The organism is Micromonospora sp. ZG13, from assembly GCF_059359355.1.
Genome location: NZ_JCADBQ010000004.1, coordinates 341,523 through 397,824, shown reverse-complemented (window position 1 = coordinate 397,824; position 56,302 = coordinate 341,523). Strand labels below are relative to the sequence as shown.

The 56,302-nt window shown below is 73.9% G+C and carries 55 protein-coding genes (2 of these 55 only partly in view); 22 read left to right on the top strand and 33 right to left on the bottom strand.

Annotation, left to right across the window (positions count from 1 at the left end):
- Window positions 1–1,404, bottom strand: partial view of a DUF6311 domain-containing protein gene (locus tag AC5L34_RS12290; protein WP_441175226.1) — the 5' portion only. It extends 387 nt beyond the left edge of the window; 1,404 of the gene's 1,791 nt are visible here — the first part of the coding sequence; the start codon lies at window positions 1,402–1,404; its stop codon lies off the left edge, out of view.
- Complete coding sequence (locus AC5L34_RS12285; protein ID WP_441175227.1) at window positions 1,404–3,353, bottom strand: DUF6311 domain-containing protein; 1,950 nt, start codon at window positions 3,351–3,353, stop codon at window positions 1,404–1,406. The genes AC5L34_RS12290 and AC5L34_RS12285 overlap by 1 nt, the downstream gene beginning before the upstream one ends.
- 189 nt (window positions 3,354–3,542) lie before the next feature.
- Between AC5L34_RS12285 and AC5L34_RS12280 the strand changes: the two genes are divergently transcribed.
- On the top strand, window positions 3,543–4,736 hold the full coding sequence (locus tag AC5L34_RS12280; RefSeq protein WP_494824915.1) for a hypothetical protein: 1,194 nt from the start codon (window positions 3,543–3,545) through the stop codon (window positions 4,734–4,736).
- 69 nt (window positions 4,737–4,805) lie between these two features.
- Here AC5L34_RS12280 and dxs read toward each other — a convergent pair whose 3' ends face one another.
- From dxs to AC5L34_RS12260, 4 genes are all read right to left on the bottom strand, one after another.
- The gene (gene dxs / locus AC5L34_RS12275) at window positions 4,806–6,755 is read right to left on the bottom strand and encodes a 1-deoxy-D-xylulose-5-phosphate synthase (RefSeq protein ID WP_494824913.1); all 1,950 of its coding nucleotides are present in this window, start codon (window positions 6,753–6,755) and stop codon (window positions 4,806–4,808) included.
- A 117-nt stretch (window positions 6,756–6,872) separates the two neighbouring features.
- Window positions 6,873–8,042 (bottom strand): anhydro-N-acetylmuramic acid kinase, encoded by a 1,170-nt coding sequence (locus AC5L34_RS12270; RefSeq protein ID WP_494824911.1) that lies wholly within the window; start codon window positions 8,040–8,042, stop codon window positions 6,873–6,875.
- A 9-nt stretch (window positions 8,043–8,051) separates the two neighbouring features.
- Window positions 8,052–9,305: a class I SAM-dependent RNA methyltransferase gene (locus AC5L34_RS12265; protein ID WP_494824909.1), complete on the bottom strand. Its 1,254-nt coding sequence runs from the start codon at window positions 9,303–9,305 to the stop codon at window positions 8,052–8,054.
- A complete protein-coding gene (locus tag AC5L34_RS12260; RefSeq protein WP_357973353.1) occupies window positions 9,302–11,377 on the bottom strand; it encodes an APC family permease in 2,076 nt (691 codons plus the stop codon). Before AC5L34_RS12260 ends, AC5L34_RS12265 begins: the two co-directional genes overlap by 4 nt.
- A gap of 162 nt (window positions 11,378–11,539) precedes the next feature.
- Between AC5L34_RS12260 and AC5L34_RS12255 the strand changes: the two genes are divergently transcribed.
- Both AC5L34_RS12255 and AC5L34_RS12250 read left to right on the top strand, forming a co-directional pair.
- The gene (locus AC5L34_RS12255; protein ID WP_441175232.1) at window positions 11,540–12,205 is read left to right on the top strand and encodes a potassium channel family protein; all 666 of its coding nucleotides are present in this window, start codon (window positions 11,540–11,542) and stop codon (window positions 12,203–12,205) included.
- A 2-nt stretch (window positions 12,206–12,207) separates the two neighbouring features.
- Complete coding sequence (locus AC5L34_RS12250; RefSeq protein WP_441175481.1) at window positions 12,208–12,897, top strand: potassium channel family protein; 690 nt, start codon at window positions 12,208–12,210, stop codon at window positions 12,895–12,897.
- Between the two features lie 36 nt (window positions 12,898–12,933).
- On the opposite strand, the gene AC5L34_RS12245 is transcribed toward AC5L34_RS12250, so the two are convergent.
- The 4 genes from AC5L34_RS12245 to dut form a co-directional block, all read right to left on the bottom strand.
- Complete coding sequence (locus AC5L34_RS12245) at window positions 12,934–13,617, bottom strand: DUF3159 domain-containing protein (RefSeq protein ID WP_425691569.1); 684 nt, start codon at window positions 13,615–13,617, stop codon at window positions 12,934–12,936.
- Window positions 13,618–13,648: 31 nt separating this feature from the next.
- The gene (locus AC5L34_RS12240) at window positions 13,649–14,029 is read right to left on the bottom strand and encodes an OB-fold nucleic acid binding domain-containing protein (protein ID WP_089001387.1); all 381 of its coding nucleotides are present in this window, start codon (window positions 14,027–14,029) and stop codon (window positions 13,649–13,651) included.
- Between the two features lie 126 nt (window positions 14,030–14,155).
- A complete protein-coding gene (locus AC5L34_RS12235) occupies window positions 14,156–14,824 on the bottom strand; it encodes a DUF3710 domain-containing protein (RefSeq protein ID WP_494824907.1) in 669 nt (222 codons plus the stop codon).
- Window positions 14,825–14,849: 25 nt separating this feature from the next.
- Complete coding sequence (gene dut / locus AC5L34_RS12230) at window positions 14,850–15,428, bottom strand: dUTP diphosphatase (RefSeq protein WP_494824905.1); 579 nt, start codon at window positions 15,426–15,428, stop codon at window positions 14,850–14,852.
- Window positions 15,429–15,519: 91 nt separating this feature from the next.
- Between dut and AC5L34_RS12225 the strand changes: the two genes are divergently transcribed.
- Complete coding sequence (locus tag AC5L34_RS12225) at window positions 15,520–16,020, top strand: DUF3093 domain-containing protein (protein WP_441175482.1); 501 nt, start codon at window positions 15,520–15,522, stop codon at window positions 16,018–16,020.
- Between the two features lie 79 nt (window positions 16,021–16,099).
- On the opposite strand, the gene AC5L34_RS12220 is transcribed toward AC5L34_RS12225, so the two are convergent.
- Window positions 16,100–16,999 carry a hypothetical protein gene (locus AC5L34_RS12220; RefSeq protein WP_494824903.1) on the bottom strand — a complete coding sequence of 300 codons (900 nt, stop codon included), beginning with the start codon at window positions 16,997–16,999 and terminating at the stop codon, window positions 16,100–16,102.
- Window positions 17,000–17,137: 138 nt separating this feature from the next.
- Window positions 17,138–17,434 carry a DUF4193 domain-containing protein gene (locus tag AC5L34_RS12215; protein WP_007075406.1) on the bottom strand — a complete coding sequence of 99 codons (297 nt, stop codon included), beginning with the start codon at window positions 17,432–17,434 and terminating at the stop codon, window positions 17,138–17,140.
- Between the two features lie 434 nt (window positions 17,435–17,868).
- Between AC5L34_RS12215 and AC5L34_RS12210 the strand changes: the two genes are divergently transcribed.
- A complete protein-coding gene (locus tag AC5L34_RS12210) occupies window positions 17,869–18,384 on the top strand; it encodes a LytR C-terminal domain-containing protein (RefSeq protein WP_172896695.1) in 516 nt (171 codons plus the stop codon).
- Window positions 18,385–18,430: 46 nt separating this feature from the next.
- Here AC5L34_RS12210 and AC5L34_RS12205 read toward each other — a convergent pair whose 3' ends face one another.
- Window positions 18,431–19,246 (bottom strand): inositol monophosphatase family protein, encoded by an 816-nt coding sequence (locus AC5L34_RS12205; protein ID WP_441175237.1) that lies wholly within the window; start codon window positions 19,244–19,246, stop codon window positions 18,431–18,433.
- Between the two features lie 288 nt (window positions 19,247–19,534).
- On the opposite strand from AC5L34_RS12205, the gene AC5L34_RS12200 reads away from it, so the two are divergent.
- Together AC5L34_RS12200 and AC5L34_RS12195 are read left to right on the top strand one after the other, a co-directional pair.
- Entirely contained in the window at window positions 19,535–21,142 is a 1,608-nt protein-coding gene (locus tag AC5L34_RS12200; RefSeq protein WP_494824898.1) for an RNA polymerase sigma factor, read from the top strand.
- Between the two features lie 244 nt (window positions 21,143–21,386).
- Window positions 21,387–21,620, top strand: a complete 234-nt coding sequence (locus AC5L34_RS12195; RefSeq protein ID WP_074474066.1) for a DUF7455 domain-containing protein — start codon at window positions 21,387–21,389, stop codon at window positions 21,618–21,620.
- A 264-nt stretch (window positions 21,621–21,884) separates the two neighbouring features.
- Here AC5L34_RS12195 and AC5L34_RS12190 read toward each other — a convergent pair whose 3' ends face one another.
- The 3 genes from AC5L34_RS12190 to AC5L34_RS12180 all read right to left on the bottom strand — a co-directional run bounded on the left by AC5L34_RS12190 (window position 21,885) and on the right by AC5L34_RS12180 (window position 24,692).
- Window positions 21,885–23,615, bottom strand: a complete 1,731-nt coding sequence (locus AC5L34_RS12190; RefSeq protein WP_494824896.1) for a DEAD/DEAH box helicase — start codon at window positions 23,613–23,615, stop codon at window positions 21,885–21,887.
- Between the two features lie 167 nt (window positions 23,616–23,782).
- The gene (locus tag AC5L34_RS12185; protein ID WP_441175240.1) at window positions 23,783–24,433 is read right to left on the bottom strand and encodes a trimeric intracellular cation channel family protein; all 651 of its coding nucleotides are present in this window, start codon (window positions 24,431–24,433) and stop codon (window positions 23,783–23,785) included.
- A 40-nt stretch (window positions 24,434–24,473) separates the two neighbouring features.
- Window positions 24,474–24,692 (bottom strand): DUF3039 domain-containing protein, encoded by a 219-nt coding sequence (locus AC5L34_RS12180; protein ID WP_089001394.1) that lies wholly within the window; start codon window positions 24,690–24,692, stop codon window positions 24,474–24,476.
- A gap of 87 nt (window positions 24,693–24,779) precedes the next feature.
- On the opposite strand from AC5L34_RS12180, the gene AC5L34_RS12175 reads away from it, so the two are divergent.
- The gene (locus AC5L34_RS12175; RefSeq protein ID WP_101414720.1) at window positions 24,780–25,709 is read left to right on the top strand and encodes a pseudouridine-5'-phosphate glycosidase; all 930 of its coding nucleotides are present in this window, start codon (window positions 24,780–24,782) and stop codon (window positions 25,707–25,709) included.
- Window positions 25,706–26,602, top strand: coding sequence for a carbohydrate kinase family protein (locus AC5L34_RS12170; protein ID WP_494824893.1), 897 nt, complete (start codon window positions 25,706–25,708; stop codon window positions 26,600–26,602). The genes AC5L34_RS12175 and AC5L34_RS12170 overlap by 4 nt, the downstream gene beginning before the upstream one ends.
- A 49-nt stretch (window positions 26,603–26,651) precedes the next feature.
- On the opposite strand, the gene AC5L34_RS12165 is transcribed toward AC5L34_RS12170, so the two are convergent.
- A complete protein-coding gene (locus AC5L34_RS12165) occupies window positions 26,652–27,011 on the bottom strand; it encodes a DUF3099 domain-containing protein (protein WP_494824891.1) in 360 nt (119 codons plus the stop codon).
- A 103-nt stretch (window positions 27,012–27,114) separates the two neighbouring features.
- Here AC5L34_RS12165 and AC5L34_RS12160 point away from each other — a divergent pair, with 103 nt between their 5' ends.
- Together AC5L34_RS12160 and AC5L34_RS12155 are read left to right on the top strand one after the other, a co-directional pair.
- Window positions 27,115–27,399 (top strand): hypothetical protein, encoded by a 285-nt coding sequence (locus AC5L34_RS12160; RefSeq protein ID WP_231925747.1) that lies wholly within the window; start codon window positions 27,115–27,117, stop codon window positions 27,397–27,399.
- Between the two features lie 13 nt (window positions 27,400–27,412).
- Window positions 27,413–27,724, top strand: a complete 312-nt coding sequence (locus tag AC5L34_RS12155) for a hypothetical protein (protein WP_101414717.1) — start codon at window positions 27,413–27,415, stop codon at window positions 27,722–27,724.
- Window positions 27,725–27,738: 14 nt separating this feature from the next.
- On the opposite strand, the gene AC5L34_RS12150 is transcribed toward AC5L34_RS12155, so the two are convergent.
- Complete coding sequence (locus AC5L34_RS12150) at window positions 27,739–28,980, bottom strand: low temperature requirement protein A (RefSeq protein WP_441175242.1); 1,242 nt, start codon at window positions 28,978–28,980, stop codon at window positions 27,739–27,741.
- Window positions 28,981–29,036: 56 nt separating this feature from the next.
- Window positions 29,037–29,618, bottom strand: a complete 582-nt coding sequence (locus AC5L34_RS12145; RefSeq protein WP_494824888.1) for an HhH-GPD-type base excision DNA repair protein — start codon at window positions 29,616–29,618, stop codon at window positions 29,037–29,039.
- 137 nt (window positions 29,619–29,755) lie between these two features.
- On the opposite strand from AC5L34_RS12145, the gene AC5L34_RS12140 reads away from it, so the two are divergent.
- Together AC5L34_RS12140 and dtd are read left to right on the top strand one after the other, a co-directional pair.
- Complete coding sequence (locus AC5L34_RS12140) at window positions 29,756–31,240, top strand: DUF7782 domain-containing protein (protein WP_494824886.1); 1,485 nt, start codon at window positions 29,756–29,758, stop codon at window positions 31,238–31,240.
- On the top strand, window positions 31,240–31,662 hold the full coding sequence (dtd, locus tag AC5L34_RS12135; protein ID WP_089001400.1) for a D-aminoacyl-tRNA deacylase: 423 nt from the start codon (window positions 31,240–31,242) through the stop codon (window positions 31,660–31,662). Before AC5L34_RS12140 ends, dtd begins: the two co-directional genes overlap by 1 nt.
- Window positions 31,663–31,761: 99 nt before the next feature.
- On the opposite strand, the gene AC5L34_RS12130 is transcribed toward dtd, so the two are convergent.
- On the bottom strand, window positions 31,762–32,550 hold the full coding sequence (locus AC5L34_RS12130; protein ID WP_101414713.1) for a sporulation protein: 789 nt from the start codon (window positions 32,548–32,550) through the stop codon (window positions 31,762–31,764).
- Between the two features lie 257 nt (window positions 32,551–32,807).
- Here AC5L34_RS12130 and sigB point away from each other — a divergent pair, with 257 nt between their 5' ends.
- The 4 genes from sigB (at window position 32,808) to AC5L34_RS12110 (ending at window position 35,253) form a co-directional block, all read left to right on the top strand.
- Window positions 32,808–33,824: an RNA polymerase sigma factor SigB gene (gene sigB / locus AC5L34_RS12125; RefSeq protein WP_441175244.1), complete on the top strand. Its 1,017-nt coding sequence runs from the start codon at window positions 32,808–32,810 to the stop codon at window positions 33,822–33,824.
- A gap of 111 nt (window positions 33,825–33,935) precedes the next feature.
- Complete coding sequence (locus AC5L34_RS12120; RefSeq protein WP_441175483.1) at window positions 33,936–34,346, top strand: ArsR/SmtB family transcription factor; 411 nt, start codon at window positions 33,936–33,938, stop codon at window positions 34,344–34,346.
- Window positions 34,343–34,849 (top strand): SRPBCC family protein, encoded by a 507-nt coding sequence (locus tag AC5L34_RS12115; protein ID WP_494824883.1) that lies wholly within the window; start codon window positions 34,343–34,345, stop codon window positions 34,847–34,849. Before AC5L34_RS12120 ends, AC5L34_RS12115 begins: the two co-directional genes overlap by 4 nt.
- The gene (locus AC5L34_RS12110) at window positions 34,846–35,253 is read left to right on the top strand and encodes a VOC family protein (RefSeq protein ID WP_494824881.1); all 408 of its coding nucleotides are present in this window, start codon (window positions 34,846–34,848) and stop codon (window positions 35,251–35,253) included. The genes AC5L34_RS12115 and AC5L34_RS12110 overlap by 4 nt, the downstream gene beginning before the upstream one ends.
- 51 nt (window positions 35,254–35,304) lie before the next feature.
- Here AC5L34_RS12110 and AC5L34_RS12105 read toward each other — a convergent pair whose 3' ends face one another.
- From AC5L34_RS12105 to AC5L34_RS12095, 3 genes are all read right to left on the bottom strand, one after another.
- Entirely contained in the window at window positions 35,305–37,860 is a 2,556-nt protein-coding gene (locus AC5L34_RS12105; protein ID WP_441175247.1) for a bifunctional acetate--CoA ligase family protein/GNAT family N-acetyltransferase, read from the bottom strand.
- 25 nt (window positions 37,861–37,885) lie between these two features.
- Window positions 37,886–39,067, bottom strand: a complete 1,182-nt coding sequence (locus AC5L34_RS12100) for an acetoin utilization protein AcuC (RefSeq protein ID WP_441175248.1) — start codon at window positions 39,065–39,067, stop codon at window positions 37,886–37,888.
- A 119-nt stretch (window positions 39,068–39,186) separates the two neighbouring features.
- Entirely contained in the window at window positions 39,187–40,044 is an 858-nt protein-coding gene (locus tag AC5L34_RS12095; protein WP_494824878.1) for a sulfurtransferase, read from the bottom strand.
- 97 nt (window positions 40,045–40,141) lie between these two features.
- Here AC5L34_RS12095 and AC5L34_RS12090 point away from each other — a divergent pair, with 97 nt between their 5' ends.
- Window positions 40,142–40,828 (top strand): iron-dependent transcriptional repressor DtxR, encoded by a 687-nt coding sequence (locus AC5L34_RS12090; protein ID WP_441175250.1) that lies wholly within the window; start codon window positions 40,142–40,144, stop codon window positions 40,826–40,828.
- 84 nt (window positions 40,829–40,912) lie between these two features.
- On the opposite strand, the gene AC5L34_RS12085 is transcribed toward AC5L34_RS12090, so the two are convergent.
- Window positions 40,913–41,461 (bottom strand): hypothetical protein, encoded by a 549-nt coding sequence (locus tag AC5L34_RS12085; RefSeq protein ID WP_494824875.1) that lies wholly within the window; start codon window positions 41,459–41,461, stop codon window positions 40,913–40,915.
- Between the two features lie 87 nt (window positions 41,462–41,548).
- The gene (locus AC5L34_RS12080) at window positions 41,549–41,791 is read right to left on the bottom strand and encodes a C1orf53 family protein (RefSeq protein ID WP_441175252.1); all 243 of its coding nucleotides are present in this window, start codon (window positions 41,789–41,791) and stop codon (window positions 41,549–41,551) included.
- A gap of 270 nt (window positions 41,792–42,061) precedes the next feature.
- Between AC5L34_RS12080 and AC5L34_RS12075 the strand changes: the two genes are divergently transcribed.
- Both AC5L34_RS12075 and AC5L34_RS12070 read left to right on the top strand, forming a co-directional pair.
- The gene (locus AC5L34_RS12075; RefSeq protein ID WP_494824873.1) at window positions 42,062–43,333 is read left to right on the top strand and encodes an MFS transporter; all 1,272 of its coding nucleotides are present in this window, start codon (window positions 42,062–42,064) and stop codon (window positions 43,331–43,333) included.
- A gap of 413 nt (window positions 43,334–43,746) precedes the next feature.
- A complete protein-coding gene (locus tag AC5L34_RS12070; RefSeq protein WP_089001412.1) occupies window positions 43,747–44,064 on the top strand; it encodes a TraR/DksA family transcriptional regulator in 318 nt (105 codons plus the stop codon).
- A 48-nt stretch (window positions 44,065–44,112) separates the two neighbouring features.
- Here AC5L34_RS12070 and AC5L34_RS12065 read toward each other — a convergent pair whose 3' ends face one another.
- The 5 genes from AC5L34_RS12065 to nrdR form a co-directional block, all read right to left on the bottom strand.
- Window positions 44,113–45,048 carry a DUF2332 domain-containing protein gene (locus tag AC5L34_RS12065; RefSeq protein WP_494824871.1) on the bottom strand — a complete coding sequence of 312 codons (936 nt, stop codon included), beginning with the start codon at window positions 45,046–45,048 and terminating at the stop codon, window positions 44,113–44,115.
- A gap of 24 nt (window positions 45,049–45,072) precedes the next feature.
- The gene (locus tag AC5L34_RS12060; RefSeq protein ID WP_494824869.1) at window positions 45,073–45,255 is read right to left on the bottom strand and encodes a hypothetical protein; all 183 of its coding nucleotides are present in this window, start codon (window positions 45,253–45,255) and stop codon (window positions 45,073–45,075) included.
- Window positions 45,252–45,470: a hypothetical protein gene (locus tag AC5L34_RS12055; protein WP_494824867.1), complete on the bottom strand. Its 219-nt coding sequence runs from the start codon at window positions 45,468–45,470 to the stop codon at window positions 45,252–45,254. The genes AC5L34_RS12060 and AC5L34_RS12055 overlap by 4 nt, the downstream gene beginning before the upstream one ends.
- A gap of 808 nt (window positions 45,471–46,278) precedes the next feature.
- Window positions 46,279–49,158 (bottom strand): vitamin B12-dependent ribonucleotide reductase, encoded by a 2,880-nt coding sequence (locus tag AC5L34_RS12050; RefSeq protein ID WP_441175255.1) that lies wholly within the window; start codon window positions 49,156–49,158, stop codon window positions 46,279–46,281.
- Window positions 49,159–49,229: 71 nt separating this feature from the next.
- The gene (nrdR, locus tag AC5L34_RS12045; protein ID WP_441175256.1) at window positions 49,230–49,730 is read right to left on the bottom strand and encodes a transcriptional regulator NrdR; all 501 of its coding nucleotides are present in this window, start codon (window positions 49,728–49,730) and stop codon (window positions 49,230–49,232) included.
- 575 nt (window positions 49,731–50,305) lie between these two features.
- Here nrdR and lexA point away from each other — a divergent pair.
- Window positions 50,306–51,088, top strand: coding sequence for a transcriptional repressor LexA (gene lexA / locus AC5L34_RS12040; RefSeq protein ID WP_101414696.1), 783 nt, complete (start codon window positions 50,306–50,308; stop codon window positions 51,086–51,088).
- A gap of 109 nt (window positions 51,089–51,197) precedes the next feature.
- On the opposite strand, the gene AC5L34_RS12035 is transcribed toward lexA, so the two are convergent.
- Window positions 51,198–52,907: a hypothetical protein gene (locus AC5L34_RS12035; protein ID WP_441175257.1), complete on the bottom strand. Its 1,710-nt coding sequence runs from the start codon at window positions 52,905–52,907 to the stop codon at window positions 51,198–51,200.
- A 51-nt stretch (window positions 52,908–52,958) separates the two neighbouring features.
- Window positions 52,959–54,410, bottom strand: coding sequence for a GTPase HflX (hflX, locus tag AC5L34_RS12030; protein WP_101414694.1), 1,452 nt, complete (start codon window positions 54,408–54,410; stop codon window positions 52,959–52,961).
- Between the two features lie 175 nt (window positions 54,411–54,585).
- Here hflX and AC5L34_RS12025 point away from each other — a divergent pair, with 175 nt between their 5' ends.
- Window positions 54,586–56,052: an NAD-dependent malic enzyme gene (locus AC5L34_RS12025; RefSeq protein WP_441175258.1), complete on the top strand. Its 1,467-nt coding sequence runs from the start codon at window positions 54,586–54,588 to the stop codon at window positions 56,050–56,052.
- Window positions 56,053–56,094: 42 nt separating this feature from the next.
- Here the strand turns inward: AC5L34_RS12025 and dapF are convergent, their stop codons facing one another.
- Window positions 56,095–56,302: the 3' end of a diaminopimelate epimerase gene (dapF, locus tag AC5L34_RS12020; protein ID WP_494824863.1), read on the bottom strand. Its footprint extends 641 nt past the window's final position; the window shows 208 of its 849 coding nt (coding positions 642–849); its start codon lies off the right edge, out of view — the gene reads right to left on this strand; its stop codon occupies window positions 56,095–56,097.

Below are 56,302 nucleotides of genomic sequence, written 5' to 3'. Positions count from 1 at the left end.
CCGGCCCGGCGGCACGTGGGCCCGCCAGCCGCCCTCGGCCACGAATGCCGGCACGGGCCAGGCCGGCACGGTCCGGATCGGGGTGGGGATCAGCGGCAGCAGCGCGGCGGCCACCGCCCCGCCCCAGAGCAGTCGCACCGGCACGGCACCCACCCGGGCCTCGGCCCCGGCCTCGGGGCGCAGCCGGTCCAGGGAGAGGGCGAGCAGGATGCCCAGCACCGGGACGCAGACCAACGGGAAGCGCGCCGGCACCGCGTGGTCGAGCAGCGGCAGCTCGGCGACCAGCCGGTACGGCCCGGGGATGCCGGTGGAGGTGCCGTCCAGGCGGACCTGCTCGCCGAGCGAGAGCAGCGCGAAGAGCAGCCCGCAGGCGGCCAGCGCGCGCACCAGCGGCCGGCGCCACAGCCAGATCACGATCACCACGGCGAGCACCAGCAGCCCGGGGCCGAAGAAGGAGTTCTCCTCGGTGGGGTTCGGCGCGAGCAGGCCGGGCAGGTGGTCGTCGCCGAGCACCGTCTGCCGTGCCGAGGCGGTGAAGGACGCGGCGTCGAGCTGGTAGCCGTACGCGTGGAAGGGCATCCCCCGGTAGTGGCCGGGGCCGAAGAACTGGAACCACAGCGGGTACGCCAGCAGCGGCAGCGCGACGGCCGTCCCGATCGCGAGCCGGCCGAGCAGCGCGGGCGCCAGCCGGCGTGCCGTCGCCCGGTCGGCCGCCGCGTACGCCACCGCGAACGTGCCGGCGGCGAGGACCAGGAAGAACGCCACCTCCTCGCCGAGGAAGACCTGGTACGCCACCAGCAGCCCGAGCAGCGTGCCGTGCCGCCGCAGCCGGCGCGGGTCGGGGTGGAACACCAGCGCCAGGATCACCGGTACGAGGAACTGCGCCGCCATGTGCAGGTGCGCCCCGGCCTGCGCGACCATGCCGGGGGCGAAGCCGCAGAAGAGACCGCCGACTGCCGCCGCGGCCCGGGACTCGACCAGCCGGCGGCGCAGCAGCGCGTACCAGGCGGTCGCGGTGCCGGCGAGGCAGCAGACCACGGCCACCAGGAACGCGACCTGCGAGCCGAAGAGCAGGGTGACCGGCGTCAGCGGCACCCCCAGGCCCAGCACGGAGGTGTTGGCCATCAGGTTCACCCCGTCCGGGGCGTTCAGCTCCGCGCTGTACAGCGGGTTCTCCAGGCGGGTCACCGCCCGGGCCGCCCGGGACAGCATCCACTCGAAGAGGATCTGGTCGCCGGCCTGGTGGAACAGCCGCCCGGGGCGGCCCCACTGGCCGACGGTCAGCAGCCCCGCCAGGGCGAGGTAGCCGGCGACGACCAGCGCGTCCGGCGCGCGTACCGGCAGCCGGCGGGACCGCCGGGCGGGTGTCGCCTCGGCGGTGCCGGTCGCCGCCGGGGCGGCCATCAGGTCGGTCGGTCCGTCAGCGCCCGGACGTCCCAGACCCAGACGTCCAGCTCCCGGCGGCCGGGGCCGACCAGTTGCTCGACGGTGCGCCGCAGCTGCTCGGAGTGGTGCTGGCCGACCGGGAGCACGAGGATGGCCGCCCGCCAGTGCCGCAGCTCGTCGAGGGAGCGGCGGCGCTGCCGGTCGTCCAGCTTCGGGATGCGGCCGGTCGAGGCGACCTCCTCCAGCAGCTGCCCGACGCCGCTGGGCCGGCCGCCGAAGCGGCCGGGGTCGCCGGTGTTGCCGTTGCGCGGCGCCAGGAAGTAGCCGCCGGGGATCTTGAAGTCGAGGTTGGTGGAGGCGGCCCAGCGCATGCCGTGGGTGTGTCCCATGTTCGGCACCGGGATCGGCACCAGGGTCTGGTCCTCACCGACGTAGCCGCGCCACCGGTCGGCGGTGATGAAGTCCGGCACCGGCGGGCGGGAGGTCACCTTCAGCGGCATCGGCGCGATCGGCAGCAGCGCGAGGACGAGGCCGGCCACGGTGAGCGTACGCAGCGTCCGCCGCTCCAGCGGCAGCGCCCGGGAGCGCTCGACGGCGAGCGCCAGCAGGATGCCCACCACCACGCTGGTGATCAGGCCGAAGCGGGTGGGCACCACCGCGTCGAGCAGCGGCAGCCGGACCAGCCACTCCCAGGGCCCGGTGATCAGCTCGCGGTCCCACCAGGACACCCGCTCGCCGAGGGAGAGCACCGCGAAGAACGCCCCGGTCGCGGCGAGCGCCCGCACGAGCATCTCCCGGCGCAGCCAGGCCACGATGCCGACGGCGATCAGGGCGAGACTCCAGCCGAAGAAGGCGTTCTCCTCGGAGTAGTTCGGCGCGAGGTTGACGTTGGCGCGTTCGTCGCCGCCGATCGTCGGCGAGCCGGGCGCGAAGAAGGCCGCGATGTCGTTGCCGTAGTCGCGGACCGCGTCGCTCAGGCCGTGGTACGCCATCGGCCCGGCGAACTGGACGTAGAGCGGGTACGCCAGCAGCGAGCCGGCGAGCACGGTGCAGATCGCGAGGGCCTTGGCCAGGGGCCGCCAGGCCGTCGACCAGAGCGCGGGCCGCTGGGCGAGCACGGCGAGCAGGAAGACCCCGCAGGCGAGCGCCGTGAAGAGCAGGATCTCCTCGTTGATGAACGCCTGGGCGGTGACCATGAGGGCGAGCAGCACGCCGTCGCGCCACGGTCGCCGGGACCGGGTGATGACCAGCACCCGCCAGACGATGAACGGCAGCAGGAACTGCGAGATGATGTTGGGGTGCCAGTTGGCGTGCGACAGCATCGCCGGCGAGAACCCGCAGAACCAGCCGCCGACGGCCGCCGCCAGCGGGCTGCGCACCACGTGCCGGGAGAGCACGAAGTACCAGGCCGAGGCGGTGCCGGCGAGCGCGAGCGTGACCAGCACCACGAAGGTCACGGCCGGCCCGAAGAGCAGCGTCACCGGCACCATCGGGATGCCCAGCGCGAGGATGGCCGTGTTGGCCATCAGGTTGACCCCGTCGGGGTAGTTGAACTGCTCGGTGAAGAACGGGAACTCGCCGTGCAGCACGACACGTACCGAGTGGGCGAGGAAGAACTGCACCTGGGCGGGGTCGCTGCTGTAGAGCGAGGCCACCCGGCCGGCCGGGTCCACCCAGATCTGGCTGGTCACCCACACCGCGGCGAGCAGGAACAGGCCGAAGACCGTGAGGTCCTGCCGCCGCCGGCCCCACCGTCGCGGCCGGGCCGCGGCGTCCGCCCCGCCGGCCTCGCCGGAACCGGTGGCGGCGTCGGTCGTCGCGGCGGCCACGCCGGGTTCGGCGTCGCGGGCGGCCCCGTCCGACGTACGGTCACCGGGGCCCACGGACGGCGCCACGGGTTCGGACGCGGGGGCCGCGGCGGCGTCGGATTCCGACCAGGATTCGGCGCGGGTCTCGGCAGGCGTCACAGTCGGCGGAGTCTACCCGAGCGGGACATTCACCCTGAAACCACGGCACTGTCCTCTGTGGTTCGTGTCGGTCAGGGGCCCCGACCTGGGCGCGGGCGGCCGGCGAGGTGGCGCGTCCCGGTGATCCGACATCTCGTACTATGGCGCTTTCCGTTGAACGACGGCTGAGGCGATCGAGGGGGCGTACAGGTGGCTCCAGTCCGCCGGCGCGGCATCACGGCCACCGCACTGCTGACCCTGCTGCTCACCACGACGGCCTGCGGTCCGGTGGCCGACCGGCAGCCGGGCGACCTGCGGGCCGGCTACGACAGCCTGGACGGCGACCTCACGGTCTGGCCGCCACGCGGCACGCTCGCGGGCGACGACACCGTCCGGTCGGCCGTGACCGGGGCGGTACGCGACTGGCGGTCACCGGCCGACGACCGGGTGCACCTGCCCACGTCCGGGATCCTCTGGTCCGGCGAGGTCGACGGCGCGCCGCTGGCGCTGGTGGCCGCCGACGTGCCCGGCGAGAGCGCCTCCTGGCTGCTCCAGGTCACCGCCGAGGGCGGCCGGTACGCGGTCACCCGCGCCGCCGAGTACACGGACCCCGGCTACCTCGTCTACTCCGACGTGCTGCCCGTGCACACCTCCGACGGGCGGCGCTACCTCACGTCGGGCCGGGTGCAGCGGCTGCTCGGGCCGGACGGCCGCGCCCTGCGGGACACCGACGGCCTCACCGAGCCGGTGGACGTGCCGGCCTGCCGGGCGGTGCCGGTGACCGCCACGCTCAAGGCCACCCGGGCGCTGCCCCGGGGCCGGGCCGCCGACCGGCTGCTGGACCTCGGCACCGGCACCACCGACCCGCGCTACCCGCTCGTACGCGACGAAAGCGGCTCCGGCAAGCGGGCCCTCACCGGCCTGGACACCTGCGTGCTCGCCGGCGAGGAGGGCCCGTTCGGCAGCGTCCCCCGGCGCATCGGCGACCGGGACGCGCCGCGGTCGGTGCCGTCGTCGTGGCCGATGACCAAGCTGACCGTACGCACCCTGGGCGAGGTCGCCCTCGGCGGCGGCGAGCCGGCGGAGCTGGAGCAGCTGACCTGGGAGACGGCCGACGGCACGATGACCGCCGTGGTCTACCGGCCCGCCGACGGGGGCAACCCGGTGGTCTCCCCCGCCGACCGGTCCCACCCGTTGCAGACGTACAAGCTGCCGGTGCCGGGGCAGCCGCTGGCCGTGCTGAGCTGGCGGCCGACCGCCGACAGTTCGCTGTCGACGCCGCCGGACACGCTGCGGCTGGTGGACCGGCCGGGGCTGGTCGTGGTGCCGATGCCGACCCGCTCGGAGACGTTCAGCCTCGCCGAGGCGGAGAAGACGCACTACCGCTCCCTCGGCGGCCGCTGACCCGGCACGCGAAACGCCGACGGCGGGTGTCCCGGTCGCCCGGGGCACCCGCCGTCGGCGGTCGGCAGCTCAGTTCTGCGCGGTCGCGTCGTCGGCGGTGATCACCGGCTCGACCGGCTCGACGTCCAGCCGGGAGATCCAGCCGGTGACGTCGCGGGCCACGTCCTGCGCGGTCAGGCCGAGGTCGGCGAGGATCTGGGCGCGGGTGCCGTGCGGGTGCCAGTCGGCCGGTACGCCCAGGTCCTTCAGCGGCACCCGGACGTCGGCGTCCCGCATCGCCTGGGCGAGGGCGTCGCCGACGCCACCGACGCGGACGCCGTCCTCGACGGTGACCACGAGCCGGTGCCCGGCGGCCAGCTCGACCAGCTCGGCCGGGACCGGGCGCACCCAGCGCGGGTCGACCACGGTGACCCCGAAGCCCTGCCCGGCGACCCGGGTGGCGACCTCCATGCCGAGGTGCCCGAACGAGCCGACCGCGACCAGCAGCACGTCCTTGCGCGCCGACTCGGTCAGCACGTCGACGGTGCCGACGCGGCGCACGGCCGGCAGGTCGGCGGCGACGGTGCCGGTCGGGAAGCGGACGATGGTCGGGCCGTCGTCGACGGCCACCGCCTCGCGCAGCTCCTCGCGCAGGGTGGCGGCATCACGGGGCGCGGCGATCCGCAGGCCCGGCACGACCCCGAAGACGGACATGTCCCACATGCCGTAGTGGCTGGGCCCGTCCGGGCCGGTGATGCCCGCCCGGTCCAGCACGAACGTCACCGGCAGCCGGTGCATGGCCACGTCCAGCAGTACCTGGTCGAAGGCGCGGTTGAGGAACGTCGCGTAGACCGCCACCACGGGGTGCAGCCCGCCGAGCGCCAGGCCGGCGGCCGAGGTGGCCGCGTGCTGCTCGGCGATGCCCACGTCGTAGACCCGGTCGGGGTGCTTGCGGGCCAGCTTGGCGATGCCGGTCGGCTCGGCCATCGCGGCGGTGATGCCCACCACGTCGGGCCGCTCGTCGGCGATCGCGACCAGCTCGTCGGCGAAGACACCGGTCCACTTCACCGACGGGGCGGCGACCAGCTTGCCGGTCTCGACGTCGAAGGCGCCGGGGCCGTGGAAGCAGTCGGCCTCGTCCTCCTCGGCCGGGCGGTAGCCGTAGCCCTTGCGGGTGACGGCGTGCACGATCACCGGGCCGCCGAAGTTCTTCGCCGCGCGCAGCGCCGACTCGACCGCGGCCACGTCGTGCCCGTCGACCGGGCCGACGTACTTGATGCCGAGGTCCTCGAACATGGCCTGCGGGGCGACCGCGTCCTTGATGCCCCGCTTGACCGCGTGCAGCACCTCGTACATCGGCCGGCCGACCAGCGGCGTCGAGCCGAGCGCCTCCTTGACGGTGTCGAGCACCTTCTCGTAGCCGGGGTTGAGCCGCAGCGAGGAGAGGTGGTCGGCGAGGCCGCCGATGGTCGGCGCGTAGGACCGGCCGTTGTCGTTGACCACGATCACCAGCGGGTTGCGGGCGGTGGCGATGTTGTTGAGCGCCTCCCAGCACATGCCGCCGGTGAGCGCGCCGTCGCCCACCACGGCGACCACGCTGCGCTGCTCGCCCCGCAGGGCGTACGCCTTGGCCAGGCCGTCGGCGTAGGACAGGGCGGTGGAGGCGTGCGAGTTCTCGATGAGGTCGTGCTCGCTCTCGGCCTGGCTCGGGTAGCCGGAGAGGCCGCCGCGCTGACGCAGCCGGTCGAAGCCGGTCTGCCGGCCGGTGAGGATCTTGTGCACGTACGCCTGGTGGCCGGTGTCGAACAGGAGCCGGTCGCGCGGGGAGTCGAAGACCCGGTGCATGGCCAGGGTGAGCTCCACCACGCCCAGGTTGGGACCGACGTGCCCGCCGGTGCGCGAGACCTTGGCGATCAGGAAGTCCCGGATCTCGGCGGCGAGGACGTCCAACTCCTCGACGGACATCCGCTTGACGTCCTGCGGACCCCGGACGGTGGCCAGCAGCCCGGTGTGGTGGGCCGTGCCCTCTTCAACGCTCATGACGCAAGAGTCTATCGGCCGTCCGGTACTCCGCAGCCTGGCCCGGACGACCGCCCACCCGCCGGGGGCGCTGAGCGCCAGGTCAGGCGCCGGATGGATCGCGGACGCCCGGGGCGGTCAGGACACGACCCGCAGCCGCCGGGGCGCCGCCACGGCCGGGACGCCCCGGTACGCCGGACCGGACGGGGTCCAGGAGCCCAGCACGCTGGCCCGGGTGGCGCCGGTCACCGAGGGCAGCGCGCCGGGCAGCCCGTGCCAGGAGAGCCAGCCCAGCAGCGCGAACGCGTACGCCTCCTTGGCCTGCGCGGGCACCCCCAGCTCGTCGGTGGTGCGAAGCCGCCAGCGCCCCGCCCCGAGGGCGGCCAGCCGGGCGGTCAGCGTCGGGTTGCGCACGCCGCCGCCGGCCGCGACCACCTCCGCCACGGCGTGCCGGTCGCACTCGGCGGCCACCACCCGGGCGGTCAGCTCGGTCAGGGTGGCCAGCACGTCGTCGGCCGGCACCGCCTCGCCGAGGGCGGCCAGCCGGGCGTCCAGGTAGTCGGCGTGGAACAGCTCCTTGCCGGTCGACTTGGGCGGCGGCGCCGCGTAGTACGGCTCGGCGAGCAGCAGCTCCAGCAGGCCGGGGTGCACCCGACCGGCCGCCGCGCGGGCGCCGTCGAGGTCGCAGGGCCGGCCCAGGAGGCGGCGGGCCGCCGCGTCGAGCAGCGCGTTGGCGGGCCCGACGTCGTACCCGAGCACCGGCGCGCCCGGCGCGAGGACCGTGAGGTTGGCGATGCCGCCCAGGTTGAGCGCGGCGCGCGGGGCCGCGCTGTCGGCCGGGTCGAGCAGCAGCGCGTCGAACGCCGGGACCAGGGGCGCGCCCTGCCCGCCGGCCGCGACGTCCGCCGAGCGCAGGTCGCTCAGCACGGGTACGCCGACCCGGGCGGCCACCCGGGCCACCGTGCCCAGTTGCAGGGTGCCCCGGGCACGCCCGTCGGCGACCCAGTGGAAGACCGTCTGCCCGGGCGAGACCACCGCGTCGACCGCGCCGCCGGCCAGCTCGACGCCGAGGGCCGCCGCCTCGGCGAAGACCTCGCCGAGGCGGTTGTCCAGCCGGCAGACCGCCTCGATCGTGGTGCTCCCGGGCGGCAGCAGCGCGCCGATCGCTTCGCGCAGCCCGTCGTCGTAGTCCAGGCCGCGGTGCCCCAGCGGGCGCAGCAGCAGCGTGTCGCCGTCGAGGGCGAACTCGGCGGCGGCCACGTCCACCCCGTCGTAGGAGGTCCCCGACATCAGCCCGACGATCTTCATCGCGTCAGGCTAGCGGGCGGCTCCGTCGGGCGGCAGGAGCAGACCCACCAGCTCGACGTGCTGGGTCATCGGGAACAGGTCGAAGCCGCGCAGCGCGGCCAGCCGCCAGCCCTGCTGCGCGAAGGTGCGCACGTCGCGGGCGAAGGCGGCCGGGTCGCAGGCCACGTACGCGACCGCGCGCGGCCCGGCGGCCACCACGTCGCGCACCACCCGGGCGCCCGCGCCGGAGCGCGGCGGGTCGAGCACCACCACGTCGACCGGCCCGGTGATCCGGCGGCGGGCCAGCGCGGTCTCCACCCGGGCCGGTACGACCTCCACCCCGGGCAGGTCGCGCAGGTTATCGCGGGCGGCGGCGACGCCCTGCGCCGCCGACTCGACCAGGGTGACGCGGCCCGTCTCGCCCACCCGGCCGGCGAGCGCGGCGGCGAAGAGCCCCGCCCCGCCGTAGAGGTCCCAGGCCCGCTCCCCCGGGCGCGGGTCCACCAGCTCCAGCACGGCGTCGACCAGGGTGTCGGCGGCGGCCGGGTGGACCTGCCAGAATGACGACACCGGCAGCGTCCACTCCCGGCCGGCCGCCACCTCGCGCACGCGTTCCGGGCCGCTCACCGGGTGGGGCACCCCGTCGGCGACGGCGGTCACCGCCACGTCCCCGCCGGTGGAGGCGACCGTCTCGACCGCGTCCGCGTCCGGCCAGCGCGCCCCGGTCGGGGCCAGCACGGGCAGCTCCCGGATCGCCGGGTGGGCGATCAGGCAGCGGTCGATCGGGACCACCTCGTGCGAGCGGTGCTTGAGCAGGCCGGCCCGGCCCGCCCCGTCGACGGCGTAGCGGACCCGGGAGCGCCAGCCGAGCGGCCCACCGGGCAGCGCCTCGACCCGCACGCCGAGGGCGTCCAGCTCGGCGTCGGTGAGCCCACCGAGGCGGGTGAGCTGCTCGCGCACCACCGCGACCTTCCAGTCGAGCTGCGCGGCCGGGGCGACGTGCTGAAGGTCGCACCCGCCGCAGCGACCCGGCTTCGCGTACGGGCAGGGCTGCTCGACCCGGTCCGGGGCGGCCTCGAGCACGGTCACCGCGTCGGCCCGGACGAACCCCTTGTGCACCTCGGTCACCTCGGCGACCACCCGCTCGCCGGGCAGCGCGTGCCGGACGAAGACGACCTGCCCGTGCACCCGCGCGACGCAGTGCCCGCCCGGCGCGACCGCCCCGACGGTCACCTCGACCCGCTCGGCCTCCTCCAGCCCCCGGCCGTCCTCCTGCGGGCTCACCGCTCACCCCCACCACTCGGGCCGCCCTCGCCGGGCGGCGCGGACACGACGGGCGGGACGCTCGGCGGCAGGGTGCCGCGCGGCGCGACCCGGGGACCGCGCGCCGGGCCCCGGGTCAGGGTGGCGTCCAGCCGGTCCAGATCCTTGCCTGCGGTCGAGGCGAGCTGCCACGGCACGCTGGTCACCATCACCCCCGGTTCGAAGAGCAGCCGGCCCTTCAGGCGCAGCGCGCTCTGGTTGTGCAGCAGGTTCTCCCACCAGCGCCCCACCACGTACTCCGGGATGAAGACCGTGACCACGTCGCGCGGCGACTCCCGGCGCAGCCCGGCCACGTAGTTCAGGATGGGACGGGTGATCTCCCGGTACGGGGAGTCGACGACGGTCAGCGGCACGGGCAGGTCCCGCCGCTCCCAGTCCGCCTGAAGGTCCCGGGTGTCCTTGTCGTCGACGTTCACGGTCACCGCGGTCAGCGTGTCGGGCCGGGTGGCCCGGGCGTACGCGACGGCCCGCAGGGTCGGCTTGTGCAGCTTGCTGACCAGCACGACGGCGTGGTTGCGGGCCGGCAGCACGGCGCGGCCCTCGTCCGGCGGGGTCAGCTCCGCGGCGACCCGGTCGTAGTGCCGGCGGATGGCCAGCATCAGCGCGTAGATCATCGCCATCGCGGCGATGGCGATCCACGCGCCGAGCAGGAACTTGGTGACGAGCACGATGACCAGCACCGTGCCGGTCATCGCCATGCCGAAGGTGTTGATCGCCCGGGAGCGGAGCATCCGCCGTCGCGCCTGCGGGTCCCGCGCGGTCTTCAGATGCCGGTTCCAGTGCCGGATCATGCCGGCCTGGGAGAGCGTGAACGAGACGAACACGCCGACGATGTAGAGCTGGATGAGCCGGGTCACCTCGGCCTGGAAGCCGACGATCAGCACGATCGCGGCGACGGCCAGGAAGACGATGCCGTTGGAGAAGGCCAGCCGGTCGCCGCGGGTGTGCAGCTGCCGGGGCAGGTAGCGGTCCTGGGCGAGGATCGAGCCGAGCACCGGGAAGCCGTTGAACGCGGTGTTCGCGGCCAGGAAGAGGATCAGCGCGGTGACGCCGGCGACCACGAAGAGCAGCACCGAGCCGGAGCCGAAGACCGTCTCGCCGAGCTGGGTGGTGACGGTCTTCTGCACGTACCCGTCGGGGCCGGAGATGATCTGGAGCTTCGGGTCCTCCACGAACTGCAGGCCGGTGAGCCGGGACAGCCAGATGATGCCGACCAGCATGGCCACCGAGATGGTGCCGAGCAGCAGCAGCGTGGTGGCCGCGTTGCGGCTCTTCGGGGCCTTGAACGCCGGCACCCCGTTGGAGATCGCCTCCACGCCCGTCAGCGCCGCGCAGCCGGAGGAGAAGGTGCGCAGCAGCAGGAAGACCAGGGCGAAGCCGGTGACGCTGTGCTCGGCCTGGATCTCCAGGCCGGCGCTGGGCGCGCGCAGGTCGTGGCCGAGCACGAAGACCCGCACCAGGCCGGTGAGCAGCATCCCGACGATCACGATGATGAAGCCGTAGGTGGGGATGGCGAAGGCCGTGCCGGACTCCCGCAGGCCGCGCAGGTTGACCGCGGTGAGCAGCACCACCGCGGTGACGGCGATCAGCACCTTGTGGGTGGCCACGAACGGCACCACCGAGCCCAGGTTCGCCACCCCGGAGGAGACCGAGACGGCGACCGTGAGCACGTAGTCGACCAGCAGCGCGCTGGCCACCGCGACGCCCGCCCGGGGGCCGAGGTTGACCGTGGCCACCTCGTAGTCGCCGCCGCCGGAGGGGTAGGCGTGCACGTTCTGCCGGTAGCTGGCGACGACGGTGAGCATCACCACCACGACGGCCAGGGCGATCCACGGCGAGAAGAAGTACGCCGAGGCACCGGCGATGGAGAGCGTCAGCAGGATCTCGTCGGGCGCGTACGCGACGCTGGAGAGCGCGTCGGAGGCGAACACGGGAAGCGCGATGCGCTTGGGCAGAAGCGTGTGCTTGAGCCGGTCGGACCGGAACGGTCGACCGAGCAGCAGCCGCTTCAGCAGCGAGGTGGGTCTGGCCACAACCGCCAAGCGTACGACCACGCTGGTGGGCGTCGCGGGGTGGTCGATCGCGACCGCGCGGGCGGGCGGAGTACCGTCGGTCCGCGCCCGCGCCGGGAACGTGGCAGGCTCGCAGACGGCACGCTCACCGGCCGGGCGTTGCGCACCTTGAGGAGGGACGCGGTGCATGTCGTGATCATGGGTTGTGGCCGCGTCGGCTCGACCCTCGCCTACAGCCTGGAGTCCCGGGGGCACTCGGTCGCGGTCATCGACCAGGACGCCGACGCCTTCCGCCGCCTCGGCCCCGACTTCGCGGGGATCACCGTCACCGGTGCCGGCTTCGACGGGGAGGTGCTCCGGCAGGCCGGCATCGAGCGGGCGGACGCCTTCGCGGCCGTCTCCAGCGGCGACAACTCCAACATCATCTCGGCCCGGCTCGCCCGGGAGACGTTCGGCGTGTCCCGGGTGGCGGCGCGGATCTACGACCAGCGCCGCGCGCAGGTCTACGAGCGGCTCGGCATCCCCACCGTCGCCACCGTCCGGTGGACCGCCGACCGGATGCTGCGGCACCTGGTGCCCGAGGGGAACGTGGAGATCTTCCGGGACCCGACGAGCACGGTGTCGATCGTCGAGGTGCCCGTGCACAAGGACTGGGTGGGCCGGCCGCTGCGCGCCCTGGAGGAGGCGACCGGGGCGCGGGTGGCATATCTCATCCGCTTCGGCATCGGCACGCTGCCGACCCGCTCCAGCGTCGTCCAGGAGGGCGACCAGATCTTCATGCTGGTCACCGACGACATCGCGGCGACGGTCACGTCGGTGGCGGCGGCGCCGCCGGAAGGAGGGCTGTGAGCATGCGCATCGCCATCGCTGGTGCGGGCAACGTGGGCCGCTCGATCGCCCAGGAACTGATCGACAACGGCCACCAGGTGATGCTCATCGAGCGCCAGCCCCGGATGCTGCGGCCCGACCGGGTGCCGGCCGCCGACTGGGTGCTGGCCGACGCGTGCGAGCTGGCCAGCCTGGAGGAGGCCGACATCGCCGGCTGCGACGTGGTGGTCGCGGCCACCGGGGACGACAAGGTCAACCTGGTGGTCTCGCTGCTGGCCAAGACCGAGTTCGCGGTGCCCCGGGTGGTGGCCCGGGTCAACCGGGCCGAGAACGAGTGGCTCTTCACCGAGCAGTGGGGCGTCGACGTCGCGGTGAGCAAGCCGCGGGTGATGGCGGCCCTGGTCGAGGAGGCGGTCACCGTCGGCGACCTGGTCCGGCTGATGACGTTCCGGCAGGGCGAGGCGAACCTGGTGGAGATCACCCTGCCGCCGACCGCCCCGTACGTCGGGGAGCCGCTGCGCGCGGTCCCGCTGCCCCGCGACTCGGCGCTGGTGGCGATCCTGCGCGGCAAGCGGGTGCTGGTGCCCACGCCGGACGACCCGCTGGAGGCCGGCGACGAGCTGATCTTCGTGTGCACGGCGGAGGTCGAGGACGCCGTGCGCACGGTGATGCTCGGGGCGGACAGCGTCGAGCGCACCCGTGGGCAGCGCTGAGGCGGCGGCTCAGCCGCCGGGTGGTGCTGGGGCGGCTCAGCCGCCGGGCAGCGCCTCGGGCTCCGACTCCCGGGTCACCCGCCGGACCGTCCAGACCGTGATCAGCAGCAGCAGCACGTACGGCGGGTAGCCCAGCACCAGCCGCGCCACGCCGAGGGCCGTGTCCTGGTGGGCGAGGTAGAGCCCGGCCTGCACGCCCACCTTCGCCAGCCACACCACGCCCCAGAGCACGGTGAGCCCCGTGAAGGTCCGGACGAGGCGCGGGTCGTCGCGCCACTCCGAGCGGCCCTTGGCCACCAGCACCGACCAGATCCACCCCACCAGCGGCTGACGGACCGCCGCCGAGACGAGCAGGGCCAGCCCGTAGCCGATGCCGTAGAGGATGCCGGGGAGGTAGAAGTCCCGCTCGTCGCCGGTACGCCAGGCGATCGCGGCGCCGACGGCGACGCCGAAGAGCCCGTTGACCGCGTGCCGCACCGGCCGGCGCTGCGCCAGCCGCAGACCGGCGATCACGAGCGCCACCGCCACCGAGGCGATCACGGCGGGCCGCAGCTCGCCGATGATGTTGGCCAGCACGAAGACGACCACCGGGATGCTGGACTCGACCAGCCCCCGCCAGCCGCCGAGCTGGTCGGCCATCTGCTCGGCGAGGGTGGGCAGCGGCTCCTCGCCCTGCGGGTCGCTCTCCGGCTGTGCCGCCCGGTGCTGTCCCGTCGTCATCGCACGCCTTCCGTCCGCCGCGGCCACCGGGTCACTTCGGCGGTTCCAGCTCGTAGTACGGGTTGTAGATCACCTTACGGTCGTCGCGCACGGCCACCCGACCGCGCGCGGTCAGGTGCCGGCCGGGCTCGATCCCGGCGATGTGCCGCCGGCCCAGCCAGACCAGGGTGACCACGTCGCTGCCGTCGTAGAGGTCCGCCTCCAGCGTGGGCAGGTTGGTCCGCGGGGTGTAGACCACCGTGCGCAGCCGGCCGGCCACGGAGACCACCTGGCCCCGCGTGCACTGCCCGGCCGGGACACCGCCGTGCTCGGCGCTCTCCCGGCGCAGCTCCTGCGCCTCGATCTCCGCCTCGCTCGCGGTGAGCCGTCGCAGCATGCGGCGCAGCGAACCCCGGCCCTCGTCGGTCGACATGACCTCCGCGTCACCCTCTCCACGCTGGCCGACACGTCGCCGGCACCCGGGCGGGCCCCGGCGACGCCGGAACCGTCCCGCCAGCGTACGCCGACAGGGCCGGTCCCGGCGCGTCGTGCCGGACGGTCAGGCCTCGCGGGGCGCGGGCGCGGGGTTGCCGTCGGCCGCCGCCTGCTCACCCGCCTGGTCGGTGACGTCGCGGGGCAGCCGCAGCGGCAGCGGCTCGCGCACCGGCTTGGCCTCCTGGCCCCGGTCGACCACCAGGCCGTCGAGGCACTCCGCGAGCGGGCCGGCGGCGTTCGGATCGGTGGCCGCGTCGCCCTGGTAGACGCCGCGGACCATCCAGCGCGGCCCGTCGATGCCGACGAACCGCAGGTCGGTCAGCCCGTCCGGGGTACGCACCCGGGCGCGCAGCTCGGTGCCGTACTCGCCCTGGACCTCCTGGGCGGCGGCGCCGTCGTTGAACAGCGACTGGCGGATCTCCTCGCGCACCTCGTCCCAGATGCCCTCGGAGCGCGGCGCGGCGAAGACGCCGAGCTGGAGCGCGTTCGAGCCGTGCACGAGCACGACCTGCTGGATCACGCCCTCCGGGTCGGCCTGCACCCGCACCTCGACGTCACGCACCGCCGGGATGTGCAGGCTGCCCAGGTCGAGCCGCTGCACCCCCTCGGGCGCCTCCGAGAGGTCGTACGGGCCGCGGGCCGGGGTCGCCTCCTCGTGGGAGTCGAGGACCTCGGTCGTCCGCTCGTCGCGGGCGTGCCGTGCGGCACTGTCCCGCTTCCGGGAGAAGATCACTGCGCCAACCCTCCGCTGTTCGTGCTCACCCTGCCACCTCTTCCGTCCGGCCGCCTGCCCGGTCCCGCTCTTCCCGTCGCGCGTCCGGCACGTCCGGCGCCCGCCGTGCGTCCGGGGTCGTGCCCTGCCCGCCACCCGTGGGGGACGACGCCAGGCCGGCGTGGCCGCCCGTGGAGCCGTGCCCGCCGCTGCCGCGCCGGGACTCGGGCAGCTCGGTCGCCGGCCGGAAGTCCGCCCGCGCCACCCGCTGCACGACGAGCTGCGCGATGCGGTCGCCACGGGAGATCTTCGCCGGTGTGTCCCGATCATGATTGATCAGGTTGACCAGGATCTCACCCCGGTAGCCGGCGTCGACCGTACCGGGCGCGTTGAGCACCGTCACGCCGAGTCTGGCCGCGAGCCCCGAACGGGGGTGGACGAGGCCCACGTACCCCTCCGGCAACGCGATCGCCACGCCGGTCGGGACCAGGGCCCGGCCGCCGGGTGGCAGCTCGACGTCCGCCGCCGCCACCAGGTCTGCCCCGGCGTCACCGGGATGGGCGTACGCCGGCAGCGGCAGCTCGGGGTCGAGCTGCCGTACGGGCACGGGTACGACGTCGGTCACGGTTTCCCTCTTCCGTCCGTCCTACTGGGGTGTCCCTGCCATCCTGCCGGTTCCGTCGCGCTTCGTGCGCCGTACCCTGGCAGGAGTGAGCCTGTCACCATCCTCGCCCTCCCCGGCGCCGGCCGCCGCGAGCCCCCCGCAGTACGCCGAGCGGCTCACTATGCCCTGGTGGCTGTGGGTGGGCGGGCTGGGCGCGGCGGCGCTGCTCGCCGTGGAGGTCTGGATGGGCGCGCCCGGCGTGCGCGCCTGGCTGCCGTTCGTGGTGCTGCTGCCGGCGACCGTCGCCGGCCTGGTCTGGCTCGGCCGGATCAGGATCGCCGTACGCGACGGCGAACTGCGGGTGGACGACGCCCGGCTGCCGGTCCGGTTCGTCGCCGACGTCGTCCCGTTGGACGCCGCCGGCCGGCGTGAGGTGCTCGGGGTCGGCGCCGACCCGCTGGCGTTCGTGGTGCAGCGGCCGTGGGTCCCCGGCGCGGTCCAGGTGGTCCTCGACGACCCGGCCGACCCCACCCCGTTCTGGGTGGTCAGCACCCGCCGCCCGGTCGAGCTGGCCGAGGCGCTCCTCGCCGCCCGCGACGCCGCCCGGCCCTGAACCCGCCGCGACGCCTCGGTGGTCCCGGCGCCGCCCGTCCCTGAGTCGTCCCGGCCGCTGCCGGACCTGCTCCCGGCGGTCAGCGGGCGCCGGGGAGGGCCGGCGGGCTGCCCGGCAGGGCCTTGGACCGGCGACGCAGGTCGCTGCGGAGCTGGTCCGCCATCGTCCGGGTGGCCCGGCGGTTGAGGTAGCTGGCCACCGCCGCCCCGGTGAGGAAGGGGCCGAGGGTGGTCAGGTTGCGGCCGAAGCGCTTGAGCAGGGTGTCGCGCAGTTCCTTGCGCGCGGCGGTGCCCAGCACGGCGCCCACCCCGACGCCGGGCATCATCGGATTGATCCCCCGCTGCCCGGCCCAGGACTGCACCAGCGCGACCGCCCGCTGGGTGCCGCCGGTCGGCACCGGCGCCCCGTAGACCTCGTGCAGCTCGCCGATCAGCTTCAGCTCCACGGCCACCACGGCGACCGTCTCGGCGGCCAGCAGGACCGGCGCGGAGAGCAGGGTCGGGGCGACCGCCCACTCGACCGCCGCCACTCCTCCGCCGGCGGCGCCGATCCCGGCGGTCGTCCGCGCGGCGTTGCGCACCAGCCGCTCGGCCAGCTCCTCGCCGTCCAGGCCGTCGAAGTGCTGGCGCAGGGTGGCCAGGTCGCGTACGGGCACGTGGGGGGCGATCTCGGCGACCGTGTCGACCATCCAGCGCACCGCGCTCTTCGGCTTGAACAGATCGGTCAGCCCACGCGCGCGCGCCTGCCCGACGAGTCGGCCGAGCAACTGCCGCCGGCGGGCCGGCGCGACGTCGTCGGCGGTCAGCGCCGCGACGGTGGCGCCCAACTCGTCCGCGCCGGGCGCGGACGCGCCGTCGGCGTGGCCACCACCGGCGGGAACGACGTCGGCGTGGTCGCCCCGCGCGCCGGGGTCGCCCACCACGCCGGCGCGGGGCGGGTCGGTGCCCCGCGTTCCGCCGGACTCGCTCCGCTCGCTCATGCCCGACCTCCCGAATGGACCGACGTCGACCTGACGGTCACCCGTCAACGAGTCAAGCAGGTCCCCGGGAGTACCGCACGGCGACTCGATCAGCGGCGGCCCCGGCGAGGGAGCCGCCGCTGGTGCGGACGCACGATGTCAGACGCACTCGCGGCAGATGAGCTCGCCGTTGCGTTCCACCGCCAACTGGCTGCGGTGGTGCACGAGGAAGCAGCGGGCGCACCGGAACTCGTCCTGCTGCATCGGCAGCACCTTGACCGTGAGTTCCTCGTCCGCCAGGTCGGCGCCGGGCAGCTCGAAGCTCTCGGCCACCTCGGCCTCGTCGACGTCAACGGCGCCCGACTGTGAGTCGACGCGTCGGGCCTTGAGCTCTTCCAGGCTGTCCTCGCCGAGGTCGACCTCGTCGCGACGCGGGGCGTCGTAGTCGGTGGCCATCGGTTTCACTCTCCCATATCGATGTTGTCGCTTCCGGTTGTAACGCCGGACGACGCTGTTTCGGTTCCGCTGGCCGGCCACCACTTGTGTCGGTCACCCGACCCGAAGACAGCACGGACGGAGGCATCCTCAAGGAACACCCGGCGAGCGCGGAACATACCCCCCCTTTGGGCGAGGCATGTATACCGCCCTCGTGGCTGAGATGTACGCCCCCGCACGCGAAGTTGTTCCCAATGTGACTCAGGCGACACGAAGATAGGGGTAGTACTACCCGGTTCCCGGATGGCGCGCCGGCATGTCCGGCTGTTTCCACGCGACGGCCGGACAACCGTTAACCTCAGCGGCGTACTCGACGGCCGGCGGGGCGGCCCGTCCACCCGGCGGCCGCCACCACCCACCACTGTCCGGGGAGCACCCTGATGAGCTTTGCGCGAGTGCGAGCACTCGTTGTCGTCGGCCTGCTGGCGGTGCTGGCCCTCGTCTTCGTGGTCGTCGCGCTGGTCCGCGACACCCAGAGCAGCGCCGGCCTCGCCGGAGGTTGCCCCGAGGGCTGGCCGCTGGCCGACGTGACACTGCGGGAACCCAAGGACGTCAAGATCAACGTGCTGAACGGCACGGACCGGATCGGCCTGGCCACGTCCATCGCCGACGACTTCCGCAACCGGAAGTTCCAGGTGAAGAAGTTCGGCGACGAGAAGAAGCAGATCGACGACATCGCGGTCCTGCGCTACGGCCCCAAGGGGGTGGGCTCGGCGCACCTGCTGCGGGCCTACTTCCTCGACAACGCCGAGTACGACTACGACGCCAAGCGCACCGACGACGTCGTCGACGTGGTGCTCGGCAGCGGCTTCCAGCAGCTCGCCACCACCACCGAGGTCAACCAGTCCCTGGGCGACCTCGGCGCGCCGGTCGCGCCGGCCGGCTCCTGCCCGATGCCGCAGGACGACTGACCGCGCGTCGCGCCCCCGGTTCCGCCGGGGGCGCGGCACCGGCCGGTCAGGGACCGCCCGAGGCGTCCAGGTCGGCGAGGCGGTCGTGCAGCGGCTTGAACAGTGCCGACGGCGCGGCGATCACCAGGTCCGGGCCGGCCGGCAGTCCGCCCAGCCCGGCGACCAGCAGCCCGGCCTCGGTCGCGACCAGGGCGCCGGCGGCCTGGTCCCAGGCGGCGAGCCCCTTCTCGTAGTAGGCGTCCACCCGCCCCTCCGCCGCGAAGCAGAGGTCCAACGCGGCGGCGCCGAAGCGGCGGATGTCGCGGATGTGCGGGATCAGCTCGGCGAGCACCCGGGCCTGGTGGGCCCGGCGCCCGGCGTCGTAGCCGAACCCCGTGCCGACCAGCGCCTGGCCGAGGTCGGTCTCCGTGGAGCAGCGCAGCCGCTCGCCGGCACGCCAGGCGCCCCCGCCGACGGTGGCCGTCCACTCCTCGCCGGTGCTGACGTTGCGCACCACCCCGGCGACCACCTGGCCGTCGACCTCGGCGGCGAGCGACACCGCGCAGTGCGGGATCCCGTAGAGGTAGTTCACGGTGCCGTCGATCGGGTCCACGATCCAGCGGACCCCGCCGGGGCCTACCGGGCCGGTCTCGCCCACCCCGTACTCCTCGCCGAGGACGGCGTCGCCCGGCCGCAGCCGGCGCAGCGCGTCGACCACCTGCCGCTCGACCGCCCGGTCGGCGGCGGTGACCACGTCGGTGACCGTGCTCTTGGTGGCGGCCACCGAGACGCCCTCGACCCGCATCCGGTACGCGGTCGCGGCCGCGTCCCGGGCCACGTCGACCGCGATCTCCAGCAGTTCCGACGGCGTCGAGCGATCCATCGTTCGTCCCCTTCCCACACGGCCGGGGTGTTCCGGGCCACGCGCGGTACCATCCTTACAAAGTCCACATCTGCGTCGAATCGGCGGCCCCCGCCGCCGGTCCGCCGTGCGGCGACGGATGATCGCCGCAGACGGCGTTACAATTCACCCCTGCCCACGCTGCGACGGACCGCCAACGACCGGCCGGCCCGGGACACGGGGGTCCCTCAACCACATCGCCCGGCAAGGTGCCCCGCTCTGCGTCGGACGACCCGGCCGTGCTCGCTCTTCGCCTCCGGAAGGTCATTCGTGACAGAACCCCGCCAGACCGGCGCCGACGTTCGCTCGCTCACCGACACTCTGATCGCCCACGCGCAGAGCGCCGGTGGTCAGCTCACGTCGGCTCAGCTCGCGCGCACCGTCGAGTCCGCCGAGGTGACTCCGGCCCAGGCCAAGAAGATCCTGCGGGCGCTCTCCGAGGCGGGAGTGACCGTGGTGGTGGACGGCTCGGCGAGCACCCGCCGCCGCGTCGCCGCCGCTCGATCGGCCACCCCGGCGTCCCGGGCCACCACCGCCAAGACCACCAAGAAGGCCGTCGCGCCCGCCCCGAAGCAGGCGCCCGCGGCCGACGAGGCCCCAGCGCCCGCCCCGCGCAAGGCCGCCCCCCGCAAGGCCGCCGGCACCACCGCCGAGGTGGCCGCCAAGGCCGCCGCGCCGGCGAAGGCGACCAAGTCGACCCGGGCCACCAAGGCGACGGTCGCGGCGGCCGGCGCCAAGCCGACCAAGGCCGGCGGCAAGGCCAAGGGCGAGGGCGAAGGCGACATCGACCCGGAGGAGCTGGCCGCCGAGATCGAGGACGTCGTCGTCGAGGAGCCCGCGGAGCTGACCCGGGCCGCCGAGACCGACGCCGCCAACTCGGCCAGCGACAACGACTTCGAGTGGGACGACGAGGAGTCGGAGGCACTCAAGCAGGCCCGCCGCGACGCGGAGCTGACCGCCTCCGCCGACTCCGTCCGGGCGTACCTCAAGCAGATCGGCAAGGTCCCGCTGCTCAACGCCGAGCAGGAGGTGGAGCTGGCCAAGCGGATCGAGGCCGGGCTCTACGCCGCCGAGCGGCTGCGCGCGGCCGAGGAGGGCGAGGAGAAGCTCACCCGCGAGATGCAGCGGGACCTGGGCTGGATCTCGCGCGACGGCGAGCGCGCCAAGAACCACCTGCTGGAGGCCAACCTCCGGCTGGTCGTCTCGCTGGCCAAGCGCTACACCGGCCGCGGCATGGCCTTCCTCGACCTGATCCAGGAGGGCAACCTCGGCCTGATCCGCGCGGTCGAGAAGTTCGACTACACCAAGGGCTACAAGTTCTCCACGTACGCCACCTGGTGGATCCGGCAGGCGATCACCCGCGCCATGGCCGACCAGGCCCGCACCATCCGCATCCCGGTGCACATGGTCGAGGTCATCAACAAGCTCGGCCGCATCCAGCGCGAGCTGCTCCAGGACCTGGGCCGCGAGCCCACCCCGGAGGAGCTCGCCAAGGAGATGGACATCACACCGGAGAAGGTGCTGGAGATCCAGCAGTACGCCCGGGAGCCCATCTCGCTGGACCAGACCATCGGCGACGAGGGCGACAGCCAGCTCGGCGACTTCATCGAGGACTCGGAGGCCGTGGTCGCGGTCGACGCGGTCTCGTTCTCGCTCCTGCAGGACCAGCTCCAGCAGGTGCTCCAGACGTTGTCCGAGCGTGAGGCGGGCGTGGTACGCCTGCGCTTCGGCCTGACCGACGGCCAGCCGCGCACGCTGGACGAGATCGGCCAGGTCTACGGGGTGACCCGGGAGCGCATCCGGCAGATCGAGTCCAAGACGATGTCCAAGCTGCGCCACCCGTCGCGTTCGCAGGTGCTGCGCGACTACCTGGACTGATCGCGATCGTCAACCGAACGTGTCGTTTTGATCACCTGGCGTGCAACGTCGGAAGGTGACCGTCCGGTTGCACGATTGTGATCGTTGACGTGGCACCCTTGGTGCACGGCACACTGTCCGTGCCATGTGTGACCTCGGTCCCCCGCGGGCACACAGGGAAGGCAGCGCCGGGACAGGGTGTTGCACGATAGGTGAGCAACGACCGAAGAGATTGTTCATCGGTGACGACCAGAGGAGGAAGGCGATGACCCCGACCCTCACGCCGCCGCCCGAAACGGTGGCTCCCCCAGCCGCCGATGAACGGTGCGACCGCTGCAATGCTGCCGGCAAGCTCCGGATCACTCTGGCGGGTGGGAGCGAGCTGGTGTTCTGTGGGCACCACGCGAACAAGTACGCGGAGGATCTCGTGAAGATCACCGTGCGATTCGCGACGGACCCGGAGTTCAGCTGGCGTGGCGCCGATCTGATGGCGAACTGAGAGATTCCGTAGATCCACGACATAGCCGGCCGGAGGCCCCTTGCGGGGCCTCCGGCCGGCTTTTCGCGTCCTTCGGGCCGACGGCGTCCCTACGCGCTGGCAGCGTCCATCGGACCGGGCGGCGTCCCTCCGACCGGAGGCGTCCCTCGGCCCGAACGCGTTCCTCGTCGCTGGCCTCGCTCAGGCCCGGCGGCGTCCCTCTCACCGGAGGCGTCCCTCTCACCGGAGGCGTCCTCCGTGCCGGCGGCGGTGATCCGGCCGCCGTCAGAGGGTCTGGACGGTGGCGATGCGTTCCTCGAGCTGCTCGATGGTGGCCTGGGCGCTCGGCGGGCCGCCGCAGAGGCGGCGCAGCTCCGCGTGGATCTTCCCGTGCGGCTGCCCCGTGCGGTGGTGCCGGGCGGCCACGAGGGCGTTCAGCTGGCGGCGTAGGGCGACCCGACGCTGGGCGGCACTCATCGGTGCCGGCGGCGCCGTGGGGGCCTCAGCGGCCGCCTCAGCGGGCCGGGTGGCCCGGCGCCGCTGGGCGGCGAGCTGCTCCTGCTGGCGCTTGGTGAGCAGCAGGGCCACCTGGTCGGCGGTGAGCAGCCCGGGCAGGCCGAGGTATTCCTCCTCCTCGGGGGTGCCGGCCTGGGCGGCGGTGCCGAACGAGGCGCCGTCGAAGATCACCTGGTCCAGCTCGGCCGTGGCGGAGAGCGCGGCGAACCGCTTCTCCAGCTCGCCGCTGGCCTGGTCGTCGCGCTGGGCGCGCTCCAGCAGGTCGTCGTCGAAGCCCTCACGGTCCTTGGGCTTGCCGAGGACGTGGTCCCGCTCGGCCTCCATCTCGCTGGCCAGCCCGAGCAGGTGCGGCACGCTGGGCAGGAAGACCGAGGCGGTCTCGCCGGGGCGGCGGGCGCGGACGAACCGGCCGATCGCCTGCGCGAAGTAGAGCGGGGTGCTGGCGCTGGTCGCGTAGACGCCGACCGCCAGCCGGGGGATGTCGACGCCCTCGGAGACCATCCGGACCGCCACCAGCCAGCGCTGCTCGGACGCCGCGAACGTCGCGATCCGCGCCGATGCGCCCACGTCGTCGGAGAGCACCACCGCCGCGCGCTCGCCCGTGATCTGCTCGATGAGTTTCGCGTACGAGCGGGCGGTCTGCTGGTCGCTGGCGATGATCAGCCCGCCGGCGTCGGGCATCCCCGCGTTGCGCAGGACGGTCAGCCGGGCGTCGGCGGCCCGCAGCACCTGCGGCATCCAGTCGCCCGCCGGGTCCAGGGCCGTACGCCACGCCTGCGCCACGAGGTCCTGGGTCATCGGCTCGCCGAGGCGCGCCGCCAGCTCGTCCCCGGCGTTGGTGCGCCACCGGGTCTCCCCCGAGTACGCCAGGAAGAGCACGGGCCGTACGACGCCGTCGCGCAGCGCGTCGGCGTAGCCGTAGACCGAGTCGGCGCGCGAGCGCAGCAGGCCGTCGCCGCCCCGCTCGTAGCTGACGAACGGGATCGGGTTGTCGTCGGAGCGGAACGGCGTCCCGGTCAGCATCAACCGGCGCTCGGCGCCCTCGAAGGCCGCCTTCACCCCGTCGCCCCAGGAGCGGCTGTCCCCTGCGTGGTGGATCTCGTCGAGGACGACCAGGGTGCGCCTGGTGAGGGTGCGCCGCTTGTGCACCTGGGGTGCCATGCCGACCTGCGCGTACGTGACGACGGCGCCGTGGAAGTCGGCGGAGGAGTGCAGGTCGGCGTTGCGGAACGCGGCGTCGAGCTGGATGCCGACCCGGGCCGCCGCCTGTGCCCACTGGGTCTTCAGGTGCTCGGTCGGCGCCACCACGGTCACCGCCCCGACGGTGCCGTCGGCGAGCAGCTCGGCGGCGATCCGCAGGGCGAAGGTGGTCTTTCCGGCGCCCGGGGTGGCGACCGCCGTGAAGTCGGGGTCCCGTCGGCGCAGGTACTCCACGAGTGCCTTGCGCTGCCACGCGCGCAGTGCCGGAAACGTCTCGATCGCCGGCATCCGGGCCGCCACGGGAAGCTCCTCTCCGACCGCCTGACGGCGGACCCCGGGCGAGGGCCACGGGTACCGCCGCCCATGAAAACGCCTCCGCGCAGGTGGTGCCGCGAAGGCCGACTCAGCATAACCAGCGCGGCCCGCCCGACCCAGCCGACGCCACGCTGGTCACATCCGTCACCCCGTCAGGGGCGGTTGCCGGAGGTTCCCGTACGCGGGGGACGCAGGGTGGCCACCGGCGCCGACCAGCGCCGCCGCAGCGCCACCAGGCGCAGCAGGAAGACCACGACCGCCGCCGCGGTCAGCCAGACGGCGTTGGCGCGCCCGAGCGCGTCCAGCAGGGCCACGAGGATCGAGCCGACGAGCGCGGCGACGGCGTAGATCTCCCGCCGCAGCACCACCGGGATCTCGGCGGTGAGCAGGTCGCGGCCGAGGCCGCCGCCGATCGCGGTGAGCATGCCGATCACGCAGGCCCCCACCGCCGGCACCTGGGCGTCGAGGGCCTTGACCGTGCCGGTGACGGTGAACAGGGCCAGCCCGGCCGCGTCGAGCACCAGCACGGTGGTGCGCAGCCGGGCGAACTGGGGATGCAGCCAGAAGACGGCGGCGGCGGTGACGGCGGCCGTCGCGGCGTACCGCCAGTCGCCGAAGGCCAGCGGTGGCGCCTCGTCGATCGCCAGGTCACGGAAGATCCCGCCGCCGAGCGCGGCCACGAAGCCGACGAAGACGACGCCGAAGAGGTCGAGCCGTTTGGCCACCGCCGCGGAGGCCCCGGAGGCGGCGAAGACCGCCACCCCGGTGAGGTCGGCGAGGAGCAGGGCGGTGGAGGTGGTCACCGGCGAAGGTTACGTGCGCGCCCCGGAGGGTCGCCCACGTTCACTCGCCCCAGGAGTCGTAGATCTCCTTGCACTTCGGGCAGACCGGCGAGCCGGGCTTGGCGGCCTTGGTGACCGGGAAGGTCTCCCCGCACAGCGCGACGACGAACGTGCCCATGACGGCACTCTCGGCGATCTTCTCCTTGCGCACGTAGTGGAACATCTCGGGACCGGTGTCGGCGTCCTTCAGCTCCGGACGCTCGAGAACCTCTGTGCTCACTTCTGCACCTCCGACCGTCAAGTCTGGCAGGTCACCCCCGCTCCGGTCCACTTCAGGTCGCCCGGTCGGGGGCCGTACGGTGGTGACGTGACCGACTTTCACATCCGCTACGGCAGCGAGGTTGCCGACGCCCTGCGCGACGGGCGTCCCGTCGTCGCCCTGGAGAGCACCATCGTCTCGCACGGCCTGCCCCGGCCGGACAACCTGCGGGTGGCCCGCGAGATCGAGCAGGCCGTCCGGGACGCGGGCGCGGTACCGGCGACCATCGGCATGGTCGGCGGGCGGCTCGTGGTGGGCCTCGACGACGCGGAGCTGACCCGGCTCGCCACCGTCGACGGGGTCGCCAAGCTCTCCGTACGCGACCTCGCCCTCGCCGCCGCGACCGGCGCGGACGGCGCCACGACCGTGGCCGCGACCAGCGCGGTGGCCGCCGCCGCCGGGATCGCCGTGTTCGCCACCGGCGGCCTCGGCGGGGTGCACCGGGAGGCGGCGCAGACCTTCGACGAGTCGGCCGACCTGGTCACCCTGGCCCGTACGCCGATCGCGGTGGTCTGCGCCGGGGTCAAGTCGATCCTCGACGTGGGCGCCACCCTGGAGCGGCTGGAGACCCTCGGCGTCGGCGTCGTCGGCTTCCGGACCCGGCGCTTCCCCGGCTTCTTCATCACCGACGGCGGCTTCGACCTGGACTGGTCGCTGGAGTCGGCCGAGCAGGTGGCGGACGTGCTGGTGGCCCGGGAGCAGCAGCGCGTGCACCACGGCGGCCTGATCGTGGCCAACCCGCTGCCGACCGACGAGCAGCTCGACCCGCAGCTGCACGACCGGACCCTCGCCGACGGGCTGGCCCTGCTGGAGCGCGACGGGGTCACCGGCAAGGCCGTGACGCCCTACCTGCTCGCGCACTTCCACTCGGCGACCGAGGGGGCGAGCCTGGCGGTGAACGTCCGGATCATCCTGCGCAACGCCGACCTCGCCGCCCGGATCGCCGTCGCCGCGGCCGCCCGCCGCGCCGGGGCATGAGCGCAGGCCGCGTCCTCGTCGTCGGTGACCTGATCACCGACGTGGTGGCGGTGCTGGCCGGGCCGATGGCCACCGGGTCGGACACCCCGGCGGCGATCCGGTTCAGCGGCGGCGGGCAGGCCGCCAACACCGCGGCCTGGCTCGCCGCCCAGGGCGTACCGGTCACGCTGGTCGGTGCCGTCGGCGACGACGACGCCGGCCGGGACCGGGTGGCCGAGCTGGAGCGCGCCGGGGTCGACTGCGCGACGACCGTGTGCCCCGACCGCGCCACCGGGACGGTCATCGTGCTGGCCACGGCCGGGGAGCGGTCGATGGTCACCGAGCGGGGCGCGAACCTGCGGCTGGCCCCCCGCGACGTCGACGCGGCGCTGGCCGCGGCGCCGGACGCGCGGCACCTGCACCTGTCCGGGTACACCCTGCTGGACGACGAGTCCCGACCGGCGGGGCTGCGGGCGCTGGCCGCCGCCCGCGAGCGCGGTCTCAGCACCAGCGTCGACGCGGCCTCCGCGGCCCCGCTGCGGCGGGTCGGCGCGGCGGCCTTCCTGTCCTGGGTACGCGGGGTCGACCTGCTCCTGGTCAACGCCGACGAGGCGACGGTGCTGGCCGGCGGGCTGGACCCGGCGGCGCAGGGGCGGGTCCTGTCGGCCTCCGCCCGGCGGATCGTCGTGAAGCAGGGCGCCGCCGGGGCGGTCTGGGTGGACCGGGCCGCGTCGGTCGCCGTCGCGCCGGCCCGCCGGGTGGCGGTGGTCGATGTCACCGGCGCCGGGGACGCGTTCGCGGCCGGGCTGCTGGCCGCCTGGCTCGACGGCGCGGAGCCGGCGGTGGCGCTGGGCCGCGCCGGCGACCTCGGCGCGCTCGCCGTCTCGCAGATCGGCGCCCGCCCCGCTCCGTGACCTGCCGGGCAGGTGCGGGCGCCGGGCCTCCCCCGACGGAACGGGTAGGTCAGGGCTCGGCGTCGATGATCTTGTGGGGGCGCTCCTCGGCGGTGAGACTCATCGGCAGGGTCTCGTCGCGGTGGCGCGGTTGGAACCGGTTGGCCAGCCGGTGCTGCTCCTTGGGCGGGCGGTCGTTGGCCAGCAGGACCGCCAGCCACGGGATGAGCACCATGCCCAGGGCCACCATCGGCAGCCAGAGCCAGAGCAGTGGGGCCTGCACGCCGACCAGGACGGCACCGACGATCACGCAGGCCACCCGGATGCCCATCATCAGCACGTAACGCTTCTGACGGCTGGTGAGCTGGTCGTCCTGGCTGCGCGAGGCGTCGGTGATCAGGATCGGCTGGTACGCCTGACGCTTCACCATGGACCTCCTCGAGGGGGTTACGCCCCATCCTGACACCTCCGGCGCGTGATCAGCGAGAATCGCTCGACCCGGCCTCGTGTTACCCGCGTGGTACGCTCGCGCCGTGGGCAGCAGGTTCAGCTTCACCGACGAGGCGTTGGCCAACCTGAGGGTCTACGACGTCACGCCCGGGGAAGTCTGGGAGGCGCTGCACAGCACCCGCCGGGTGATCCGGCACCTCGGCGACGACGTGATGGTCGTCTACGCCGCCGCCCGCCGGGGGCGCCGACTGGCCGTGCTGCTCGCCGAGGCCGACGGCACCGACAACGACTGGGACATCCTCTCCGCCCGCGAGCTGAGCGACGTCGAGGCGAAGCGCTACGACGAGGCCGTGCGGAGATCTCGATGAGGAGGCGGTGACGATGAACCGTAACGACGCGACCAAGCAGTTCCACAGCGGCGGTGACCGGCTCGCGGAGCTGATCGACGGGAGCCCCCAGGTGGAGCTGCCCGCCCCCGACACCGACACCCCCATGGTCAGCCGCTCGGTGCGCCTGCCGCTGGAGACGTACGAGCGGGTCCGCGCCGCTGCCGACGCGCGGGGCATCGGGGTCACCACCCTCATGCGGCAGTGGATCGAGGCCGGCCTGGCCGACCTGGACGACTCCGCCACGGTCTCCCTCGCCGACGTCCGGCGGGCCCTGGCCGCCCTCTCCCGGCCGACCGCCGCCTGACCCCGCACCCCCGCTCACGGGGCCCGGTGGAAGCCCGTCTCCCCCGCTTCGCCGTGCCCGAGCGGCGAGGCGGACCTCTCCGGGGCACGGCCCCGGCTGCGTCGCGCGTCGGCGACCGCCACCCCGGCCAGTACGGCGGCGACCAGCGTGAGCGCCCCCATGGGCGGGGCCAGGGCGAGCACCGGCGTCAGCAGGAGCAACGCCAGCAGGCCGCCCATCCGGGACCAGGACACCCGGCCGAAGATCTCGTACTCGAAGCGGGCCCGGGCCGCCAGGAAGAGCGCCGGACCGCCGACGATGAAGACCAGCCAGGCCGGGTCGGCCGGGCCGTACGGGTGGTGGATCACCAGCTCGTAACCGACGGCGGCGCTCAGCACGCCGACGACGATGGGCAGGTGGGTGCCGCCAACGGAGGCGCCGAGCCGCCCGGGTGACCGGGCCACCCGCAGCGCCTCACCGAGCAGGTGGCCCGCCCGGTGGAAGTAGATCCGCCAGAGCAGGGCCGTGGTGACGAAGGCGACCGTGAAGGCGCCGGCCCGGTCGGCGGTGAACTCCGCCCCGCTGTAGGTCAGCCCGATCACCAGGATGGTCTCCCCCAGCGAGATGAGGAAGATCTGCTGGTACCGGTCGGCCAGGTGCTCACCGGCGATCAGCCAGCCGGACGCGCGCGCCGGGCCCAGCCGGGGCAGCGGCCAGCCGAGCCCGAGGCCGATGCCGTCGACCGCCAGCGCGAGCACCCACAGCGGCAGGCGCAGGTGTTCCGGCGCGAGCGCCCCGGCCAGCCACGGCACCGCGCCCGCGACCGCCCAGGCGCCGAGTCGCAGCGGGACCGTGCGGCGCGGGTGGTGGCGCAGCGCCCAGGCCATGACCAGCGGCCGGCCGATCATCACCGCCAGGTACGCGAGCACGAACGACAGGGCCCGTTCCTCGAACGCCCGGGGCAGCGCCACGGCCATCACCATGGCGCCGAACATCGACCCCACCACGACGAACTGGATCACCACCCGTTCCGGCTCGTACCGGCTGGTCACCCAGGCGGTGATCGACCAGAGCAGCCAGAGGGCGAGGAAGAGCGCGCCGGTGCGCACGATCTCGAGGACCAGTTCGCCGAAGGGGGCACCGGCGGCGGCGACCAGGCGCACGGAGACCCGGGTCAACGCGAAGACGAAGACCAGGTCGAAGAAGAGTTCCAGGAAGGTGGCCCGGGGCGAGCTCTCCTCCGGCCGCAGCAGCCGCCCGGCGCGCTCGTCCGTCATCGGCTGCCCGTCGTCACCATCCTGGCTACAACGACCGGCCCGACCCCGCGGTTGCGTCAGCCGCCGACGGTCTTCGCCTTCGCCGCCGCCTTCATCTGCTGCTTGTACTCGCGCACCCGGCGCAGCGAGTCGGCGTCGGTCACGTCGGCCACCGACCGGTGGGCGTCCGCGTCGCCGTAGCCGCCGGCCGCCTCCCGCCAGCCCGCCGGCGTGACCCCGAACCGCTTGCCGAGCAGCGCGAGGAAGATCTGCGCCTTCTGCGCGCCGAAGCCGGGCAGGTCGGCGATGCGGCGCAGCAGCTCCCGGCCGTCGGCGGCGTCGGACCAGAGCTGGGCGGCGTCGCCGCCGTAGCGGTCGACGAGGACCCGGCACACCTCCTGCACCCGGGCCGCCATGGCCTTCGGGAACCGGTGCAGCGCCGGCGGCTGGGCGAACAGGGCGACCAGCGCCTCCGGGTCGTACCCGGCCAGCTCCCGGGCGTCCAGGTCGCGCCCGAGGCGCTGCGCCAGCACGTACGGCGAGGAGAACGCCTTCTCCATCGGCACCTGCTGGTCGAGGACCATGCCGAGCAGCAGCGCCAGCGGGCTGCGCTCCAGCAGCCGGTTGGCCTCCGGGTCGATGGGCAGTGCGAGCGTCATGGCGTCAATGCTGTCACCACGCCGACCGGCCGGTGCCCGGACACGCGCGTTCGCGTACCGCCCACGGGTCGTGGGAGTGGGCCGGAGGATCGCCGGGTGGCCGCGTGCCCGCGCCGCGCACCAGGCAGGATGGCGACGTGGACGGACACGACATGTTGCTCTCCCCCGCCGGCGTCGAGGCGCTGCGGACCGCGCTGACCCGGGCGGGATTCACCTCGAACGGCATCGCCACCCGGCTCGGCGCGCAGGCCACCGGCGGGGTCGCCCGCAACGACTTCCGGGCGGCGCTGCGCGCCACCGAGGACCGCGACCCGCTCGGCACCCTGATCCGCGTGTTCATCTGCGAGCAGACCGAGCCGGAGGCCGCCGTGGCCGCCGCGCTGGCGCCGCTGTCGCTGGACGAGGCGCTCGCCGGGGGCCTGGTCGAGCGGCACGGCGACGGGCTGCGCATGGGCGTGGACCTGGAGCCGTACGGGGACGACTGGTGGGTCCTCGCCGACGTGCCCGCCAGCGCCCGGCCCGGTCGCCCGCTGCACGCCGAGCACGTCCTCGGCATCGGCGGGGCGACGCAGACGCTCATCGGCGCGACCGTACGCCGGCCCGTCGAGACCGCGCTGGACCTGGGCACCGGGTCCGGCGTGCAGGCCCTGCACCTGGCCACCCACGCGGGACGGGTCACCGCCACGGACCTCTCGGCGCGGGCGCTGCGCTTCGCCGCCACCACGGCCGCGCTCAACGGCCAGGACTGGGAGCTGCTCCGCGGCGACCTGGTGGCCCCCGTCGCCGGGCGACGCTTCGACCTGGTGGTGAGCAACCCGCCGTTCGTGGTGGGCCCCGGCACCACCACGCACGTCTACCGCGACTCGGGGCGGGTCGGCGACGCGATCGGCGCCGAACTGGCCGCCGCCGCGCCCGGTCTGCTGACCGAGGGCGGCACCATGCAGTACCTGGCCAACTGGGTGCACGTCGCCGGGGAGGACTGGGCCGAGCGGGTGACCGGCTGGTTCGCCGGCACGGGGCTGGACGCCTGGGTCATCCAGCGTGAGGTGGCCGACCCGATGGCGTACGTCAACCTGTGGCTCACCGACGTGGGCGAGGCGGCCGACCCGCGCCGGATGGCGGACTGGCTGGACTGGTTCGACGCGCACAAGGTGGAGGCGGTCGGCTTCGGCATCGTCTCGCTGCGCCGCTCCGGCCACAACGACCCGGTCCTGCGGGTGGAGGACCTGCGCCAGCGGGTGCAGGCGCCGCTCGGCGACCGGGTCGGCGCGTGGTTCGACCGCCAGGACTGGCTGCGCGACCGCGACACCGACGGGCTGCTCACCGCCCGCTTCCGGGCCGCCGACGGGCTCCAGCTTCGGCAGGAGGCCACGATGGGCGACGAGGGCTGGGCGGTGGACCGGCAGGTGCTGGCCATGCCGCACGGCCTGCGCTGGACCGAGGAGATCGACCCACTGGTCCTGGCCCTGGTCGGCGGGGCCGACGGGCGGCTGCCGCTGCGCGACCAGCTCGCCCTGCTCGCCGCCGCGCACGACGTGGCCCCCGGGGAGCTGGCCGAGGCGGCCGGGCCGATCGTCGCGCACCTCGTCGAGCGCGGTTTCATCGAGCCGGTGGCCGACTGATGCGGGCCGTGGTGCAGACCGTCGGCCGCGCCGGCGTGACGGTCGACGGCGAGGTGGTCGGCGCGATCGACGACGGGCTGCTGGTGCTGCTCGGGGTGACCCACACCGACACCGTCGAGACCGCCCGCACGATGGCCCGCAAGGTGCACGAGCTGCGGATCCTCGACGAGGAGCGGTCCGCGGCGGACACCGGCGCGCCGATCCTGGTGGTCAGCCAGTTCACCCTCTACGGCGACGCCCGCAAGGGTCGCCGTCCGAGCTGGACGGCGGCCGCCCCGGCGGAGGTCGCCGAGCCCCTGGTGACGGCGGTCGTGGAGGCGCTGCGCGCCCGGGGCGCGAAGGTGCAGACCGGCCGCTTCCGCGCCCACATGCTGGTCGAGAGCGTCAACGTCGGCCCCCGTACGGTGCTGCTCGACCTCTGAGCGCCCGCACTCCCGCCTCTCCTCGCCGGCCACGGGGACGACGGCCACAAGGCCCCGTCCCGTCGCCCTCGTGCGCGGCCGGAGAGGTCGGGGCAGGCGTCAGGAGAAGAGACCGCGGCGCTGGAGCGACTGGCGGATCCAGGCGTCGAGCTGGGCGGCCCAGTCGGTGCGCTCGGCGGTGGCGTGGTCGATGGTGAAGCGGCCGAAGGCGTCGCGTCCCTCGGTGAACAGCCCGCCGCGCTTGTCGAGCTCCAGCACCACCTGGATCTGCTGCGGGTCGGTGACGAAGGTGACCTCCAGCTGGTTGATCGCCCCGGCGTACTGCGGCGCCGGGTAGAACTCGATCTCCTGGTAGAAGGGCAGGCTCTGCCGTACGCCGTAGATGTGGCCCCGCTCCACGTCGGCGCGGGCGAACCGGAAGCCCAGCCGCAGGAACGCCTCCAGGATCTTCTGCTGCGACGGCAGCGGGTGCACCGCCACCGCGTCCAGGTCGCCCTTGTCGACCGCGCGGGCCACCTCCAGCTCCGTACGCAGCCCCATCGTCATGCCGTGCAGGTGCTGCCCGTACAGCTCGGTGAGCGGCGTCTCCCACGGCACGGGGAAGCGGAACGGGATGTCGTGGCGCTGCCCCGCGTCGAGCCGGAACGCGCCGGTCACGGCCTGCCGGTGGAACTCCTGCGTGGTCTCGTAGTCGTTGTCGCCGCTCTCCACCTCGACCCGGGTGACCAGGCCCAGGGCGACGTACTCCACGTCGACGGGGTGGTCGCCGCCGGCCACGTGGACGACGCCCTCCAACTGCCCGCCGGGGCGGCAGTTCGGGTTCGCCAGCACGGTTTCCACCGACGGGCCACCCACACCCATCGCCTGCATGAGCCGCTTGAAGACCACGCCAACCTCCTTGACCAGTTCGCTGCGCCGTGTCGCCGGCGACGCCGGCCGTGCCGGCCGACCGCTGGCACGGTAACCGCCTGCGGCAACAACCGCTCGGCGACGAGCCGCGTACGCTGAGCAGGCCATCGACGCGTTTAATGTCGGGTCCCCGATCGCCTCACTCCCGTTTCACGCCCCGCCCGCCAAGCTGTGTGTCACACCGGCACCACTGGGCCGGAACCAACGGCACAGACGTGGACACGGGGAGAACTGAGATGGCCCAACAGATGACGGAGCACCGGACGCGCCCGGCCGGCACCACCGAGGCCGCGAGCGCCACCGACAGCCTGACCGACCTCGACGCCACCGACGAGCGCGGCGTCTCCACGGATCTGGTCCGGGCATACCTGAACGGGATCGGTCGCACGAAGCTGCTGACCGCCGCCCAGGAGGTCGACCTGGCCAAGCGGATCGAGGCCGGCCTGTTCGCCGAGGAGAAACTGGCGACCTGCACCCCCGTCTCGACGGAGCTGCGGGCCGACCTGGAGCTCATCGTCGCGCAGGGTCGGGCCGCGAAGGACCACCTGCTGGAGGCCAACCTGCGCCTGGTGGTCAGCATCGCCAAGCGCTACACCGGCCGCGGCATGGCCTTCCTCGACCTGATCCAGGAGGGCAACCTCGGCCTGATCCGCGCGGTCGAGAAGTTCGACTACGCCAAGGGCTACAAGTTCTCCACGTACGCCACCTGGTGGATCCGGCAGGCGATCACCCGCGCGATGGCCGACCAGGCCCGCACCATCCGCATCCCGGTGCACATGGTCGAGCAGGTCAACCGCATGGTCCGGGCCCGTCGCGAGCTCTCCGTCTCGCTGGGCCGCGAGCCCACCGTCGCCGAGGTCGCCCGGGCCATGGACATCCCGGAGTTCCAGGTGATCGAGCTGATCTCGTACGACCGGGAGCCGGTGAGCCTCGACCAGGCGGTCGGCGAGGACGGCGAGAGCGCGCTCGGCGACTTCGTGGCCGCCGTCGACCCGAGCGCCGAGCCGGGCGACGCCGCCGCGCAGGGCGAGCTGCGCAACGAGGTGAGCATCGTGCTGTCCACCCTCTCCCAGCGGGAGCAGGCCGTGATCCGGCTCCGCTTCGGCCTCGACGACGGCCGGCAGCGCACCCTCGACGAAGTGGGCCGGGAGTTCGGCCTGTCGCGGGAGCGGATCCGGCAGATCGAGAAGGTGACCCTGCTGAAGCTGCGCGCCCCGGAGCGGGCGCAGCGCCTGGAGGCGTACGCCTGCTGACGTCCCTGCGCCACGCGAGGCCCCGGCGGTTCGCCGGGGCCTCGCGTTCGTCCGGCGCGCCGGGACTGTGCTTGCCCCGACGGCGCCGCCGGGATATAAAACCATCTGGTTATTGAACCGGGAGGTTATCGAATCGTGCGCGCCGACCTGCTGGATGCGACCTTCGCGGCGCTGGCCGACCCGACCCGGCGGGCCATCCTGGCCCGCCTGGCGTCCGGCGAGGCCACTGTGACCGAGCTGGCGGCGCCCTTCGCGATGAGCCAACCGGCCGTCTCCAAGCACCTCAGGGTGCTGGAGCGCGCCGGGCTGGTCAGCCGGGGCCGCGACGGCCAGCGTCGCCCGTGCCGCCTGGAGGCCGGCCCGTTGCGGGAGGCCACCGCCTGGCTGGCCGGCTACCGGGACTACTGGGCGGAGAGCTACCAGCGCCTCGACGCACTGCTCGACGACCTCCAGCCCACCGCCCAGAGGGCCGGTGCCCCCGCCGGCACCGGGCGCGACGACACCCCGGACGCCACCCGGTGACCGGCGACGGCGACCCACTGGTGGTCCACGCGCCGGGCGACCGGGAGATCGTGTTGAGCCGGCTGTTCGACGCGCCCGCGCCCCTGCTCTTCGCCGCCTTCACCCGCCCGGAGCTGCTCGTGCGCTGGTACGGCGCGCGCGGCTGGCGGCTGGTCGAGTGCGAGGTGGACCTGCGCGTGGGCGGACGGTGGCGCTTCGTCTCGCAGGGCCCGGGCGGGGAGCGGATGGGTCAGAGCGGGGTGTACCGGGGGATCGACCCGCCCCGGCGACTGGTCCTCACCGAACTCTTCGACGACCAGTCCTATCCGGGCGAGACCCTGATCACCCACGAGTTCGCCGAACTCGTCGGGCGCACCACCGTCACCAGCACGCTGCGCTACGCCACCCCCTCGGGCCGCGACAGGGTGCTGCGCTACCCGATGGCCCGGGGCGTCGGCGAGAGCTTCACCCGCCTCGCCGAGCTGCTGGGCCGGCCAACGACGACAGGAGGAGCGACAGCATGAACTGGACCCTGGAAGTGGTGATCGTGCCGGTCTCCGACGTGGACCGCGCCAAGTCGTTCTACGCCGACCGGCTCGGCTTCGCCGTCGACCACGACACGGTGATCAACGACGACGCGCGGATCGTGCAGCTGACCCCGCCCGGCTCCGGCTGCTCCATCGTGATCGGCAAGGGGGTGGTGCCGGAGATGCCCCCCGGCTCGCTCAAGGGCCTCCAACTCGTCGTGCCCGACCTGCGAAGGGCGCGGGCCGAGCTGGTCGAGCGCGGCGTCGAGGTCAGCGAGATCCAGGTCGTCGGCGAGAACCCCCGCCCGGTGCCCGACCCGCTGGACAACGTCGGGTTCCTCTTCTTCGCCGACCCCGACGGCAACGCCTGGGCGGTGCAGCAGATCTCCGAGCGGGCCTGAGGGCCGCCGCCGGGAGGGCGCCCTGCGCACGCGGCGCGGGGGCGCCCCTCCTCACAGGCGGCGGGGGCCGGTGTCGGGGCGGGCCACGGCGGAGCCGACCCGGACGGTGGCGTGCAGCACCGAGAAGCCGTCGGGGCGGGCGAGCACCGGATTGAGCGTCAGCGCACGCACCCGGGGCTGCTCGTCGGCGAGGCGGCCGACCCGCAGCAGCAGCTCCGCCAGCGCCGCCCGGTCCACCGGCGCCGCGCCCCGGTGCCCGCGCAGCAGCGGCGCCGCCCGGGGCTCGTCGACCAGCTCGGCAGCGTCCAGGTCGGTCAGCGGCACCGCCCGCCAGGCCCGGTCGCCGAGCAGCTCGGTGGCGACGCCACCCAGCCCGAAGCCGACCACCGGGCCGAACGCCGGATCCTCCACCAGCTCGACCACGCAGGCCACACCGGGCGGGACCATCGGCTGCACCAGGACGTCCGCGCCGAACAGCGCCGACATCTCCGCGTACGCGCGGTGGACCGTGGCCGCGTCGGGCAGGTCGAGCCGGACCGCGCCGAGGTCGAGGCGGTGCCGCAGGCCGGGTGCGGCGGCCTTGAGGGCCACCGGGAAACCCAGCCGCGCCGCCGCCTCGGCGGCCTCCCCGGCCGAGCGCGCCGGCACCGACTCGACCACGTCGATCCCGTACGCCGCGAGCAGCCCCGCCGGATCGAGGGCCTCCGGGCGCAGGGCGGCGTGCGCCGCCGAGCGGTCCACCCGGGTCAGCTCCGGCGGCACCCCGGCGGGCCGGCGCAGCCAGTCGGCGTACGCGGCGACCCGGGCGAGGGCGCGCACGGCCTCCTCCACGCTCGGGTACGCGGGCACCCCGGCGGGCGCCCGGCCGACCAGGAACGTCGCCACCGCCGGCTTGCCGGCGGCGAACGCGCTCGGCAGCGCGGCCGTGAAGTCGGCGTCGGTGTCGGTGAGCTGGCCGGGCAGCGGCGGGGCGAACACCACCACCAGGGCGTCCACCTCGTCGTCGGCGCCCGCCTCGGCGAGCGCGGCGGCGAACTCGGCGGCGCCGGCGCGCGGGCCGACGTCGCGCGGATAGCCGGTGGCGACGGTGAGCCCCTGCGCGGCGCAGGCGGTGGCCGCCAACCCCGTCAGCGCCGAGGAGTTGCCGACCACGCCGACGCGCGGCCCGGCGGGCAGCGGCTGGTGGGCCAGCAGCACCCCGACGTCGAGCAGCTCGGCGACGGTGTCCACCCGGATCACGCCCGAGTGGGCGAACAGCGCGGCGACCGCCACCTCGTCCGGGCCTGCCGAGTCGCCCACCCCCGGCGGCCGGGCCGGCGACGCCAGCGCCACGACGGGCTTGTCCCGGCCGATGCGGCGGGCCAGCCGGGCGAACTTGCGCGGGTTGCCGAAGGTCTCCAGGTACAACATGATCACGTCGGTGCCGGGGTCGTCCTGCCAGTACTGGAGCAGGTCGTTGCCCGACACGTCGGCCCGGTTGCCGGCCGAGACGAAACTCGACAGCCCCAGCCCGCGCCGGTCCGCCTCGGCCAGCAGCGCCACCCCGAACGCGCCGGACTGGCTGAAGATGCCCACCCGACCGGGCACCGGCAGCCGGGGGGCGAGGGTGGCGTTGAGGCGTACGGCCGGGTCGGTGTTGGCCACCCCCAGGCAGTTCGGGCCGACCACGCGCATGCCCGCCGCGTGCGCCGCGCGGACCAGCGCGCGCTGCGCGGCCGCGCCCTCCCCGCCGGCCTCGGCGAAGCCCGCCGAGATGACCACCAGGCCGTGCGCGCCCGCGGCGGCCGCGTCGGCGACCACCCTCGTCGCCGCCTCCGGCGGAACCGCCACCACCGCCAGGTCGACCGGCACGCCGGCATCGGCCGCCGAGGGGTACGCGGGCAGCCCGGCGACCGACGCCGCGCTCGGATGCACCGGAACCACCGCGCCGGTGTAGCCGCCGTCGCGCAGGTGCCCGAGCACCGCCGCGCCGACGCCCTGCCCGGTGGCGCTGGCGCCGTAGACGGCGACGCCACGCGGGGCGAGCAGGCGGGCGACGGAGCGGGCCTCGGTGCGGTGCTCCCGGCCGCGCTGCACCTCCAGCGTCGCGTCGGTGGGGGCGATCGGGAAGGTCAGATGGACCACGCCGTCGGCGAACTGCCGCTGGACCTGGTAGCCGAAGTCGGAGAAGACCCGCAGCATCGCGCCGTTGGCCGGGAGCACCTCGGCCACGAAGCTGGCGATGTCGTTGCGGCGGGCCGCGTCGGCCAGGTGCTCCAGCAGCACCGACCCGATGCCCCGGCCCTGGTAGGCGTCCTCGACCACGAACGCCACCTCGGCCTCCGGCGCTTGCGGACCCAGCCGCTCGTAGCGACCGACGGCGACGATCCGCTCGCCGACCAGCACCACGAACGCCTCCCGGTCGCGGTGGTCGACGTTGACGAAGCGTTGCAGGTCCCGCTCCGGGATGCGCGGGTACGGCGAGAAGTAGCGCAGGTAGCGGGTGCGCTCCGAGAAGCGGGAGTGCATCGCCACGACGCCCGGCCCGTCCGACGGGCGGATCGGGCGCAGCTGCACGGTGGTGCCGTCGCTGAGCAGCACGTCCACCGGTTGTTCCACCGTGGTCACCTGTGCGGTCCCTTCCGGCACCGGTTCAGTCGCGTGGGTCGTGCGGGTCGAGCCCGAACAGCGGGAAGGCGGTCTTGCGGGCCGCCGCGATCGCCCGGTCCACCGCGCTCGGCTCCCCCGTCGGCTGCCACGGCTCGTACGCCGGGTCGACGTCGTCGGTCATCCGCAACGGGATCTGCCGGCCCGGCCGGCGCGCGGCGGCCAACTCCCGCCACGCCGGCGGGGTCAGCGTCGCCGGGTCGACCGGATCGCCGGCGGCCACCGCGAGCAGGTGCGTCCAGGCCCGGGGCACCACCTCCACCAGCGCGTACCCGCCGCCGCCGGTGGCCACCCAGCGGCCCTCGCACAACTCGTCGGCGAGCGCCCGCAGGGCCAGGTAGGTGGCGCGCTGCCCGTCCACGGAGAGGTTCAGGTCGGCCAGCGGGTCGAGGCGGTGCCCGTCCGCGCCGCACTGGGTCACCAGCACCTGCGGCCGGAACGCGCGCAGCACCGACGGCACCACCGCGTGGAAGGCGCGCTGCCAGCCGGCGTCGTCCACACCCGGCGGCAGCGGGAGGTTGACGGCGCTGCCCTCGGCGCCCGGCCCGCCCGTCTCGTCGGGGAAGCCGGTGCCCGGGAAGAGCGCCAGCGGTGTCTCGTGCACGCTGACCGTGAGCACCCGCGGGTCGTTCCAGAAGACCTGCTGCACCCCGTCGCCGTGGTGCACGTCCACGTCCACGTACGCGACCCGCTCGGCGCCCAGGTCGAGCAGGCGGGCGATCGCCACCGCCGGGTCGTTGTAGACGCAGAACCCGGCCGCACGGGCCGGCATGGCGTGGTGCAGGCCGCCGGCCACGTTGACCGCCCGCCGGGCCTCGCCCCGCCAGACCGCCTCGGCCGCCGCCACCGTGGCACCCGCCACGAGCGCGCTGGACTCGTGCATCCCCTCGAAGACCGGGTTGTCGGAGGTGCCCAGCCCGAAGCCGGCGAAGAGCGGGTCGCGGGGGGCGGCCTTCACCGCGGCGAGGTAGCGCGGGTCGTGCACCCGGCTCAGCAGCGCGTCGTCGGCCGGCTCCGGCTTGACCAGCCGCACGCCGGGACGGGCGAGGACGCCCAGCTCCCGGGCCAGGGCGAACGTCAGCTCCACCCGTACCGGGTCGAGGGGATGATCCCCCATGTCGTAGGCGAGCAGGGACTCGTCCCACACCACCACCGTGTCGTCGGACATGGCCCCATCGTCGCACGCGCACCCGGGCGTGCCCGGGCACGCGCTGCCCAGCCGCAGGGTGTCGCCCGACGCGGTTCCCCGCTCAGCCGCCGGGTGCCGTCGGTGCCCCCGCTCCTCGCTCAGCCGGTCGGGGTCGGCCCCGTCGCCACCGGGCGGTCCGGGTCGGCGACCCAGTTGCTCCACGACCCGACATACAGTGCCGCGTCCGGCCGGCCGGCCAGGTGCAGCGCGAACACCGCCTGCGCCGCCGTCACCCCCGACCCGCAGTACGCCCCCACCGGCCGGTCCTCGCCCACCCCGGCGGCGGCGAACCGCTCACGCAGCGCCTCCACGGCGGTGAACCGGCCCTCGGCGACGTACTCGCCGGCGGGCAGGTTCACCGCGCCGGGCACGTGCCCGGCGACCGGGTCGATCGGCTCGGTCTCGCCCCGGTAGCGGGGCGCGGCGCGCACGTCGAGCAGGACACCGTCGTCGGCCGCGGCCAGCCGGGCGGCCTCCGCCGCGTCGAGCACCGGCAGCGCGCCGGGACGCACCTCGACGTCGCCCCGCCGCGGCGTCGGCACCGTCGTGCTGACGGGCAGCCCGGCGGCCTGCCACGCCGGGAAGCCGCCGTGCAGCAGCCGTACCGGCCGGTGGCCCGCCCAGCGCAGGGTCCACCAGGCGCGGGCGGCGGCCATGCCGTCGCCGCCGTCGTACACCACCACGGGGTGACCGGCGCGGACGCCGGCGGCCCGCAGCGCCGCCTGGAGGGCGGCGGGGTCGGGCAGCGGGTGGCGGCCGGCGGGGCCGGGCGGGCCGCAGAGCGCGGTGTCCAGGTCGACGAAGACCGCGCCGGGCAGGTGACCGGCGGCATAGTCCTCCCGACCCGACGGGCCGACGAGCCGCCAGCGGACGTCGAGCAGCGTGGGCGGGTCTGCCTGGCCGAGTTCGACCGCGAGCCGACCGGCCTCGACAATGAGATCATCGGAGGCGGGCATGGCGTCCAGTCAACACCATCCCGGCGCGGACCTGGCGGTTCGCCGTGGGTCGTTCGGTGAACGCCGAGGTAGCATCGTTGGCCGGAGGTCCGCTGACGTGAAGCATGATCTGGTCGACACGACCGAGATGTACCTCAAGACCATCCTCGAGCTGGAGGAGGAGGGGGTTCCGCCGCTGCGTGCCCGCATCGCCGAGCGGCTGGGGCAGAGCGGGCCGACCGTCAGCCAGACCGTCGCCCGGATGGAGCGCGACGGCCTGCTGACCGTCGAGGGCGACCGCCACCTGGCGCTGACCCCGCACGGCCGCAGCAACGCGGTCTCCGTGATGCGCAAGCACCGCCTCGCCGAGCTGCTGCTGGTCAACGTGATCGGGATGCCCTACGAGGAGGCCCACGAGGAGGCCTGCCGGTGGGAGCACGTGATGAGCGACGCCGTCGAGAAGCGGGTCTACGACCTGCTCAACCGGCCGACCCGCTCCCCCTACGGCAACCCGATCCCGGGGCTGGACCAGCTGGGCACGCCGGAGCAGACGACCGCCGCCCCGGTCGAGGGCGAGCGCAATCTGGCGTTCCCGGGGCTGTCGGGGCCCGTCGTGGTGCGACGCATCTGCGAGAGCGTGCAGACCGACGCGGACGTGCTCCGGCAACTGCACGCCGCCGGCGTCGACCCGGGCGCGACCGTCACGGTGGCGCAGGAGCGCGACGGGGTGTCGATCGACCGCTCCGGTGACCGCATCAGGTTGCCGCGCGAGATCGCCTCCCGCGTCTTCGTCGCCGCGCACTGATCCGTTCCGGGCACGTCGCCGGCTCGGACCGGACGCAGGGCGCACCCGCACCGGCCGACGCGCGGGCGGCGGCCCGGGCCGGAGTCAGAGCGCCCGGATGTCGAGTTGCCCGGCCAGCGTGACGAGCGCCTCCGTGAGCCGCTCGGCGTCGGCCCTGGCCGTGTCGCGGGCAGTGGCATAGCGCAGGGTGACGAGGCGGGCCTCGACGGCCAGCCAACCCACCTCCGCGACCGGTCCGGCGCCACCCTTGGCCGAGACGGTCCGCCGGTATGCCCGCTGGCCGAGCCCGGGCACCTTGGCCGCCTTCGCCGGCACCACGTCGGCGGTGAAGGTCGCCGCGTCGATCGACGTCCGCGTGACGGTCAGCGTCAGCTCCGGCAGGTCGTCCTGACCCGCGCGCACCACGCAGGTGTGGCTGTCGCCGGTCGCGCTGGCCGCCGCGACGTCGAAGCGGACGCCGGCGTGCTGCTCGATCACGCCGAAGTCCAACAGCCGGCACGCCCCGCCGGAGGAGGCGGCGGCCACGTCGACGGCGACCGGTGCGGGAGGTGGTAGGGCCACCGGCTCGGCCTCCGCGCCGCAGCCGGCCACCAACAGCACCGCCACCCCGGCGCCCAGCATCCGCCCGCGCACGCTCACTCCTCCGCTGTCCACTCCGACGCGTCCGCCGGAAACCGTACGATGTGGCCCGGCCGGGCGGTAGCCCTCGGCCGGACTCCCTCAGTCGTCGACGTACGGGCAGTGTCGGCAGCCGCGCCCGCAGCAGGTGCCGCGCCGGGCCAGGAAACCCGCGCTGAGCACGAAGAGACCGGTGGCCGGGTCGAGGTAGCCCGCCTCGCCGGCGGTCAGGGCGGCGGAGTGCGCGGCGAGGATCCGCTCCCGGTCCGGGTGCTGCGGCGGCAGCCGGGACGGGTGCGGCTCGGTCAGCGGCCGGTCCGCCAGCGGTCGTCGCTCTCCGGTCACCGGCGCAGTCTAGAGACGTGCTCGGCGGCGCCTGCCCCGGGCGGGGCGCCGGGCCACCGCCGGATCCGCAGGTCGCGGCACTGCGGATGGTCGGCCAGGGGGCGCGCGGCCGCCCGTACGGGGATCGGATAACCAGTGGCGTCGATCCGGACGGGGCCGGCAGGCTGACCGGATGGACCACGGACGGGCCGGGCGCCCGCGAGCCGCGTCGAATCCCGCGAGGTCGGCGGCCTCCCCACACCGGTCACCGGCCCGCACCGGAAGCCCGGCGTGACGCAGCAGGCGGCCAGGCCCGCCGCAGGCACCGCCCCGAAACGACCCTCGCTGCTGCGCAGCCGCAACTTCGGGCTGCTCCTGGCCGGGCAGACGGTCAGCGAACTGGGCACCCGGGTCTCCAACGTCGCGGTGCCGCTGCTCGCCGTCGGCACACTCGACGCCAGCGTCTTCCAGGTGGCGCTGCTGACGGCGCTCGCCTGGCTGCCGTACCTCATCTTCTCCCTGCCCGCGGGCATCCTCGCCGACCGCGTCGACCAGCGGCGGCTGATGGTCGCCTGCGACCTTGGCCGGGCTGCGCTGCTGCTGTCGGTGCCGGTGGTCGCCCTGGTCGGTCAGCTCACCCTCGGCTTCCTGTACGCGGTGGTCGGGCTCTCCGGCGTGCTCACCGTCCTGTTCACGGTGGCCCACAAGAGCATGCTGCCGAGACTGGTGCCGCCGGAGCGCCTCGTGGACGCCAACGCGAAGCTCACCGTCGGCCAGGACTCCGCCGAACTCGTCGGCCCGACGATCGGCGGCGTGCTGGTCGGGCTGGTCGGCGCCGCGAGGACGCTCGTCGTCACCGCCGTCGCCTTCGCCGTGAGCGGGTTGACCCTGCTGCTGATCCGGGAGGCGCCGGCCGGGCCCGCGCCACACCGCGAGCGGGTGCCGCTGCGGGTGGAGATGACCGAGGGGCTGGGCTTCATCCGCCGCCAGCCCATCCTGCGCAGCATCCTCGCCTGCACCACCACCTCGAACTTCTTCGTCATGGCGTCCGGCTCGATCGAGGTGGTCTTCCTGCTCAAGGAGCTGCACGCCACGCCGGCGCTGGTCGGGCTGGTCTTCTCGGTCAGCGCCGTGGGCGGCCTGGTCGTCGGCGCGTTCGCCGACCGGTTGACCGCGTGGCTCGGCTCGGCCCGGGTGATCTGGGTGGCGATGGCCGCCCCGGGCCCGCTGTACCTGCTGATGCCCCTGGCGCAGCCCGGCTGGGGCGTGCTGCTCTACGGCATCGGCATGGCCGCGTTCTCCGCCAACGCGGTGCTCTACAACGTGGCCGCCATGACGTACCGGCAGCGGATCACCCCGCCCGCCCTGCTCGGCCGGGTGAACGCGGCGTTCCTCTGGGTCTGCTTCGGCGTGATCCCGGTGGGCGCGCTCACCGGCGGCACCCTCGCCAGCCAGTTCGGGTTGCGGCCGGCGCTGTGGATCTGCGTGCTCGGCACGTGGAGCGCCGCGCTCTTCGTCGTCTTCTCGCCGCTGCGGCGGATGCGGGACATGCCGGCGGCGTGACCGGTCGATGTCAGAACTGGCTCCGGGCGGGGCCCGTCGGCGGCCGACCAGGCCGCACCTCCCGGCCGGGTGACCCCGGGCACCGGGCCGGCCCCGTGCGCACGGAAGCACGTTGGCTTTCCGCTCCGCCCGGCCTATGGTGGCTGCATGTGTTCGACCGGTCAGCAGAGCAGCACCGCCGTCGTGGTGACGGCGGCGCCCGCTGCTGCCTGCCGGTGTGCCCTGCGGGTGAACGTGGCGACCCGGGTGGTGCGATCCGCAGTCGCGCCGTCGTGCGCCGGCTCGGTCGCCTCCCGACTGCCGAGCCCCGCCGGACGTGGCCCTCCGTGAACCGGTTGCAACTCTTGCGAACGGCCACCAGGGCGAAGCTATCCAGCTTCGGCCCTTTTTCTTTTTCCCGAAGGAGCTACGCCATGACCACGCCCACCCAGTCCAGCGAGCAGAAGTGGCTCGACGACCTGCGTACGACACTGACCAACGACTTCGAGGCGCAGACCGTCCGGCTGACGCAGCTCACCGCCGACACCGGCGACCCGGGCGAGGCGCACACCCAGAGCGCGCTGATCGCCGCCACCCGGCAGAGCATCGAGCAGATCAGCGGGGCGCTTCGTCGCCTCGCCGAGGGCCGCTACGGCATCTGCGAGCGGTGTTCCGCCGCGATCCCCCGGGAGCGCCTGGAGGTGCTGCCGCACGCCCGCTTCTGCGTGCCCTGCCAGCAGAAGCAGCACTGACGTACGCGGGGCTGCCGTGCCGGAAGACGGCACGGCAGCCCGGCCGGGTCAGCCGAACCAGGTCATCGCCTGCCCGTGCGAGCGCGTCCAGGCGAGTGGCCGGCCGTCCAACGCGAGCACGTTGTACAGCGCCCCGTCCGGCGGTTCCGGCAACGCGCCGTGGGGCAGCACGTCCGGAGACTCGTTGGAGATCCAGTGGCCGGGCAGGCGGCGTACCGCGTCCGTGAACGCCGCCCGGCGCGGTGCCGGCACCTGGTAGAGCACGGAGGTGTGGAACACCACCAGCGTCGCGCCCGCCGGCGCCCGCGCGGCCAGCGCGGGCAGGTCGTCCACCAGGTCGCCGCGCACGAGCAGCGGCGGCTCGGCCACGGCGACGGCCGCTGCGGCCCGCAGCCGGGCGCGGCGATGTGTGTGCTCCGGCCAGACAAGGGCGTCGAGCCACGCGACGTCCGCCGGCTCGCTCACCCGCAGCGGATTCAGGTCCAGGCCGGCCCGCCACACCACCTCCGGCAGCCGGTCCGGCGGGGCCATATCGGTGGCGGCGCATCCGAAGGCCGGGTCGCCCGCGCCGAGCACGTGGTCGCCGTAGCGGTAGGCGTACCGGTCGGGGTAGAGGCAGAGCCCGGCGGACGCGCCGACCTCCAGCAACGCCAGCGGCTGCGGCAACGCGGCGAGCACGGGCAGCAGTACGGCACACCGCCCGGGCTCGTTCGTCTGGGTCGCGCGGGTGCGCAGTTCCGCCTCGATCGCCGGCCAGTTGGCCAGCGCGAAGTCGCGGAAGGCCGCCGGGCCGTCGACGGGTCCGCCGAGCAGTCGTACGACGCCGAACAGCAGGTTCGGCTGCCGCTTTCCTGGCGGGAGCGCGGCGAGCCGGGCCAGGAGTTCGTCGTCGCGGGAGACGGCGAGGGACAGTCGCTCGTACGTCGGGGAAACGCCGCGCGCCTCACGGGTGCCGAACTCGACGTAGCTCTCGGCGATCGTCATGTTCCGATGATCGCAGCCGACGCCTCACGGTGTTCGCCTCCCGTGACGCGGCTTTCGGCCCGCCGAGATCTCCTCCAGGTGCTGGAGCTGGTGCTGGCGCACCATCGCGTCCCAGGCCTCCTGGTCGTAGTCCGGGTCCGGCGGGATCCACTTGTGGGAGCCGTCGCTGTAGTGGAAGCGCTCGTCGCCGCGCCGGATGACGCTCACCGCACCCACCCCAGGAAGCGCCGGTGCAGCACTCCGGCGGGCACCCAGGTCAGGTCCTCAGCGGCCCAGACCAGGTAGGACCCCATGTAGAGGGAAAGCGACACCGGTGCGCCCTCGAACTCGGCGTGCAGTTCCCTGCGTCGCGTCCCGCACGGCCAAGGGGCGTCGCAGCCGCCGCAGGTCCACAGGGGTAGGACGGGGCCGTGGGTGGTCATGACGCCTCCTCCCCAGGCCAGTGACCTCGGCCTATCGGGGCGCGATGCCGGGCCCGACAGGGCAACTCCGAACCGCATCGACAGAGGCGACGCCACTGGCGCCAGGACCAGACCGGGCGGTGCCGACGGGCCAGAGTGAGCGCCACCGCCAGCAGATAGCCGTCGTACGACACGCGCTTCGGCATGTGACCTCCCGGCGATCCGTCGTCCCGCTGTCACCAGCGGGCTCCGCTACACCACACACCACCTCCTTTAGGGTTGTCAATCTGTAAGTGACAATCGCCAAGAGAATGTCGCACTTACCTTCAGGCCGTGAAGCGACCGCGCTTGTACGGGCCTGGCGAGTTGGCCGCCCTGTTCGGCGTGTCGCGTCAGCGGGTTCTACAAATCACCCGTAGGCCTGGATTCCCGGAACCCATCGCCCGCTTGATCGGGACGACCGTCTGGGACGCGGACGAGGTGGACGAGTGGGCCCGGCACAATCGCCCGCCCCGCCCGACCGACGGCGACGAGGACCGCTGACGAGACGCCGCCCGCGGACACGGCGACGTCCAGGCACATCGCGAAGGTAGCTGGCGCCGACGTCGCGACAACCGCGATCCTGGGTTCCGGCCGTGATGCTGCGAACGAGTCCTCCGCCGTCGTTGCCGATGTCCTGCTTGGTGCCGACCGCATCTGTCACGTTCCCGTCGAGGCGCAGTGAATCCAGATCGGCGCGCTAACCCCTCGGGGCCAGGAAGACAGGCGTCCAGCAACGACCATGGTGGGCCGGCAGATACCTGCCGGCCCACCATGGTCTACTCGTACGTCAGCTGCAGCCGCTGGTGGAGCCGCAGCCCTCGCAGACGTAGCAGCTACCGGCCGGGCGCATCTTCGTACCGCAGGTGAAGCAGAGCGGCGCGTCGGCGGCCTTGCCGATCACGGCCTCCAGCAGCTCGGTGCTGGAGCCCACGGGCGGCGCCGGCTTGGCGGCGGCGACGTCGGCGGTCTCCTGTGCCGGCTGGGCGATCGGGCCGGTCTTCGGCTCGGCCGGCGCTTCGACCGGGGCGGAGGCGGCCATCGCGGTGAGGTCCGCACCGCTCGCCTCCGCCTCCGCCTCGGCCCGGAGCTGGGCGGCCCGCTCGCTGGCGGTGAAGATGCCCAGTTCCGCGCGGCGCTCGTACGGCAGGAAGTCCAGCGCCAGGCGACGGAAGATGTAGTCCATCACCGAGGCGGCCATCCGCACGTCCGGGTCGTCGGTCATGCCGGCCGGCTCGAAGCGCATGTTGGTGAACTTGCTGACGTACGTCTCCAGCGGGACGCCGTACTGGAGACCGATGGAGATGGCCACCGAGAAGGCGTCCATCACGCCGGCCAGGGTCGAGCCCTGCTTCGACATCTTGAGGAAGACCTCGCCCAGGCCGTCGTCCGGGTAGGACGAGGCGGTGAGGTAGCCCTCGGCGCCGCCGACGGAGAAGCTGACCGTCTGGGACGGGCGCTTCTTCGGCAGCCGCTTGCGCACCGGGCGGTACTCGACGACCTTCTCGACGACCTTCTCCACCTCGGCCGGGGCCTCCGTGGTCGCGACGGTCTTGTTGGGCTTGGCGACCGACAGCGGCTGGCCGACCTTGCAGTTGTCGCGGTAGATCGCCAGCGCCTTGAGGCCGAGCTTCCAGCCCTCGAAGTAGATCTTCTCGACGTCCTCGACGGTCGCCTGCTCCGGCATGTTGACCGTCTTGGAGATGGCGCCGGAGATGAACGGCTGGACGGCCGCCATCATCCGTACGTGGCCCATGGGCGCGATCGAGCGCTCGCCCATCGCGCAGTCGAAGACCGGGTAGTGCTCCGGCTTCAGGCCGGGGGCGTCGACCACGTGGCCGTGGTCGGCGATGTGCTCCACGATCGCCTCGACCTGCTCCTCGGGGTAGCCGAGGCTGCGCAGGGCGCGCGGCACGGTCTGGTTGACGATCTGCATCGAGCCGCCGCCGACCAGCTTCTTGAACTTGACCAGCGCCAGGTCTGGCTCGACGCCGGTGGTGTCGCAGTCCATCATCAGGCCGATGGTGCCAGTCGGCGCGAGCACGCTGGCCTGCGAGTTGCGCCAGCCGAACTTGTCACCGATCTTGTTGCCCTGGGTCCACTGCTTCGTGGCCTCGCGGACGATCGCGGTGGCCACGGTGCCCGACGGCTTGATCTCGTCGTTGGCGGCGGCGTGCTTGCGCATGACCCGCTTGTGCGGCTCGGCGTTGCGGGCGTAGCCGTCGTACGCGCCGACGACGCCGGCCAGCTCGGCGGAGCGGCGGTACGCGGTGCCGGTCATCAGCGAGGTGATCGCCGCGGCCACCGAGCGGCCCTGCTCCGAGTCGTACGGCAGGCCGGAGGCCATCAGCAGGGCGCCCAGGTTGGCGTAGCCGATGCCGAGCTGCCGGTAGGCGCGGGTGGTCTCGCCGATCTTCTCGGTCGGGAAGTCGGCGAAGCAGATCGAGATGTCCATCGCGGTGATGACGAACTCGACGGAGCGGACGAACTTCTCCACCTCGAAGCCGCCGTCGGCGCGGAGGAACTTCATCAGGTTGAGCGAGGCCAGGTTGCACGAGGAGTTGTCCAGGTGCAGGTACTCCGAGCACGGGTTCGACGCGGTGATCCGCCCGGTCTCCGGGCAGGTGTGCCAGTCGTTGATCGTGTCGTCGTACTGCAGGCCGGGGTCGGCGCACTCCCAGGCGGCGTGGGAGATGGTGCGGAACAGGTTCTTGGCGTCGATGGTCTCGATCACCGCGCCGTCGAGCCGGCCGCGCAGGTCGAAGCCCCCGCCGTTCTCCACGGCGGTCATGAACTCGTCGGAGACCCGCACGGAGTTGTTGGCGTTCTGGTACTGCACGCTGACGATGTCGGCGCCGCCGAGGTCCATGTCGAACCCGGCGTCGCGCAGCGCGCGGATCTTGTCCTCCTCGCGCGCCTTGGTGACCACGAACTCCTGGATGTCCGGGTGGTCCACGTCGAGGATGACCATCTTCGCCGCGCGCCGGGTGGCGCCGCCGGACTTGATGGTGCCGGCGGAGGCGTCGGCGCCGCGCATGAAGCTGACCGGGCCGGAGGCGTTGCCGCCGGAGGAGAGCAGCTCGCGGGAGGAGCGGATCCGGGACAGGTTGACGCCGGAGCCGGAGCCGCCCTTGAAGATCAGCCCCTCCTCCTTGTACCAGTCGAGGATGGAGTCCATCGAGTCGTCGACGGCCAGGATGAAGCAGGCGCTGACCTGCTGCGGCGAGGGCGTGCCGACGTTGAACCAGACCGGTGAGTTGAAGCTGAACACCTGGTGCAGCAGCATCCAGGTCAGCTCGTGGGCGAAGACCTCGGCGTCGGCCGGGCCGGCGAAGTAGCCGTACTCCTCACCGGCGGTGCGGTAGGTGGTGACCACCCGGTCGATGAGCTGCCGCAGCGACCACTCCCGTTCGGGGGTGCCGACGGCGCCCCGGAAGTACTTGGTGGTCACGATGTTCGCCGCGTTGACGCTCCACGACTCCGGGAACTCGACGCCACGCTGCTCGAAGTTGACCGAGCCGTCCCGCCAGTTCGTCATGACGATGTCGCGACGCTCCCAGGCGACCTCGTCGTAGGGGTGCACCCCCTCGGTGGTCCAGACCCGCTCGATCTTGAGTCCCGCGCCGGCCTTGTTCCGTGCCCTGCTGGTTGTCACACCGTCCCCCGACATCTCATCCGCCCCCTCGTCCGCACGGCCACCCGCCGCCCGATCCGACTTGTCGTCATCTGCAAAGAAAAAAATCAACTGGTACGGCCGGCGACCTCGGCCGCCTCGGCCCCGGCGCCCTCCCGGGCGCGCGCGGCGGCCCGCAGCGTCTCGATCTCCCGCTCGAAGTCGGCGAGCGAGTCGAACGACCGGTAGACGCTGGCGAACCGCATGTAGGCCACCTCGTCCAGGTCCCGCAGCGGGCCCAGGATGGCCAGCCCCACCTCGTGGCTCGGGATCTCGGCGGCCCCCTTGGCCCGGACGGTCTCCTCGACCTTCTGCGCGAGCAGCGCGATCGAGTCGTCGTCCACGGGCCGACCCTGGCACGCCTTGCGCACCCCGCCGACGATCTTCGTGCGGCTGAACGGTTCGGTGACCCCGCTGCGCTTGACGACCGCGAGGACCGCCTCCTCCACCGTGGTGAACCGCTTGCCGCACTCCGGGCAGGACCGCCGCCGGCGGATCAACTGGCCGTCGTCGGCCTCCCGCGAGTCGACGACCCGGGAGTCTGCGTGCCGGCAGTACGGACACCGCATCGCACCCGACCTCCTTCGTCGATCGCGGGCCCGCCGACCGCTTCCCGGACACGCGTGAGCGCGGCGGAGCCATCTGTCGATGGTCTTCGCCGTGTCGACGGTGCCGGAGTGCGGTCGGTAGTCGAACCCAACCTGTAGGCGACTTACGCCCGTGTGACTACTACATCTAGGGGTCGACCGTAGGCCGCTGCGGATCGGAGGTCAAGTTGGCCGGCGTGTCCGGCGCGTCACCCGAACTCCGGGGCCGACCAGCGCGCCGCCCGCCGCAGGACCAACCGTGCGACGGCCCCGGGAGTTACCGGTCCGACCGTCGCGAACCGGCCGACGATCGGACGAAAGTCGAACACCCGTTCGATCCGACGTACCATTTATCAGAACACGAGTACGAGCGGACCCGTTTTTCATCCCGACACGCCGAGCAAGGTCGTACAGATGTTTGAAAATGACCGAACTCACCTATACGGTCTTGAAGAACCGGGCGCGGAATCCCTCCGTCCACCGGTCAGCTCGCACACCGCAGCACCGCACGCACCACGAGCCGCCAAGGCACCCAGCGCCGACCAGGGAGGACGGACGTGACCGAGGATCGGGCCAGCCGGCCGAAGAGCCCGCAGCAGATCACCGAGGCGGGCCCGCCAGCCACCCGACGCCGGGGCGCCGCGCGCAGCCGGACCGGGCAGCCGGCCGTGCGCCCGGTCACCCCGGTGGTCAGCGCCTTCCCCGACCCCGCGACGGTGGATCTCACCGCCCGGCAGCGCCGGATCCTGGAGTTCATCCGCACCTGGGTCGAGCGGCACGGCTACCCGCCGAGCGTGCGCGAGATCGGCGAGGCCGTCGGCCTGGTCTCCCCGTCCAGCGTCGCCTACCAGCTCAAGGAGCTGGAGAAGAAGGGCTTCCTGCGCCGCGACCCCAACCGGCCGCGTGCCGTGGACGTCCGGGCGCCCGCCGACGTCGACGACGAGCTGGCCCGCTCGCAGCGCCCCGCCCCGGCCTACGTGCCGATGCTGGGCCGGATCGCGGCCGGTGGCCCGATCCTGGCCGAGCAGGCCGTCGAGGACATCTTCCCCCTCCCCCGCGAGCTGGTGGGCGAGGGCGAGGTCTTCATGCTCCAGGTCAAGGGCGACTCGATGCTCGACGCGGCCATCTGCGACGGCGACTGGGTCGTGGTCCGGCAGCAGCCGACGGCCGAGGCCGGTGACATCGTCGCCGCCATGCTCGACGGCGAGGCGACCGTGAAGACCTACCGCCGCCGCGACGGGCACGTCTGGCTCATGCCGCAGAACCCGGCCTTCGACCCGATCCCCGGTGACGACGCCACCATCATGGGCCGGGTCGTCGCGGTGCTGCGCCGCATCTGATCCGCCACCACCACACCGGGTGGCCGCCGCCGGCGGTCACCCGTCGGTCCCTCACCGCCGACGGTCCGTCACGGCCGTCGGTCCGTCACGGCCGTCGGTCCGGCGGAGTTCAGTAGCGGTCGCCCCGGTAGCCCCGGCCGCCTCCGGGCACGTGCCCGTAGCCGCGACCGTCCTCGGGGCCGTCGTCGCGCCGGCGGACCGGCCGCTGGCCACGGGGATCCGGCTCGCCGCCCCGACGCGGCGGCTCCGCCCGGCCACCACCGTAGACGCCACCGCCCGGCTGGCCCCCGCCACCGTAGACACCGCCACCGGGGCGACCGCCACCCTGCCGGCCACCGCCACCCTGCCGGTCACCCGCGCCGCCACCCTGGCGGCGACCACCGGGTGGCGGCCCGCCCAGGCCGGGCGGCGGCCCGTCGACGGGCGGACGGCCGCCGCCGTAGACACCGCCGCCGGCAGCCGGACGGGCTCCGCCGTAGACGCCACCACCAGCCGGACGGGCACCGCCGTGCACCCCGCCGCCGGCCGGCGGACGGCCGCCGCGCCCACCGGCAGGGCCGCCGTAGACCGGCCCCGCCGGCGCACCGCCGTAGACGCCGCGCCCCCGGTCGCCCGGCGCGACGAAGTCGTCGTCCGCCGGAGCACGCCGGTCGTCGCCGAGGGCGTCGTCGCGCTCCGGACCGTCGTCGCGGCGGACGGGCGTCGGCCTACGCCGGGCCCGGAGGATGCCGAAGACACCGGCCGCCACCATGAGCGCGCCGATCACCCCCACTGCCGCGATCAGGTACGTGATGTCGCTCAGGCTCAGGCCGTCGACCCACGACTGGCCGGCCTTCTTCGGCGTCTCGCCCCCGCCGGCCACCGGCTTCGCGCCCTCCGTGGAGGGGGTGTAGCCGAGGATGTCGATCGGGGCGTCCTCGTCGAGCTGGCCGCCGTCGGAGACGGTGAGGAAGGTCTTGCCGTCGGGGCTGTAGGTGATCGCCTCACCGAACGGGTCGGCGAGCGCCGTCACCCGGGGCTTGCCGCCGGTGAGGGCGGCCAGGACGTTGCCGTCGGTGACGTCGTACTCGAAGGCGTCGGCGTAGGTGCGCACCACGACCCGGGCGCCGTCCGGTGAGCGGGCCGCACCCGTGATCGCCACGCGGCCGGGAGCGCCGAGGCGGTTGTCCGTGTCGGTCTCCGGCAGGCTGATCTCGCCGACCTTCTTCATCGGCACGGGCGGCGTGTCCCCGCTCTTCATCTTCTCGGCGGGGGAGAAGATCTGGGCCTTGCCGGACATCACCTTGGTGATGATCAACGGGGTGCCGTCGTCGCCGATCAGCAGCGCCTCGGCGTCGTGCGGCTTGCCCTCCGGGTAGGAGAGGCGGTGCAGCACCGGCCGCTTCGACCCGTCGACCGGCATGCTCCACAGCGCCACCCGCTCACGACGCTCACGGCTGGTGACGTTGTCGCCGGTGTCGGCGATCCAGAGCGTGGTGCCGTCCGGGGAGAGCGCCAGGTCCTCGGTGTCGAACGGACCCTGCCCCGAGTAGCGGACCGGCTCCTTCGAGATGCCGCACTTGGTGTCGAGGAAGAAGACCCGCTTGCGGCTCTCCACCTCGGTGCCGTCGTTGATCACGATGTAGCCGCTCTTGGTGGCCACCAGGCCCGACAGCTCCCGCAGCCGCTCGTCGGTGACCGTGCACCGCTTCTTGCCCGGGGCGGCCGCGAGCGAGGACGCGGCCGAGGCCGGTGCCGCAGTCAGGGCGACTCCGGTACACGCCACGGTCGCCCCCAGCAAGCCGAGGACGACCGTGACCGAAGAAACAGCGCGGCGCATTGAATCAGTGTCGCACGCCGGGAGTTTCCGACGCGTGACGCCGGGAGGCCGTCACCGCGCGCCCGCGACCGCCGGGTCCTCCTCCGCCCGGAACGGCGCCAGCTCGGCGGCGAGCGCCTCGCCGACCCGTACGTGCACCAGGGTGCCCTCCGGCAGGTGGGAGGTGCTCAGCACCTCGCCCTGGCGGTGCACCCGGGCCACCAGGTCGCCCCGGTCGTACGGCAGCACCGCGCGGACCTCCACCGCGGGGCGGGGCAGCCGCGCCTCGACGGCCTCGCGCAGCCCGTCAATGCCGCGACCCGTGTGCGCGGAGACGAAGACCGCCTCCGGCCAGAGCCGCTTGAGCCGCAGCAGCGTCTCCTCGTCGGCCGCGTCGGTCTTGTTGACCACCAGCAGCTCGGGCAGCCGGTCGGCGCCCACCTCGGCGAGCACCTCGTGGACCGCCCGGACCTGCTCCTCCGGGTCCGGGTGGGTGCCGTCGACGACGTGCACCACCAGGTCGGCCTCGGCGACCTCCTCCAGGGTCGAGCGGAACGCCTCGACGATCTGGTGCGGCAGGTGCCGGACGAACCCGACCGTGTCGGAGAGGGTGTAGAGCCGCCCGTCGGCCGTGGTGGCCTTGCGGGTGGTCGGGTCGAGGGTGGCGAAAAGCGCGTTCTCCACCAGCACGCCCGCCCCGGTCAGCCGGTTGAGCAGGCTCGACTTGCCGGCGTTGGTGTAGCCGGCGATGGCCACGGCCGGCACGGCGTTGCGGGAACGCCGGGCGCGCTTGGTCTGGCGTACCGTCTTCATGCCCTTGATCTCCCGGCGCAGCCGGGCGATGCGGTGGCGGATCCGGCGCCGGTCGGTCTCCAGCTTCGTCTCACCGGGGCCGCGCAGACCCACGCCGCCGCCGGCGCCACCGCCGCGACCGCTACCACCGGTCTGCCGCGAGAGGGTCTCACCCCAACCGCGCAGGCGCGGCAGCAGGTATTCGAGCTGGGCGAGCTCGACCTGCGCCTTGCCCTCCTTGCTCTTGGCGTGCTGGGCGAAGATGTCGAGGATCAGCGCGGTGCGGTCGACCACCTTGACCTTGGTGCGCTGCTCCAGGTTGCGCAGCTGCGACGGCGACAGCTCACCGTCGCAGATCACCGTGTCGGCGCCGGTGGAGAGCACGACCGAGCCGAGGTCGTCGACCTTGCCCCGGCCGACGTAGGTGGCGGGGTCCGGGCGGTTGCGCCGCTGGATCAGCCCTTCGAGCACCTGCGAGCCGGCGGTCTCCGCCAGCGCGGCCAGCTCGGTGAGGGAGTTCTCGGCGTCGCTCTGCGTGCCCTCGGTCCAGACGCCGACGAGGACGACGCGCTCCAGGCGCAGCTGGCGGTATTCGACCTCGGTGATGTCCGCGAGTTCGGTGGAGAGGCCGGGGACCCGCCGCAGCGCCTGCCGCTCCGACAGCTCGAACTCACCGGTGGTGGCGTCGAGCTCGTCGTCCTCGTAGGGAAGTAGGGTCTCCTGGTTGTGCAAGCCGGTCTCCTGTCCGTTCTGTCACGTACCGAGCAATCCTGACATGTGCCAACGCGGAACGCACCCGCTATATGCCCGCTCGAACGGGCCACAAAAGTGGGGGCGGCTGCCGAAGGGGCCGGCCGGGGCGAGTAGAAATGCGGGGCGAGCCGTTCAGCGTCGACGGAGGGACCCCGTGGCCATCACCCGACTTCCCAGTGCCGGATTCTCGATCACGATTCGGATCGCCGTGCCGGCGGACGCGTCCTCGATCGGCCGGCTGACCACCTCCGTGGGTGAGGCCGGGGCGATCGTCACCGCCCTCGACGTGGTGGACTCCGACCCGACCCACGTGCTCGTCGACCTGACCTGCGACACCGCCGACGCCAGCCACGCCGACCAGGTGGTCGACGCGTTGACCGCGCTGGACGGCGTGGACGTGCGCAAGGTGTCCGACCGGACCTTCCTGCTGCACCTCGGCGGCAAGATCGAGGTCAGCTCGAAGGTGGCGCTGCGCAACCGTGACGAGCTGTCCCGGGCGTACACCCCGGGGGTGGCGCGGGTCTGCCAGGCCATCGCCGAGAACCCCGCCGACGCCCGCCGGCTGACCATAAAGCGCAACACCGTCGCCGTGGTCAGCGACGGCTCCGCCGTGCTGGGCCTGGGCAACCTCGGGCCGGCGGCGTCGCTGCCGGTGATGGAGGGCAAGGCGGCGCTGTTCAAGCGCTTCGGTGGGGTGGACGCCTGGCCGGTGGTGCTCGACACCCAGGACACCGACGAGATCGTGCAGATCGTCAAGGCCATCGCCCCGGCGTACGGCGGGATCAACCTCGAGGACATCGCCGCGCCGCGCTGCTTCGAGATCGAGGCGCGGCTGCGCGAGGCGCTGGACATCCCGGTCTTCCACGACGACCAGCACGGCACCGCGATCTGCGTGCTGGCCGCGCTGACCAACGCGCTGCGCGTCGTGGGCAAGCAGCTCGCGGACGTCCGGGTCGTGGTCTCGGGCGCGGGCGCGGCCGGCACCGCGATCATGAAGCTGCTGCTGCGCCAGGGCGTCGGCGACATCATCGCGTACGACCGCCAGGGTGCCCTGCACCGCGGCCAGAGCGGGCTCAACCCGGCCTGGCAGTGGCTGGCCGAGAACACCAACCGGGAGAACTACTCCGGCGACCTGGCCGGGGCGGTACGCGGCGCGGACGTCTTCATCGGGGTCAGCGCGCCGAACCTGCTCACCGGCGACGACATCGCCACGATGGCCAAGGACTCGATCGTCTTCGCGCTGGCCAACCCGGACCCGGAGGTCGACCCGCGGGAGGCGCGCAAGTACGCCGCCGTGGTCGCCACCGGCCGCTCCGACCAGCCGAACCAGATCAACAACGTGCTCGCCTTCCCGGGCGTCTTCCGCGGCATGCTGGACGCGCACGCCGAGGAGTTCACCGAGGAGATGGCGATCGCGGCGGCCCGGGCCATCGCGGACGTGGTCGGCGAGGACAAGATCAACCCGACGGTGATCGTGCCCAGCGTCTTCGACTCCCGGGTCTCCCCGGCGGTCGCTGCCGCGGTGCGCGCCGCCGCCCAGAACCCGACCCCGGCCCCCGCCGCCGACCCGGGCCCCGCCGACCTCCCCGAGATCGCCGCCGAAGCCAGCGCCACCCCCTGACGAACGACCGGGTCAGGCCCGGGCGGGTCAGGGCCGGACGGGTCAGGGGGTCGTCAGGGCGGTGGGGTCCAGGGTGCCGGTGGCTACCAGGGTGGCCGGGCCGGCCAGCCAGCAGCTGTCCTCCGTCACCGTGACCGAGAGGCGTCCGCCCGGGACGTCCACCGCCAGTACACCGGTGTCCCGCCCGGCGTCGCGCAGGGCCACCGCGGCCACCGCGCAGGCGCCCGTACCGCAGGAGAGGGTCTCGGCG

Coding starts and splice junctions, on each gene's coding strand:
- dxs (WP_494824913.1), bottom strand. CDS start 6,755: ATGAGCGTTGAAGAGGGCACGGCCCACCACACCGGGCTGCTGGCCACC.
- AC5L34_RS12270 (WP_494824911.1), bottom strand. CDS start 8,042: ATGAAGATCGTCGGGCTGATGTCGGGGACCTCCTACGACGGGGTGGAC.
- AC5L34_RS12250 (WP_441175481.1), top strand. CDS start 12,208: ATGCGCATCGCCATCGCTGGTGCGGGCAACGTGGGCCGCTCGATCGCC.
- AC5L34_RS12245 (WP_425691569.1), bottom strand. CDS start 13,617: ATGACGACGGGACAGCACCGGGCGGCACAGCCGGAGAGCGACCCGCAG.
- AC5L34_RS12240 (WP_089001387.1), bottom strand. CDS start 14,029: ATGTCGACCGACGAGGGCCGGGGTTCGCTGCGCCGCATGCTGCGACGG.
- AC5L34_RS12220 (WP_494824903.1), bottom strand. CDS start 16,999: ATGAGCGAGCGGAGCGAGTCCGGCGGAACGCGGGGCACCGACCCGCCC.
- AC5L34_RS12215 (WP_007075406.1), bottom strand. CDS start 17,434: ATGGCCACCGACTACGACGCCCCGCGTCGCGACGAGGTCGACCTCGGC.
- AC5L34_RS12205 (WP_441175237.1), bottom strand. CDS start 19,246: ATGGATCGCTCGACGCCGTCGGAACTGCTGGAGATCGCGGTCGACGTG.
- AC5L34_RS12195 (WP_074474066.1), top strand. CDS start 21,387: ATGACCCCGACCCTCACGCCGCCGCCCGAAACGGTGGCTCCCCCAGCC.
- AC5L34_RS12170 (WP_494824893.1), top strand. CDS start 25,706: ATGAGCGCAGGCCGCGTCCTCGTCGTCGGTGACCTGATCACCGACGTG.
- AC5L34_RS12165 (WP_494824891.1), bottom strand. CDS start 27,011: ATGGTGAAGCGTCAGGCGTACCAGCCGATCCTGATCACCGACGCCTCG.
- AC5L34_RS12155 (WP_101414717.1), top strand. CDS start 27,413: ATGAACCGTAACGACGCGACCAAGCAGTTCCACAGCGGCGGTGACCGG.
- AC5L34_RS12150 (WP_441175242.1), bottom strand. CDS start 28,980: ATGACGGACGAGCGCGCCGGGCGGCTGCTGCGGCCGGAGGAGAGCTCG.
- AC5L34_RS12145 (WP_494824888.1), bottom strand. CDS start 29,618: ATGACGCTCGCACTGCCCATCGACCCGGAGGCCAACCGGCTGCTGGAG.
- dtd (WP_089001400.1), top strand. CDS start 31,240: ATGCGGGCCGTGGTGCAGACCGTCGGCCGCGCCGGCGTGACGGTCGAC.
- sigB (WP_441175244.1), top strand. CDS start 32,808: ATGGCCCAACAGATGACGGAGCACCGGACGCGCCCGGCCGGCACCACC.
- AC5L34_RS12110 (WP_494824881.1), top strand. CDS start 34,846: ATGAACTGGACCCTGGAAGTGGTGATCGTGCCGGTCTCCGACGTGGAC.
- AC5L34_RS12100 (WP_441175248.1), bottom strand. CDS start 39,067: ATGTCCGACGACACGGTGGTGGTGTGGGACGAGTCCCTGCTCGCCTAC.
- AC5L34_RS12095 (WP_494824878.1), bottom strand. CDS start 40,044: ATGCCCGCCTCCGATGATCTCATTGTCGAGGCCGGTCGGCTCGCGGTC.
- AC5L34_RS12070 (WP_089001412.1), top strand. CDS start 43,747: ATGACCACGCCCACCCAGTCCAGCGAGCAGAAGTGGCTCGACGACCTG.
- AC5L34_RS12065 (WP_494824871.1), bottom strand. CDS start 45,048: ATGACGATCGCCGAGAGCTACGTCGAGTTCGGCACCCGTGAGGCGCGC.
- AC5L34_RS12055 (WP_494824867.1), bottom strand. CDS start 45,470: ATGACCACCCACGGCCCCGTCCTACCCCTGTGGACCTGCGGCGGCTGC.
- AC5L34_RS12050 (WP_441175255.1), bottom strand. CDS start 49,158: ATGTCGGGGGACGGTGTGACAACCAGCAGGGCACGGAACAAGGCCGGC.
- nrdR (WP_441175256.1), bottom strand. CDS start 49,730: ATGCGGTGTCCGTACTGCCGGCACGCAGACTCCCGGGTCGTCGACTCG.
- AC5L34_RS12035 (WP_441175257.1), bottom strand. CDS start 52,907: ATGCGCCGCGCTGTTTCTTCGGTCACGGTCGTCCTCGGCTTGCTGGGG.